This is a genomic window from Paenibacillus sp. FSL H3-0310 (assembly GCF_038002785.1).
Taxonomy (GTDB): domain Bacteria; phylum Bacillota; class Bacilli; order Paenibacillales; family Paenibacillaceae; genus Paenibacillus_AQ; species Paenibacillus_AQ odorifer.
This window is the reverse complement of sequence record NZ_JBBODC010000002.1, coordinates 576,714-634,384: the sequence shown is the minus strand read 5'-3', so window position 1 is coordinate 634,384 and position 57,671 is coordinate 576,714. Positions and strand designations below refer to the sequence as shown.

Annotated in this window: 56 protein-coding genes and 2 riboswitches (1 of these 58 only partly in view); of the genes, 30 read left to right on the top strand and 26 right to left on the bottom strand. The window is 43.8% G+C overall.

All coding sequences use genetic code 11. The features are described 5' to 3' along the window. Nucleotides 1–437: 437 nt before the first annotated feature. A riboswitch (cyclic di-GMP riboswitch) is annotated at nucleotides 438–522 on the top strand. 27 nt (nucleotides 523–549) lie between these two features. Then, the gene (locus MHH63_RS22265; RefSeq protein WP_232061118.1) at nucleotides 550–705 is read left to right on the top strand and encodes an anti-repressor SinI family protein; all 156 of its coding nucleotides are present in this window, start codon (nucleotides 550–552) and stop codon (nucleotides 703–705) included. 107 nt (nucleotides 706–812) lie between these two features. On the opposite strand, the gene MHH63_RS22260 is transcribed toward MHH63_RS22265, so the two are convergent. The 8 genes from MHH63_RS22260 to MHH63_RS22225 all read right to left on the bottom strand — a co-directional run bounded on the left by MHH63_RS22260 (nucleotide 813) and on the right by MHH63_RS22225 (nucleotide 7,586). Further along, the gene (locus MHH63_RS22260) at nucleotides 813–1,142 is read right to left on the bottom strand and encodes a helix-turn-helix domain-containing protein (protein ID WP_036682795.1); all 330 of its coding nucleotides are present in this window, start codon (nucleotides 1,140–1,142) and stop codon (nucleotides 813–815) included. Between the two features lie 169 nt (nucleotides 1,143–1,311). Then, entirely contained in the window at nucleotides 1,312–1,920 is a 609-nt protein-coding gene (locus tag MHH63_RS22255) for a TasA family protein (RefSeq protein ID WP_036682781.1), read from the bottom strand. Nucleotides 1,921–2,010: 90 nt separating this feature from the next. Next, nucleotides 2,011–2,601, bottom strand: coding sequence for a signal peptidase I SipW (gene sipW, locus MHH63_RS22250; protein WP_076124645.1), 591 nt, complete (start codon nucleotides 2,599–2,601; stop codon nucleotides 2,011–2,013). A gap of 1 nt (nucleotide 2,602) precedes the next feature. Next, nucleotides 2,603–3,778 carry a hypothetical protein gene (locus MHH63_RS22245; RefSeq protein ID WP_341172119.1) on the bottom strand — a complete coding sequence of 392 codons (1,176 nt, stop codon included), beginning with the start codon at nucleotides 3,776–3,778 and terminating at the stop codon, nucleotides 2,603–2,605. 379 nt (nucleotides 3,779–4,157) lie between these two features. After that, complete coding sequence (locus tag MHH63_RS22240; RefSeq protein ID WP_076124641.1) at nucleotides 4,158–5,135, bottom strand: aldo/keto reductase; 978 nt, start codon at nucleotides 5,133–5,135, stop codon at nucleotides 4,158–4,160. A 52-nt stretch (nucleotides 5,136–5,187) separates the two neighbouring features. Next, entirely contained in the window at nucleotides 5,188–5,403 is a 216-nt protein-coding gene (locus MHH63_RS22235; RefSeq protein WP_076278921.1) for a hypothetical protein, read from the bottom strand. A gap of 90 nt (nucleotides 5,404–5,493) precedes the next feature. Next, nucleotides 5,494–6,060, bottom strand: coding sequence for a PadR family transcriptional regulator (locus MHH63_RS22230; protein ID WP_036682773.1), 567 nt, complete (start codon nucleotides 6,058–6,060; stop codon nucleotides 5,494–5,496). Nucleotides 6,061–6,065: 5 nt separating this feature from the next. After that, nucleotides 6,066–7,586 carry an MDR family MFS transporter gene (locus tag MHH63_RS22225; RefSeq protein WP_036682771.1) on the bottom strand — a complete coding sequence of 507 codons (1,521 nt, stop codon included), beginning with the start codon at nucleotides 7,584–7,586 and terminating at the stop codon, nucleotides 6,066–6,068. Nucleotides 7,587–7,846: 260 nt separating this feature from the next. Between MHH63_RS22225 and MHH63_RS22220 the strand changes: the two genes are divergently transcribed. The 9 genes from MHH63_RS22220 to MHH63_RS22180 all read left to right on the top strand — a co-directional run bounded on the left by MHH63_RS22220 (nucleotide 7,847) and on the right by MHH63_RS22180 (nucleotide 16,127). Beyond that, nucleotides 7,847–8,194: a metal-sensitive transcriptional regulator gene (locus tag MHH63_RS22220; RefSeq protein ID WP_076124636.1), complete on the top strand. Its 348-nt coding sequence runs from the start codon at nucleotides 7,847–7,849 to the stop codon at nucleotides 8,192–8,194. Between the two features lie 53 nt (nucleotides 8,195–8,247). After that, nucleotides 8,248–8,448 carry a copper ion binding protein gene (locus tag MHH63_RS22215; RefSeq protein WP_076124634.1) on the top strand — a complete coding sequence of 67 codons (201 nt, stop codon included), beginning with the start codon at nucleotides 8,248–8,250 and terminating at the stop codon, nucleotides 8,446–8,448. A gap of 113 nt (nucleotides 8,449–8,561) precedes the next feature. After that, nucleotides 8,562–11,024 (top strand): heavy metal translocating P-type ATPase, encoded by a 2,463-nt coding sequence (locus MHH63_RS22210; RefSeq protein ID WP_076282344.1) that lies wholly within the window; start codon nucleotides 8,562–8,564, stop codon nucleotides 11,022–11,024. Nucleotides 11,025–11,055: 31 nt separating this feature from the next. Further along, on the top strand, nucleotides 11,056–11,808 hold the full coding sequence (nfsA, locus tag MHH63_RS22205; protein ID WP_076310042.1) for an oxygen-insensitive NADPH nitroreductase: 753 nt from the start codon (nucleotides 11,056–11,058) through the stop codon (nucleotides 11,806–11,808). Between the two features lie 195 nt (nucleotides 11,809–12,003). Continuing rightward, nucleotides 12,004–12,912 carry an ABC transporter ATP-binding protein gene (locus MHH63_RS22200; RefSeq protein WP_341172118.1) on the top strand — a complete coding sequence of 303 codons (909 nt, stop codon included), beginning with the start codon at nucleotides 12,004–12,006 and terminating at the stop codon, nucleotides 12,910–12,912. A gap of 2 nt (nucleotides 12,913–12,914) precedes the next feature. Further along, nucleotides 12,915–13,649 carry an ABC transporter permease gene (locus tag MHH63_RS22195; RefSeq protein WP_036682760.1) on the top strand — a complete coding sequence of 245 codons (735 nt, stop codon included), beginning with the start codon at nucleotides 12,915–12,917 and terminating at the stop codon, nucleotides 13,647–13,649. Between the two features lie 4 nt (nucleotides 13,650–13,653). Continuing rightward, complete coding sequence (locus tag MHH63_RS22190; protein WP_341172117.1) at nucleotides 13,654–14,808, top strand: sensor histidine kinase; 1,155 nt, start codon at nucleotides 13,654–13,656, stop codon at nucleotides 14,806–14,808. Continuing rightward, nucleotides 14,805–15,407 carry a response regulator transcription factor gene (locus tag MHH63_RS22185; RefSeq protein WP_036682756.1) on the top strand — a complete coding sequence of 201 codons (603 nt, stop codon included), beginning with the start codon at nucleotides 14,805–14,807 and terminating at the stop codon, nucleotides 15,405–15,407. Before MHH63_RS22190 ends, MHH63_RS22185 begins: the two co-directional genes overlap by 4 nt. A gap of 18 nt (nucleotides 15,408–15,425) precedes the next feature. Beyond that, the gene (locus MHH63_RS22180) at nucleotides 15,426–16,127 is read left to right on the top strand and encodes a histidine phosphatase family protein (protein ID WP_341172116.1); all 702 of its coding nucleotides are present in this window, start codon (nucleotides 15,426–15,428) and stop codon (nucleotides 16,125–16,127) included. Nucleotides 16,128–16,648: 521 nt separating this feature from the next. On the opposite strand, the gene infC is transcribed toward MHH63_RS22180, so the two are convergent. After that, nucleotides 16,649–17,167, bottom strand: coding sequence for a translation initiation factor IF-3 (infC, locus tag MHH63_RS22175; RefSeq protein WP_076124627.1), 519 nt, complete (start codon nucleotides 17,165–17,167; stop codon nucleotides 16,649–16,651). 61 nt (nucleotides 17,168–17,228) lie between these two features. Beyond that, nucleotides 17,229–18,134, bottom strand: a complete 906-nt coding sequence (locus MHH63_RS22170; RefSeq protein WP_341172115.1) for a LysR family transcriptional regulator — start codon at nucleotides 18,132–18,134, stop codon at nucleotides 17,229–17,231. Nucleotides 18,135–18,244: 110 nt separating this feature from the next. On the opposite strand from MHH63_RS22170, the gene MHH63_RS22165 reads away from it, so the two are divergent. From MHH63_RS22165 to MHH63_RS22145, 5 genes are all read left to right on the top strand, one after another. After that, complete coding sequence (locus MHH63_RS22165; RefSeq protein ID WP_076124624.1) at nucleotides 18,245–18,649, top strand: tautomerase family protein; 405 nt, start codon at nucleotides 18,245–18,247, stop codon at nucleotides 18,647–18,649. Nucleotide 18,650: 1 nt separating this feature from the next. After that, complete coding sequence (locus MHH63_RS22160; protein WP_076124622.1) at nucleotides 18,651–18,980, top strand: carboxymuconolactone decarboxylase family protein; 330 nt, start codon at nucleotides 18,651–18,653, stop codon at nucleotides 18,978–18,980. Between the two features lie 84 nt (nucleotides 18,981–19,064). Then, nucleotides 19,065–20,639: a sigma-70 family RNA polymerase sigma factor gene (locus tag MHH63_RS22155; RefSeq protein ID WP_076278971.1), complete on the top strand. Its 1,575-nt coding sequence runs from the start codon at nucleotides 19,065–19,067 to the stop codon at nucleotides 20,637–20,639. A 265-nt stretch (nucleotides 20,640–20,904) separates the two neighbouring features. Next, a complete protein-coding gene (locus MHH63_RS22150) occupies nucleotides 20,905–23,295 on the top strand; it encodes an ABC transporter permease (RefSeq protein WP_340394861.1) in 2,391 nt (796 codons plus the stop codon). A gap of 102 nt (nucleotides 23,296–23,397) precedes the next feature. Next, nucleotides 23,398–24,375, top strand: a complete 978-nt coding sequence (locus tag MHH63_RS22145) for a phosphotransferase (protein WP_076304317.1) — start codon at nucleotides 23,398–23,400, stop codon at nucleotides 24,373–24,375. Nucleotides 24,376–24,422: 47 nt separating this feature from the next. Here the strand turns inward: MHH63_RS22145 and MHH63_RS22140 are convergent, their stop codons facing one another. Beyond that, complete coding sequence (locus tag MHH63_RS22140; protein WP_076124617.1) at nucleotides 24,423–25,316, bottom strand: AraC family transcriptional regulator; 894 nt, start codon at nucleotides 25,314–25,316, stop codon at nucleotides 24,423–24,425. Nucleotides 25,317–25,461: 145 nt separating this feature from the next. Between MHH63_RS22140 and MHH63_RS22135 the strand changes: the two genes are divergently transcribed. The 3 genes from MHH63_RS22135 (at nucleotide 25,462) to MHH63_RS22125 (ending at nucleotide 30,254) form a co-directional block, all read left to right on the top strand. Then, nucleotides 25,462–27,714, top strand: a complete 2,253-nt coding sequence (locus MHH63_RS22135) for a beta-L-arabinofuranosidase domain-containing protein (protein ID WP_340394862.1) — start codon at nucleotides 25,462–25,464, stop codon at nucleotides 27,712–27,714. A gap of 306 nt (nucleotides 27,715–28,020) precedes the next feature. Beyond that, on the top strand, nucleotides 28,021–29,736 hold the full coding sequence (locus MHH63_RS22130) for an ABC transporter ATP-binding protein (RefSeq protein WP_340394863.1): 1,716 nt from the start codon (nucleotides 28,021–28,023) through the stop codon (nucleotides 29,734–29,736). A 35-nt stretch (nucleotides 29,737–29,771) separates the two neighbouring features. Beyond that, nucleotides 29,772–30,254: an NUDIX hydrolase gene (locus MHH63_RS22125; protein WP_076101239.1), complete on the top strand. Its 483-nt coding sequence runs from the start codon at nucleotides 29,772–29,774 to the stop codon at nucleotides 30,252–30,254. A gap of 65 nt (nucleotides 30,255–30,319) precedes the next feature. Here MHH63_RS22125 and MHH63_RS22120 read toward each other — a convergent pair whose 3' ends face one another. Next, a complete protein-coding gene (locus tag MHH63_RS22120; protein ID WP_076185668.1) occupies nucleotides 30,320–31,216 on the bottom strand; it encodes a LysR family transcriptional regulator in 897 nt (298 codons plus the stop codon). A gap of 339 nt (nucleotides 31,217–31,555) precedes the next feature. Here MHH63_RS22120 and MHH63_RS22115 point away from each other — a divergent pair, with 339 nt between their 5' ends. After that, nucleotides 31,556–32,227: an O-methyltransferase gene (locus MHH63_RS22115; protein WP_340394864.1), complete on the top strand. Its 672-nt coding sequence runs from the start codon at nucleotides 31,556–31,558 to the stop codon at nucleotides 32,225–32,227. Nucleotides 32,228–32,441: 214 nt separating this feature from the next. Here the strand turns inward: MHH63_RS22115 and MHH63_RS22110 are convergent, their stop codons facing one another. The 5 genes from MHH63_RS22110 to MHH63_RS22090 all read right to left on the bottom strand — a co-directional run bounded on the left by MHH63_RS22110 (nucleotide 32,442) and on the right by MHH63_RS22090 (nucleotide 37,904). Continuing rightward, a complete protein-coding gene (locus MHH63_RS22110) occupies nucleotides 32,442–34,388 on the bottom strand; it encodes an ABC transporter permease (RefSeq protein WP_341172114.1) in 1,947 nt (648 codons plus the stop codon). Beyond that, complete coding sequence (locus tag MHH63_RS22105; RefSeq protein WP_038568421.1) at nucleotides 34,378–35,139, bottom strand: ABC transporter ATP-binding protein; 762 nt, start codon at nucleotides 35,137–35,139, stop codon at nucleotides 34,378–34,380. Before MHH63_RS22105 ends, MHH63_RS22110 begins: the two co-directional genes overlap by 11 nt. Nucleotides 35,140–35,245: 106 nt before the next feature. Continuing rightward, a complete protein-coding gene (locus MHH63_RS22100) occupies nucleotides 35,246–36,250 on the bottom strand; it encodes a sensor histidine kinase (protein ID WP_076218981.1) in 1,005 nt (334 codons plus the stop codon). Then, nucleotides 36,247–36,936 (bottom strand): response regulator transcription factor, encoded by a 690-nt coding sequence (locus MHH63_RS22095; RefSeq protein WP_076124606.1) that lies wholly within the window; start codon nucleotides 36,934–36,936, stop codon nucleotides 36,247–36,249. Before MHH63_RS22095 ends, MHH63_RS22100 begins: the two co-directional genes overlap by 4 nt. Before the next feature lie 77 nt (nucleotides 36,937–37,013). After that, on the bottom strand, nucleotides 37,014–37,904 hold the full coding sequence (locus tag MHH63_RS22090) for a TetR/AcrR family transcriptional regulator (protein WP_248549116.1): 891 nt from the start codon (nucleotides 37,902–37,904) through the stop codon (nucleotides 37,014–37,016). Between the two features lie 204 nt (nucleotides 37,905–38,108). Between MHH63_RS22090 and MHH63_RS22085 the strand changes: the two genes are divergently transcribed. After that, entirely contained in the window at nucleotides 38,109–39,632 is a 1,524-nt protein-coding gene (locus MHH63_RS22085; RefSeq protein ID WP_076124605.1) for a DHA2 family efflux MFS transporter permease subunit, read from the top strand. Nucleotides 39,633–39,678: 46 nt separating this feature from the next. Here MHH63_RS22085 and MHH63_RS22080 read toward each other — a convergent pair whose 3' ends face one another. Further along, complete coding sequence (locus MHH63_RS22080) at nucleotides 39,679–40,725, bottom strand: YncE family protein (protein ID WP_076278911.1); 1,047 nt, start codon at nucleotides 40,723–40,725, stop codon at nucleotides 39,679–39,681. Nucleotides 40,726–40,910: 185 nt separating this feature from the next. Here MHH63_RS22080 and MHH63_RS22075 point away from each other — a divergent pair, with 185 nt between their 5' ends. Both MHH63_RS22075 and MHH63_RS22070 read left to right on the top strand, forming a co-directional pair. Next, entirely contained in the window at nucleotides 40,911–41,792 is an 882-nt protein-coding gene (locus MHH63_RS22075) for a nucleotidyltransferase domain-containing protein (RefSeq protein ID WP_341172113.1), read from the top strand. Between the two features lie 213 nt (nucleotides 41,793–42,005). Further along, on the top strand, nucleotides 42,006–42,755 hold the full coding sequence (locus tag MHH63_RS22070; protein WP_076192743.1) for a WecB/TagA/CpsF family glycosyltransferase: 750 nt from the start codon (nucleotides 42,006–42,008) through the stop codon (nucleotides 42,753–42,755). Nucleotides 42,756–43,279: 524 nt separating this feature from the next. Here MHH63_RS22070 and MHH63_RS22065 read toward each other — a convergent pair. From MHH63_RS22065 to MHH63_RS22035, 7 genes are all read right to left on the bottom strand, one after another. Beyond that, nucleotides 43,280–43,702 (bottom strand): hypothetical protein, encoded by a 423-nt coding sequence (locus tag MHH63_RS22065; RefSeq protein WP_340394867.1) that lies wholly within the window; start codon nucleotides 43,700–43,702, stop codon nucleotides 43,280–43,282. A 198-nt stretch (nucleotides 43,703–43,900) separates the two neighbouring features. After that, entirely contained in the window at nucleotides 43,901–44,734 is an 834-nt protein-coding gene (locus MHH63_RS22060; protein ID WP_340395648.1) for an ABC transporter ATP-binding protein, read from the bottom strand. A gap of 34 nt (nucleotides 44,735–44,768) precedes the next feature. Beyond that, on the bottom strand, nucleotides 44,769–45,530 hold the full coding sequence (locus MHH63_RS22055) for an ABC transporter permease (RefSeq protein ID WP_036682669.1): 762 nt from the start codon (nucleotides 45,528–45,530) through the stop codon (nucleotides 44,769–44,771). Next, a complete protein-coding gene (locus MHH63_RS22050; RefSeq protein WP_036682688.1) occupies nucleotides 45,527–45,820 on the bottom strand; it encodes a thiamine-binding protein in 294 nt (97 codons plus the stop codon). The genes MHH63_RS22055 and MHH63_RS22050 overlap by 4 nt, the downstream gene beginning before the upstream one ends. 78 nt (nucleotides 45,821–45,898) lie before the next feature. Next, a complete protein-coding gene (locus tag MHH63_RS22045) occupies nucleotides 45,899–46,948 on the bottom strand; it encodes an ABC transporter substrate-binding protein (RefSeq protein ID WP_076278907.1) in 1,050 nt (349 codons plus the stop codon). 161 nt (nucleotides 46,949–47,109) lie between these two features. Continuing rightward, nucleotides 47,110–47,220, bottom strand: a riboswitch (TPP riboswitch). Between the two features lie 158 nt (nucleotides 47,221–47,378). Next, a complete protein-coding gene (locus tag MHH63_RS22040) occupies nucleotides 47,379–48,830 on the bottom strand; it encodes a hypothetical protein (protein ID WP_076185225.1) in 1,452 nt (483 codons plus the stop codon). A gap of 72 nt (nucleotides 48,831–48,902) precedes the next feature. Next, entirely contained in the window at nucleotides 48,903–50,123 is a 1,221-nt protein-coding gene (locus tag MHH63_RS22035) for an MFS transporter (protein WP_340394868.1), read from the bottom strand. A 160-nt stretch (nucleotides 50,124–50,283) separates the two neighbouring features. Here MHH63_RS22035 and MHH63_RS22030 point away from each other — a divergent pair, with 160 nt between their 5' ends. The 7 genes from MHH63_RS22030 to MHH63_RS22000 all read left to right on the top strand — a co-directional run bounded on the left by MHH63_RS22030 (nucleotide 50,284) and on the right by MHH63_RS22000 (nucleotide 55,818). Beyond that, entirely contained in the window at nucleotides 50,284–50,703 is a 420-nt protein-coding gene (locus MHH63_RS22030; protein WP_036682665.1) for a pyridoxamine 5'-phosphate oxidase family protein, read from the top strand. Nucleotides 50,704–50,822: 119 nt separating this feature from the next. Beyond that, nucleotides 50,823–51,497, top strand: coding sequence for a response regulator transcription factor (locus MHH63_RS22025; RefSeq protein WP_038568445.1), 675 nt, complete (start codon nucleotides 50,823–50,825; stop codon nucleotides 51,495–51,497). Further along, a complete protein-coding gene (locus MHH63_RS22020) occupies nucleotides 51,494–52,921 on the top strand; it encodes a HAMP domain-containing sensor histidine kinase (protein WP_340394869.1) in 1,428 nt (475 codons plus the stop codon). The genes MHH63_RS22025 and MHH63_RS22020 overlap by 4 nt, the downstream gene beginning before the upstream one ends. 70 nt (nucleotides 52,922–52,991) lie before the next feature. Continuing rightward, on the top strand, nucleotides 52,992–53,903 hold the full coding sequence (locus MHH63_RS22015) for an ABC transporter ATP-binding protein (RefSeq protein WP_038568451.1): 912 nt from the start codon (nucleotides 52,992–52,994) through the stop codon (nucleotides 53,901–53,903). After that, on the top strand, nucleotides 53,900–54,616 hold the full coding sequence (locus tag MHH63_RS22010) for an ABC transporter permease (RefSeq protein ID WP_341172112.1): 717 nt from the start codon (nucleotides 53,900–53,902) through the stop codon (nucleotides 54,614–54,616). Before MHH63_RS22015 ends, MHH63_RS22010 begins: the two co-directional genes overlap by 4 nt. Nucleotide 54,617: 1 nt before the next feature. Beyond that, the gene (locus MHH63_RS22005; RefSeq protein ID WP_076307937.1) at nucleotides 54,618–55,352 is read left to right on the top strand and encodes an ABC transporter permease; all 735 of its coding nucleotides are present in this window, start codon (nucleotides 54,618–54,620) and stop codon (nucleotides 55,350–55,352) included. Between the two features lie 100 nt (nucleotides 55,353–55,452). Then, entirely contained in the window at nucleotides 55,453–55,818 is a 366-nt protein-coding gene (locus MHH63_RS22000) for an ArsR/SmtB family transcription factor (protein WP_036682656.1), read from the top strand. 432 nt (nucleotides 55,819–56,250) lie between these two features. Here MHH63_RS22000 and MHH63_RS21995 read toward each other — a convergent pair whose 3' ends face one another. Then, a complete protein-coding gene (locus MHH63_RS21995) occupies nucleotides 56,251–57,012 on the bottom strand; it encodes a CPBP family intramembrane glutamic endopeptidase (protein WP_076124584.1) in 762 nt (253 codons plus the stop codon). 265 nt (nucleotides 57,013–57,277) lie between these two features. On the opposite strand from MHH63_RS21995, the gene MHH63_RS21990 reads away from it, so the two are divergent. Further along, on the top strand, nucleotides 57,278–57,671 hold the 5' portion of the coding sequence (locus MHH63_RS21990; RefSeq protein ID WP_076302330.1) for a heavy metal translocating P-type ATPase. It continues 1,850 nt past the right edge of the window; the window shows 394 of its 2,244 coding nt (coding positions 1–394); the start codon lies at nucleotides 57,278–57,280; its stop codon lies beyond the right edge, outside the window.

Genomic DNA, 57,671 nt, shown 5'->3' with positions numbered 1-57,671 from the left:
GTGACATTTTGTGTCAACGCTTACTGGAGCTGTGATGATTGCGGTTTCATTTCTCATCTTATTGTGCTACTTTCGGCCACTGTAATCAATTCATTCTTTCGTCCAATACGTTCGCAAAATGGTATGGGTTAGCTTGTTCTAATGAAAAGAAGGGTGTTTCTTCTCATTACCCATTCTAAAGGCCTATTAAAATGATTCTATTATCCTTATTTTTAACTATTAGGTCAGTAAATATTTATTTTGCTAGTACAATTTATTTTATGTAACGGACGAGTATCGTGATAATCGGACAAGATCTTTGAAAAAAAATCTTTTATTTTTCGTTTTTAAAATAGAAAGTAACCAGGAATCGACACACTTTTCCGCTTTCTTTTTGTATAATGTTATTGCAGATAGTAATTTTATAGTTTTTTAAGTAGATCCTTTCGTGAAAAGGGTCCAGTAAAAGGTAAACTTGCCGAAAGGCAGGGGCACAAAGTCGCGGGTCTAAGGTAGAGATACTATGACAGCCGGATTGCCTGGGGACGTAAAATCTTAGGGGGAGATTTTTTGGAAAAGTCCAACCAGGGTAGCAACAGAGAACAGCAGTTTATTGATCTGGATCAAGAGTGGGTACATTTATTATTAGCAGCTAAGAAGGCTGGCATTAAGGCAGATGAAATCCGCCAGTTCTTTCATGAGAAAACTGTGCAGATCGTGCAGTAATACATTAGAGGGGTTACATATCGAAAAAGGGCACAGCGGTTCTTCGCTGTGTCCTTTTTCGATATGATTTAGTAGAAGAGAGGATCGTACCAGATTAGTAGGAAGTATTAATCCTTTTGATCGAGCTTCCATTTCTGATAGTCCAGAAATTCTTTGAATTCGCGTTTGCTAATGCCTGAGTCCATAGCTTCCTGCACCAATCGGAACCATTCCGAATCTAAATGTGATTCCTCTGCATCATTGGGTTCTCCATAGAGTAGGGCATGAATGGATACCTGAAGCGCGTCAGCGATTTTTTCGATAAACTGGATGGATGGATTGGATTGGATGTTTCTCTCCACGTTGCTAAGATACGACTTAGCCACATCTGCTCTGTCCGCAAGCTCAGATAGGGAGAAACCCTTGTCTAGGCGGAGCTGCTGGATACGTTGGCCCATATTCTGTGGCACTATGCTGACGCCCCTCCGTAATTTTTGTTATTAGTATAGCAAATATCAATAAATCGGACAAAGTTTATTGTAAAGAGAAGAGCAGCAATCTGCTTATCCGTGGCCGGATTCAGGATCTGCTGCTCTTCGAGTATTTTATTAAATTACTTTATTGATCTTAGTAGTCTTTTTTCGCACCTTGTTTAGCTACGAAATCCCAAGTCAGTGTTAAGCTATCGCCTTGGAAAATATTTTGATCTTGGTTATTTTCCACAAATTCGAATTGGACGGAGAAGCTGTCGTTGGTACCGGCTTTAATACCGGATGCTTCGGTAAAGAGTTGATCCCAACCTGTATTTTTTACGAGATCCGGATGCTGACTTTTTAAAGCAGCAAGTGTAGTCTCATAAACTACATTTTCAGGAGAGACGATAGGTACTCCTTTATCATTATTTCTAAGGAATTTAACTTTAATGAACTCGGCTAAATCCAGGTAGTTATCTCCTTTAGCATCCGTGATTTGAGTCGATGTATTCAGAATAATAGATCCGATATCGAGCGAACCATCGTTTTTCAATTTGAAGGATTTAGTTACCGTATCACCTGGTTTCAGGTTAGGAATATTAACGATGACAGAAGGGTCGGAGTTCAGATCGAGCGTGCCCGCTGCGAATGTAGCTGTGCTTTGCGCAGTGTCGCTAAAGTATGCGAAGGTTCCTCCGCCGATTAATGATAAACCCAGTGCTGCAGATGCTACGCCAAGACCCAATGTTTTCTTGATACCCATAATAAAATTCCTCCTCAAATTTGTGTTTGAATTTTTTATAAAATTTATATATTGTATCTTCCGGTTCGTAAGCGGAAGTGGACAATCAACTTAGGGCTGTGTTTCTGTTGGGGGCGGTGAGGCTGGCAGTAGGGCAGCATTTTTCTTTTCTAATGCAGCTACAGCCTTCCAAGAGGTATACAGAGCATAGAGCAGAAGCATCAAGCCAGGCACGATCATGAGGACTACACTTCCAGCTTTGGAAACCGCGAAATTCATAGCGTAACCGACATAGGGTACAGTGACCCCGGTATACTGAGCTACAACATTCACAGAACTGGTAGGGTTCATGTCGGGCGCGTCGTTGTTATCGCCTTTAGTGCGATAAACAGCTTCACCAGTAGCGTTATTGACGGTCGCTTCTACAATCCGGTGAGTAATGAGCAGATTATCTTCATTCCTAAAGGTGATGACATCGCCTGGTTTGAAACGATTCATATCCCCTCCGGGTTTTAATGCGACAATTGAGCCTGTCTGAATTCCTGGTTCCATCGATCCTGAGAGTACGGTTTTGATCTCATATCCGAAGAAAGCAGGTTCACCGCCGGAGGCCTTGGATAACACTACGGCTGCCACCAGCAGAATAAAGATCACAAGCATTAAGCTCGATAGGGTATTATTGATAATTTTTTTAATTCGCATCTTATTCTCCACCTTTCTCAGGTTGAGGGTCCGAAGGAGCTTGGGTTGCTACCGGCGGGGTAGTCGTACTGTCTTCCGCCTTTGGCGTCTCTTGTGGAGCCTCTTGCTGAGGGACATCTTTTGGAATTGTGAGCTCTTCGTCAATTTCCGGCTTAACCGGGTCAGTGGCTGGGGCTTCAGGTTGTTCTTTATTTGGGGCTTCCAGAGCAGTTTCGCCTGATGTTGGAGGGGTTGCCTCAGCTTTCGCTTTATCCTCGGCTTCTTGTTGCCTTTTCTCCTCAGCCAAACGTTCTTCTTCTTTTTTCGCTTCTTCTTCTTTCTTTGCTTGCTCTTCTTCTAGCCGAGCTTTTTCAAGCTCTTCTAGTTTTTGCTCGCGAGTCTGACTGATCAATTGGAGTTTATCTTGAAGGGTAGTGATACCTGAGGTTGCCGATTCTTTATGGTTAGTCAATTCGGTATTTAGAGCTTCATAAGATGAGGTGAGGTCGCTAGAGATCACGCCGTCTGGTTGAGTGAAGGTAATCAGGAATGGCAGTGGCTGTGGGAACTCTCCTTCGCGTAATTCAAGTTGTCCATAAACATCACTGGTAACTACCGAAGCGAATGGAAGACCAACATCGTGTATGGAGGTTAGGTAACTAATAACTCCATTTAAGGAAGCATTCAAGGATTCTGAGATCACACCGCTTTGATTCAGGCTGCTTTGTAAATCTCTGAAAAATTGCTCGTCCTTGATTTCTAGACAGTTGGAATCTAGAGAAGTCATATATCCTCCTATCTGGAAGAGTAAGGCTGCTGCTGCACTTAGCTCATTGTGGATTTGATTCCAAATTTGGCTGTTAGCCGCCAGTTGCTCGTTAACGCTATCTATTTGGGATTGAAGCGCCGCTATTTGCGAAGAAATCTCTTCTGCAGCGACATCAAGCTCTTCCAGCGACATCCCTTCTATTCCCGAAACGTCCGAGTAGTTAGCTGATGAGGAAAAGGGCTGTAGTGATTCTTTTAAAGTGAGCGCTCGATTAACATGCTCTTTGAACTCTGTAAGCAGTGCCTTGATCGAATTCGGAAATACTTCGCAAAAGCTAATCGTGCTAGTGGTTTGCGTAGCGGCTCCAAAGCCTCCATAGGTACCACCAACTTGCTGCGAGGTATATAGAAATAAGACGGAGACAGCCATTCCTGATTGCAGTATACGTAATCCGATTTTCCTGTTTCTTCTAGGTCTTCTCCTTGCTGATCTGGGTCTCAGAGGAATACCTCCCCTCAATGTCTGTTTCTTTGGTTCGTTATTATCGTTCTTTATTAAGAACAACTTCTGTAATGAATCATACATGGAATAAATCAAAAAGAAAACTGCCAATAACGCGCATTTGTACTCTATAAAGAACGAAAATGATAATTTATCTCTAAATAACTCCATATATCGCTCGATTACTAAATATATTCTCAATAAAGAACGATAAGTTAGAGTGATTCGCAAAAAAATACCCGGCTCGCAGTAGTAACGCGAGCCGGGCATAAGCGGAGTAATGAAGTTGAGAATATAAATGTATATGTTACGGAAGTTTTGAACCGCGTGAACTAACATACAGGTCATACCATTCTTTACGGCTAAGCTCCAGCTTGTCCGCATCGGCACAGGCAGTAATACGCTTCGGATTCACAGTTCCAATAACAGGCTGAATGGCAGCTGGATGTGTCATTAGCCAAGCCAGTACAATGGCTTCGGGTGTTGTTCCTTTTTCATCTGCAAGCTGTTGGACCATAGCTGCTGTTTGGACGATATTCTCCGGTTGATCCTCTAATGAACGCCCGCTAAATAGACCTTGGGCGAGTGGCCCCCAGGCTTGAAGCTGAATGTTCTCCATTCGACAATGTTCAAGGGTTCCCTCAGGAAAGATAATATCCTTCCAGGGTTCACGATTTACACTGATTCCAGCATCCACCCAGCTGATCTTAGCCAAGCTCATATGCAGCTGGTTTACGATAAAAGGTTCATCGCAATAAGTCTGCAGCAGCTTGATCTGAGCGGCGCTCATATTGGAAACCCCGAAATGACGAACCTTACCAGCGGCCTTCAGTTGATGTAATGCGGAGGCTACTTCCTCGGGATCCATTAAGGGATCAGGTCTATGCAGTAGAAGAATATCAATGTATTCGGTCCCAAGTCGTGACAATATTCCATCTACACTGTTCAGAATATGTTGGCCAGAGAAATCAAACGTATTAGTGCTGTCTCCAGGCTCCATTAGCTTAATTCCACATTTAGATTGAATTATGATTTCTTCACGTAGTCTTGGACGATCCTTAAAAATCTGACCGAATACCTTCTCCGCCTTCCCACGAGTATAGATATCTGCATGATCAAACATGTTGATGCCGATGGAAAGGGCGGCATCAACCGCTTCATGTCCCTGTTTAACATTCTCCGCAGTAATCGGCTCATGGTCCCAGTCACCGCCTAGCCCCATGCAGCCTAAAGCAATGCGGCTTGCGGGAATCCCGCGCTTGTTTAAAGGTAACGCTTTCAACAATGTGATTCCTCCTTGGAAATTATGATTGCGTACTTGTAGATATTGTACACTCTCAGAAGCCCGTATGGTATTTTTTGTCGCTGGAAGAGCGGTGTTTGGTCTCTTCTTTATTCTTTTCTTCGTGCTTTTCCAGCGTCAAATCTTCCATCGGAATCGGGTCTACATTCTGCTCACTTTCATGAAGATCGAATAGACTTTCTTTCTCTGTTGGATATTGTTCCGGGTGATCCCGTTTGTCACTATTCCGCTGATGTTTTTCTTGAGTCATTTTTACCGCCTCGCCTTTCTTTGAGATTTAATGGCTATTGTGCTCGTTAATAAACGTATTTTGACTCCCTTAAACAGAAAAAAGAGGCCATTAGGCCTCTAAATTCAACGGTGTCCCTATGTCTTTTAGCTTGCGTGCTACAACATCATCGTATAGGCGCTGCAGCCATTTCAGCTCAGTCAGGGTGTGCTCATATGTACCGTACATTAGATGCAGGGCAGAACGAGGCACGATGGAGATATGCTCCTCGTATACCTGATAAGCCAGATTAACCTGATGTTCTGTTTCCCGGAGGCGTTCCTCGAGCAGCTTCTCAACCTTGCTCTGATCGATATGACGGGACATAGCCAGGGCCATATACATCGGATGATAGAAGGGTTCGTTTTTCTTAATCTGTTGCAGGATAAGCTGTTCGAATAAAGCTTTACCTTGCTCCGTTATGGCATAGATTGTTTTGTCCGGCCGATCACTGCTGCGGATGACCTCTAAAGCTTCTATATAACCATCTTGTGCAAGCTTATCCACAGCATAATAGAGTGATCCCATCTGCAGCTTCGTGATCCGGTCCATGGAACGTTCCTTCATCACTAATGTGATTTCATAGGGATGCATGTTCCGCTCCAGCAGTAAACCTAAAATGGCTAATTTCATGGACATAATGGTTACCTTTTGCCCTCTGACGCCTGAACAGCTTTAGCAGGAATGGTAAGACGGTCTTTTGGCATGAGCAGTACAAAGACTAGACCGAGCACTGCAGGAATCAAAGCCCACATAAAGGTTTGTGCAATAGAGGTGGATAACGCACTTGATATTTTTTCTAATATTTCAGCAGGGATCTTTGCTCTTGCTTCAGGTGTTAACGCAGCGCGTGGATCTCCGAAAGCTGCTGACTGTTCACTACCGCCAAAAGCATCGCTTAGACTGTTAGTAAAGCTATTCCGCTGAATAATCCCGAAGATCGTAATTCCCAGCGTCATTCCAAGGGAGCGCATGAAGGTACTGGTCGATGTTGCCGATCCCCGTTGGCGCATATCGAAATTATGGATAGCTGCCATACTCAGCACGGAGAAGGAAAAGCCTACGCCGAACCCAGTCAGAGCCATAAATACATTAAGCATGAGGCGGGAGGTATCTGGTGATAAAGTGCTTAGGCTGTAGACCCCTGCGACAAAGCAGACTGCGGATAGGATCATAATGTTGCGGAAGCTGGTTTTTGTTGTAAGCAGCCCCCCGGTCTGACTGCCAACGACCGTACCGATCATCATCGGCATAAGGATCAGCCCTGAGTTCGTAGCTGAGCCGCCAAATACACCCTGCACAAAGATAGGAATGTAAATAGTAGCTACGATAAAAGCAGAGCCATAAAATAGGCTGGTCACGCTGCTTGTTGCAAACAACCGTTTGCGGAACATAGCGAACGAGATCACAGGTTCAGCAGCTACTCTCTCAATAAGGATAAACGCCAGCAAGAGAACAGCAAAACCTACGAATAAGCCAAGGATGGCACTGGAATCCCAAGCATATTGATTACCACCAAGTTCCAGAGCGAACATTAGGCAGATAATCGCGCCAACCAGAGTGAAGGCTCCACCCCAGTCAATGCGCTGTTTAGCGTGGGAGATCGACTCCTTATAAGAAGTTGCAATCAGGAACAGTGCAATAATTCCTAGCGGCAGGTTAATGTAGAATACCCACTGCCAACCAACATAGTCGGTAATATAGGCACCGAGTAAAGGTCCAAGTACACTGGAGATTCCGAAGACGGCTCCAAAGAGACCGGTCAATTTTCCTCTTTTTTCAGGCGGGTAAATGTCGAAAACGATGGTGAAGGCGATTGGCATTAGTGCACCGCCGCCGATCCCTTGAATGGCACGGTAAATACTGAGCTGTGTGATACTGGTGGCAGTACCGCACAAAGCCGAGCCAATCAGGAATACAATCAATCCGAAAATGAAGAAACGTTTACGTCCATACATATCAGAGAGCTTGCCGAAGATAGGGGTTCCGGCCATTACCATTACCATGTAAGCGGAGGTTACCCATACGATTTTATCCAGACCGCCAAGATCTGAGACTATCGTTCCCATAGCTGAAGCTACAATGGTATTGTCCATTGCGGACATAAGAATACCAAGCAGCAGGCCAACCACTACGAGTTTAAGATTACTTTCTTTAGTATGCATGCTTCGCAGCTCCTTTTTCTTAATAGTGATAGTTCTGTTCGAAAAATGTTCATAATTAGAAGCAAAATTTATTATATTCAAATTTGAATAGGGAGGCAATAGTTTTTTTAAAAAAATAGAGATGTATAGCCAACCGTAGAAGAATACGGCGGTAATATAGGGACAAACTACCCGTGGAGATCATCTGTGGATGAATTAGGAATGCCTCTTGACATACCCTACGGGGGTATATTATATTATAACCAAGGAGGCTGATTCTTATGTCTACTGCCAAGAAAGAGCAAGCTGCAGAATCCTGCGACATAAATTGTCATTCTTCATCATCAGGAGAACGAAAAAGTCATCATTCGGCAGAATTCAAGAATAACTTGAATACGCGCCTCAACCGGATTGAAGGCCAGATCCGCGGGGTAAAGGGTATGATTGAGCGGGATACCTATTGTGATGATGTACTCAACCAGCTCGCAGCGGTACAGGCGGCGTTAAATGGTGTCGGTAAGATGCTGTTAGAAGGACATATGAAAAGTTGCATTGTTGAGCGAATCGAAGCTGGCGAACATGAGGTTATCGACGAGCTCCTAATTACGGTTAACAAATTAATGAAATAATAAGCTAATGCTTCTAGAGCATAGCTTCACAACATTTATTGGAGGTTATATTAATGTCAAACGCTACATTAAACGTTGAAGGAATGTCTTGTGGTCACTGTGTTAACTCCGTAGAGAAAGCCGTAGGCAATCTTGGAGCCACAGCTAAAGTTGATCTTGCTGCTAAGAAAGTTTCTGTCGAGTATGATGAGAACAAAGTAAGCCTTGGTGCGATTAAAGAAGCAATTGTAGATCAAGGGTATGACGTAGTTTAATTTGAAGCACAGTAATAAGGCTTGGAGTGATATGGGGAAGCTACCCAAAGCTCCAATGCCTTTTCTTTTAGAAATTATCATACCCTATAGGGGTATGTGGAGGCGTGGAAATCATGGATAAAACCAAAACAACAGCTTCACCAACCGAACAGCAGGCAACTGTACAGATTACAGGCATGACCTGTTCCGCTTGTGCAACCCGAATTGAGAAGGGTTTGTCCCGGATGGACGGCGTATCTCGTGCGAATGTGAATCTAGCCTTGGAACAGGCTACTGTTGGATTTGATCCGACAGTATCAGGGTTGCCACAAATTGAAGATAAAATCCGTTCTCTTGGTTATGACACTATTAAAGAATCTGCGGATTTTGATATATCGGGGATGACCTGTGCTGCTTGTTCCTCACGGATTGAAAAAGTGTTGAGCCGTACACCGGGTATAGCAGCAGTTAATGTGAATTTAGCGCTGGAAACAGCACATGTAGAATATACACCCGGTAATATCAGTCCAAGGGAGATCATGGAGAAGGTAAGCAGTATCGGCTATAAAGCTTCTCTTAAAGAAGACCGCAAGGATCATGTGGATCGTCGTGGAAAAGAAATTCAGCATAAAAAGTGGAAATGGATCATTTCTGCAATTCTTTCGTTCCCATTGTTATGGGCGATGGCGGGTCATTTCTCCTTCACCGGCTGGATTCCAACACCGGATATATTTATGAATCCTTGGTTCCAGCTTGTGCTGGCTACCCCTGTGCAATTTATCATCGGTTGGCAGTTCTACGTCGGTGCTTATAAAGCCCTTCGTAACCGGAGTGCCAATATGGATGTGTTGGTCGTATTAGGGACGTCGGCAGCTTATTTCTACAGTCTTTATCTGACTATTGATTCCTTAAGTATGAAGGGAATGAATCATACTGTAGAAATGTATTATGAGACGAGTGCTGTACTCATTACACTTATCCTTGTCGGTAAATGGTTTGAGGCGCTGGCGAAAGGCCGTTCCTCTGACGCAATCAAAAGCTTAATGGGTCTTCAGGCAAAAACCGCCCTCGTAATTCGGGATGGGCAAGAAATGAATATCCCGACAGATGAAGTTATTCCTGGTGATATTGTATTGGTGAAGCCCGGAACAAAGGTACCTGTGGATGGCGAAGTTGTCGAGGGGTCTTCTTCTGTGGATGAGTCGATGTTGACCGGAGAAAGTATTCCTGTGGAGAAAAAACCAGGGGATACCGTGATCGGTGCCACTATGAATAAGAACGGTATCTTGAGAATCAAAGCCAATAAAGTGGGTCGCGACACTGCGCTGGCTCAAATTATCCGAGTAGTGGAGGAAGCTCAAGGCTCCAAAGCTCCGATTCAGCGGATTGCCGATGTAATCTCAGGGATTTTTGTGCCGATTGTTGTGGGTATTGCCGTAATAACTTTTCTGATCTGGTATTTCTGGGCAGCCCCTGGCCAGTTCGCTGATGCCCTCGAAAAAGCCATTGCAGTGCTCGTAATCGCTTGTCCATGTGCGCTAGGTCTGGCAACGCCAACCTCCATTATGGCAGGATCGGGCCGGGCAGCAGAGCTTGGAATTCTCTTCAAGGGCGGGGAGCATTTAGAGGGAGCGCAAGGGATTCAGACCGTTGTGCTAGATAAAACAGGTACAGTGACGAATGGTAAACCCGTGCTTACCGATGTTGTGACTACTACTGGAATTGCAGCTTATGGAAAAGAAAACGCAGAAAACCGATTGTTAGCTTTAACTGCAGCTGCTGAAAAGCTATCTGAGCATCCACTTGCGGAAGCTATTGTTGCTGGCGCTGCTGATAGAGGTTTGGCTTTGCCTACTGCTGAGCAGTTTGATAATGTGCCCGGACGTGGAATTATGGCCGTTGTCTCCGATCAGCAGGTTATGGTAGGCACGCGGCGGATGATGGAAGATCATCAGCTTGATATCACAGAATGGACTCCAATTATGAAGAAGCTGGAGGAGTCGGGAAAGACAGCTATGCTAGTAGCGGTAGAGAGTGAAATCGCTGGGATTGTGGCCGTTGCTGATACGATTAAACCGACCTCAAAAGCGGCTGTAGCCGCGCTCCATGATATGGGTATTGAAGTCGTAATGATCACTGGTGACAATAAAATTACAGCTGAGGCTATTGCGAAGCAGGCAGGGATCGAGAAAGTGTTAGCAGAGGTTCTGCCAGAGGGCAAAGCTGAAGAGGTTCGCAAGCTCCAACAGAATGGGACTAAGGTTGCCATGGTTGGGGATGGGATCAACGATGCTCCGGCACTGGCTACTGCCGATACGGGTATGGCGATTGGGACAGGAACGGATATAGCTATGGAAGCAGCTGATATTACGCTGATGCGCGGGGATCTGAAGAGTATTCCTGATGCGATCATGATGAGCCGCAAAACGATGAGAAATATTAAACAAAATTTGTTCTGGGCGCTTGCTTACAATACAATAGGAATACCGATTGCTGCACTTGGGTTTCTAGCCCCATGGCTGGCAGGAGCTGCGATGGCATTTAGCTCCGTGTCTGTTGTTTTGAATGCACTTCGGCTACAGCGGGTAAAGCTGTAATATCACCATCACTATTTAGGGAGTGGCCACAGTGCAAGTAAATAACGATACAATTTCTCTGTTAATGAAACATGCATCTGTCCGCAAGTTTCAGGATAAGCCAGTAAGTGAAGATCAGCTTAGCGCTATTATTGGAGCAGCTCAGATGGCTTCAACCTCAAGTAATGTTCAGGCTTATAGTGTTATTGCAATTACTGACCCGGCACTAAAGACGGAGCTTGCGGGACTAGCGGGCAATCAGGCTTATATAGAACAATGCCCAGTGTTTTTGGTCTGGTGCGCTGATCTGTATCGGCTGCGCGAGGTGACGAAACCTCATTTGCAGGGAGAGACTTCTTATGAAGATTCTGCTGAGAACCTGATTGTAGCTACCGTTGATGTTGCGCTTGCTGCACAGAATGCTGCAGTGGCTGCGGAATCACTAGGACTTGGAATTGTATATATCGGTGGAATCCGTAACCGGATCGCGGAGGTATCGGAATTGCTGGGACTGCCTGAATTGGTCTATCCGATATTCGGGATGTGTGTAGGTTATCCTGACGGAGCTTCGGGCCTGCGTCCGCGGCTTCCACTAGAGGCTGTTCTGCATCGTAATCGCTATAATGCGGAAACCACTGTGGAGCAGGTCAAAACTTACGATAAAGTCTCCTCAGACTATATGCGTGAGCGGACCCACGGCGCCAAAGACACCCCTTGGTCGGCCATTATGGCGGAGCGATTGGCACAGCCAGCACGGCTGCATATGAAGGAGTTCCTGCTGGAAAAAGGATTCCTCCGGAGATAACTAAACTCTCTTCACCTAAAGAGGCTGCCTTATTAGTAGTTTATTCTACTGATAGGGCAGCCTCTTTTTTTTATTCGAAGCCAGGAAGGTGACAGTTGTCATCTTAAAGAAATGACAGTCCATACTAATGTCATGTCTTCTTTTTCCATATGATTGAAATAGATCAAACGCATTCGGAAGCGGAGGGATTACGTTATGGATAATATTATAGAAATGCACGGGGTCAGCAAAATATATAAGGATAAAAAGGCCGTAGATAATATCAGCTTTAACATTGCTAAAGGTTCGATTACAGCTATTCTGGGACCGAACGGAGCGGGTAAAACAACGGCATTAGGCATGCTGCTGGGGCTAATAGAGCCTACCGAGGGTACAGTGGAGTTGTTCGGTCATCATCCGAAGGATAAAGCAGTACGTGAAAAGACTGGAGCGATGCTGCAGGAGGTAAGTGTAATGGATCGGCTAAAGGTGCGGGAGATCATTGATCTGATCCGCAGTTATTATCCAAAGCCTATGGATGTGGAGTTTCTAATTAAGGCTACTGGACTTGCGCCAGCCGATTTGAATAGATACGCCGAGAAGCTCTCGGGCGGTCAAAAGCGTAGTTTGGGCTTTGCGCTAGCCCTCGCGGGTAATCCGGAGCTGATCTTTTTCGATGAACCTACAGTCGGACTTGATATTACTTCCCGGCGGCGGTTCTGGGAAACGGTTCGTGGACTTGCAGAGCAAGGAAAAACGATTGTGTTCACGACCCATTATTTGCAGGAAGCAGAAGATATCGCGGATCGTATTCTGTTATTCAGTAAAGGCCACTTAGTTGCGGACGGAAGTCCAGATGAGATTAAATCGCGGATTGTGAAGCGTTCCGTGTCCTTCCTGCCTGTGGGTGATCGCTCGCAATTGCGCAGAAACCTGCTAGACCTAGCTGCTATAGAGGATTGTTATGAAAAAGATGGCCGCATTCACGTGACCACAGAGGATACAGATGAGGCGCTTAAAGCGATTTTTGTGGCTGGACTTCCTGTGAAAGATGTTCGAATTGATCAGGGACGTTTGGATGAGGCTTTTGAACAATTGACCATGAACCAAGAGGAGGCTGTCTAACCATGAGACTAATTACTGTACAGTGTAAAGCGGAAATGCTGCGGATCATCCGTAATCCCTATTATGTGTTCTGGTCTTTGCTCATGCCCATCATGTTCTATTTCATCTTCACCCGGGTGGTCAATACAGGTAGCGATGACCTAACGTGGCGTGCTCATTATTTAATGTCTATGGCGACCTTCAGTGTAATGGGCTCAGCCATTATGACGCTTGGCATCCGGTTGGTGCAAGAACGAACACAAGGCTGGACCACCTTTATTCGGATTACACCGCTGCCGGGATCGATCTATTTTTTCGGAAAAATGTTCGGACAGACGATGATGCATCTGTTTTCGGTCATTTGTATTTTTATCGCAGGCTATTTAATCAATGGCGTCTCTTTATCCGCAGGTCAATGGGTGCTTAGCGGGCTGTGGATCCTGATCGGTTCTCTACCATTTTTAGCGATTGGTACGCTTGTAGGTGCTATGAAACGGGTGGATACAGCCAGTGGAGTCAGCAACGTGATTTATATGGCTCTTGCTGTAGCAGGAGGCATGTGGATGCCGATTGAGATACTGCCACGATTAATGCAGCGGATTGGTCATTGGTTGCCTTCCTATAACTATGGGAATGGAGCCTGGGAAATCGTTCGTGGCTCAGCTCCGACATGGAGTAATGTCTTGATTTTACTCGGATATTTGGTAGTTTTTATGTTACTATCGGTCTATATTCGAAAAAAACAGGAAGCGGTGTGAATGAATGTCTGAGCGTGCGAAGTTCCGGTTATTTCCACAAAAACAGGGTTTTTTCCCTTTTGTATGGGCTGTTTATCTGGTTTTGCCCATCCTGAATTTGCGCGGGGAGACTGGAATGAAGCTCATCCTGGGCGGGATTATGATAGCGGTGTTTGCCCTCAGCTATCGCCAGCTGTATTGGGTGCGGGGTGGAGTGTTTAATGTTTGGTTATTTATTCAAATGTTAATCATCGTGGTGCTTAGTTTGTTCTATACCCCCTATAATCTGTACATGGGCTTTTTCACCGCAAATTTTATCGCATATTATACGGAGAATAAAGGGTTCAAAATTGCATTTGCTTCTTTTGTGATCATGATCCTTTCGGTGCTGGTCTTAGTGGGTCGTGAGATGGAGTGGGGAAGCGTGATGTTTTTAGCTCCGTTTATTATTATTATGTTGATTAGTCCGTTCGGAGTGAGGTCCATGAATCGGAATCAGAAGCTGGAGAAAGAGCTGGATCAAGCGAATGAGGTGATTAAAGAGCTGGTGAAGCGTGAGGAACGAATGCGAATCGCCCGTGACCTGCATGATACCCTTGGCCATACCTTGTCCCTGATTACGTTAAAGAGCCAACTCGTAGAGAAGCTGGTGACGAAAAATACGGAGCGAGCTCAAGAGGAAGCACGAGAAATTCAGCGCACTTCACGGGCTGCGCTCCGTCAAGTGCGTGAGCTAGTGTCGGAAATGCGAGCGATCTCAGTAGCAGAGGAACTGGCTGAGGCTGGAGAGATGCTGCGAACGGCAGAGATCGCCTTAGAAGTGGAAGGGGATATCTCTCTGGAGGGGGTATCCGACCTGACGCAAAATATCCTTAGCCTCTGTATCAAAGAAGCAGTGACTAATATCGTAAAGCATAGTAGAGCGGACAAATGCTTCATAGGAGTGGCAAAGCTGGCTGGAGAAGTGCGAATTACCGTTAAGGATAACGGCATTGGTCTACAGCATGGGGAGAGAGGGAATGGTGGGCTTAGCGATGGAAATGGCATGAAGGGAATGGCAGAGCGTCTATCCCTGATTAATGGCTCCCTGTCACTAAGCTCAGCTGAGGGTCAGGGAGCTACGCTGATCGTTACCATCCCGCTAATCGTAAAAGATGCACAAGGGGGTGAGACTGCATGATAAGCATTGTTATAGCGGAGGACCAACGTCTGCTTCGGGGAGCGATGGCTTCTTTGCTGGATCTTGAAGACGATATCGAAGTAGTCGGAGAAGCTTGTGATGGGGCGGAGGCGTTAGCTTTAATCGACAAGCTTCAGCCAGATGTCTGTCTCATGGACATTGAAATGCCGTTCAAGAGCGGGCTGGAGGTTGCAGAAATATTGCGGAGTAAGGGTTGTCCGACCCGAATTATTATTTTGACCACCTTTGCCCGTCCAGGGTATTTTGAGCGTGGAGTAAAGGCTGGTATTCAAGGGTATTTGTTGAAGGACGAGCCTGTAGATAAGCTAGCTGAATCTATTCGTCGTGTCATGGCTGGACATCGGGAGGTATCTCCTGAGTTAGTCTTCGGCAGTCTGCGGGAGGAGAATCCATTAACAGCACGGGAGCGCGAGATTTTAAAACTGGCTGGAGAAGGGCAAACCGCGAGCGAGATAGCCTTTTCGCTGCATCTCTCTTATGGCACTGTCCGCAATTACATCTCTGAAATACTCAATAAGCTGGAAGTGAAAAGCCGGATTGAGGCGGTACGGCTGGCGGAAGAAAAAGGCTGGATTTGAGGGGAGGAGGGCATTGTTATGCAAATATTTCTGATTCGTCATGGTGATCCGGACTATTCCATAGATGATCTAACGGAATTCGGGCATCAGGAAGCAGCGGCATTGGGAAAACGCATGGGATTTATCGGACTGGATGAATTATATGCTTCACCATTGGGTAGAGCACAGACAACAGCAAGTTATGTGGCCAAAGAGACGGGACTTGTAATTCAGACAGAACCTTGGACTTGTGAATTGGATTGGACAGGGGTTATGTTGGATGGACAAATGGCGCCTATATGGGATAGTCCCGGAGAACATATTAGTGAACTATCGAGTGGAAAAAGAGAATGGTCTGATCAAACAGATCATTGGTTAAAACAAGAGGAATACAAATTGCGGTTTAGCGAACTACAAGCGGCTTCAGATCAATTCTTGCTTCGCCACCACTATAAAAGAGAAGATGGCCTATATCGTATCCTCGAGCCTTCTACCAAGAAGATTGGAGTTGTGTGTCATGGTGGCTTTGGCCTTGCATGGCTAGCCCATTTATTGCAGATTCCTTTAGCCTTGGCTTGGTCCGTATTTTGGCTTGCTCCAAGCTCGGTAACGACGATCTTGTTTGAAGAGCGCAGCGAGCACTATGCAGTTCCCAGATGTATTGGATTGGGAGATGTCTCCCACCTCTATGCTGGGGGTATGAACTATCGCCCAAGGGGATTAATGGGTAATCATGTTTAAGGTGACTGATTAAGAGCGAGCAAGAACATTGTCTATGAAGTGAAAAGCCATCCTGTAGAGGATGGCCTTTTTTAATAATACAAGAAAGTATAAGTTTGGCACGATACATTATCCTTCTATTTCTCGCATAAACGCTTACCGTCCTTTAGGGGCACCGAAGGCGCTTTTGCTTGCATATAAGAATCATGCCCCTTGCCCAGTTCCTGATTTCCACTTGCTATTGTGCTAACGGACTTAGATGCAGCTATTTGTACATTTTAAGCCTTTTGGAGGAAGTTGCGGACTCGAGAGATCTTATTTTCCATAAATGGAGGGAATATCGTGCTATTTTAGTGATATAAAGTCTCTGAAGTCCGTTAGCATCCCAGAACAGCGAAATAGTTACGAATAAGGGCTGTGGTGTCCAAACGCAATTCTGAATTCTGCTCGCAATTAAGCTACATTTGCTGATAGCAGCAGCTTTTTCATGAAATGGTCTACTAATTTTGGTTTTGAGCCTAAATTATCTGAAATTCCACTCTTCACCGTGGATTTAATTTCACCTGTGAACCTTTGCCGCCTGTCTGTATGCCAGTTTCCTTCGTTCCAACTTCCTTCAAGTCAGTCACTAGTCGTTCCAATACGGCCTTGGAGGCAGCAGCTTCCTTCGCACCGGATGCTTTGACAACTAATTGCACCGGCTTGCCGGAGCGTAGATGCTTCTCGGCCTGACGGAGCTTCGTATCGTAGTCATGCTCTTCAATATGAGCAGTGAAGCGGAGCTCTTTGACCTTCTCCTTGCTGCCGCCCTTTGCAGCTGAGCCACCACTGGCCTTGCGTGCTGAGGCTGCTTCTTTCTGCGCGGCCGCTTTTGCTTTGCCCTTTGCAGTTAGGCTGCAGGGCGGTGGGCTGCTCATTAGCGAGGTGCATACCAGATCAGCTCCCGCTGATCTGGCCATGGCCAGCGCCTCTTCCCGTGAGACGATACCCAGCTTCTCACCCCTAAGTCCTGTAAGAACTACTTCGGATGCTCTGATTTGTTCATTGATTAATACTGCCACTTCTATGAATCCTCCCCTGATAACGATGATAAAGCTATCATATATGGAACTAGCTTGAGGTTCAAATGTGGAGCGTAGGATTAGCATTACTAATCCTCTCAATTTCTTCTTTTATGATTTGTAGGATTAGTTCTTTAGATGATGTTGCTAGATATTCTCGGTTGCGCCGCTGCAATATACCCACTTGAATGAACGGCTCGCTTAGTTCAACATCTATTTTTACGATATCTGTCATTAAAGCTGTCGAATCAAGCACTACCCCCACCCCAGGGTTCTTTCTTACAAAATGAGGAATAGCAGAAATTTGGCTTATGGTGGATAAAGTGGGCTTTGATTCGAATCTCGAAAATTGCTTAGCTAACCGAAGGTAATATAAGCAAGTGCGTCCTCCAGCTATAATTGGATATTCAAGAATTTCTCGAAATGAAATCTCGTCTCGTCCGTTTAAAGGATGATTTTCATCTACTATAAAAGCGATTTTCTCGTGATAAAGCGGTTCGAAATAAAAGAAAGACAGGTCGGACGGCTCACCGCAGATGGCGAAATCCAGTTCTCTTTGTAGAACAAGTTGTGAGAGGGAATCAGTGTTACCCTGAATGAAGTTACATGCCATCTTTGGTTTTTGCTCCTGAAACTTTCGCAAGGCGTTCGGTAGGACGGATTCCATCATGGATTCAATGCTTCCGATATGAAGTGTACCAATTTCGTCATGCTGTAAAGCTTTGGTGAGTTCTGTTACATAGTTCCAATGTTGAATAAGGTTATCGATTTCCCCTGCAAAAACTTGCCCGGCACTTGTCAGTTCTACTTCCCAGCCTCTGTGAAAGAGTTGTATGCCCAGTTCTTTTTCAAGTCGTTGAATTTGGTTGGTAATAGTAGACTGTGCATAATTCAACTTCTCTGCAGCGCGTGAGAAAGTGCCTTCTTGAAGAATGGTCTTAAAAGCCATCAGTTCTTTTAGATCCATCGATTGTCACCTCTATCGGTATAATTGATTAAGATTATTATCTTATTCAATTATATAAATCAAAATACTGAGAGTACAATAAAAGAATTCCAAAGAAGGAGTGAATTATAATGCCATTCATTAGAGTCAGTTATCTGGAGCAACAATACGACACTCATCAGCTAGAAGGAATATGCAGAGCGATTATGAGCGCGTTAATTCAGCATTTCCATGTACCGGAGGATGATATGTTTCAGGTTTTTCATGCGCATAAAGCGGGGGAATTTTTTTATAGTAAAGATTATTTAAATATTGAACGAAGCGACGGACTGATATATATCCAAGTTACGCTAAAATCCGGAAGATCAACGGAACAGAAGAAAAGCTTTTACGCGAGGCTAGCCGAGGAATTATCGATGACGCTAAACATCAGAAAAGAAGATATATTCATTGTGCTCGTCGATACGGAATTCGAAGATTGGTCGTTTGGTAACGGTGTTGCTCAAATGCTACAACCTCCGGTTAGGGAGGTGTAATATGGCGCATCAGAAAATCGTCACAAATGTACGGGAATCGTTAGGGGAGTTCGCTCCGGCATTCGTCGACTACTCGGAAAATGTGTTATTTGGGGACTTATGGAGACGTGAGCAATTATCACTTCGGGATCGTAGCATGATTACGATTTCTGCCTTGGTGATGGGGGGCATGACGGAACAACTCCCCTATCATCTGCACTTGGCTTTAGAGAACGGCTTACAACTTGAAGAAATCGTGGAGGCCATCACCCACCTTTCTTTTTATGTAGGTTGGCCGCGAGCCTCTTCAGCTCTAGAAGTTGCAAAGGATGTAATAGGAAAAAATAAATAACGTCTGACTTTTCAATCCCATCCGTAACCTTTAGGAACTTCATTGGCACTTGTATATAATACGGAAGAAGGGAGCGGAGGACAGATGCTTCAGTATATAGAAGAGGCTAAACAAGGAGACCGACAAGCTTTTGAACAGATTGTTAAGCACTTTACACCGATGGCCAATGCAGTTGCGTTCGAAAAGCTGCGTGACTATCAATTAGCGGAAGATGCTGTGCAGGAAGCTTTCACAGAAGCCTTTTTGCATTTGAATAAATTACGAGCAGTAGAGGCATTCCCGGGCTGGTTTAAAGCTATTGTGGTGCGGCAATGTTATCGCATCTTGCGAAGAAAGCAGCATCCTGCATTACCCTACGAGGAAGCTGCGCAAGCGACAGAATCTTCATTTTCTATAGCAGATATTATTGAAAAAAAGGAAACCCAGCGGCTGGTTCACGAGTCTATAGCTGCATTAACTTCCAATATGCGGATTGCCGTTCAATTATATTATTTTCAAGGCTACTCACTACAAGAGATTGCTGACTTTCTGGGGACTTCGGTTTCGGTGTTGAAGAAGCGACTTTTTGATGCCCGCCGCAAGCTGAAAGGTGCATTGCCTGTGGCAGATGTTCTTTCCGTATTCAACCATTTGTACGAAGGGGGAAAAGCTGTGCTTCACATTGTAAATGGAGATGTAGTGGGAGAGAAGCTGCGGCAAGGAATCGTGAAAGGTGATGTACTAGTGTGGAGAGAGGTATATTCGCATGGGCCGGTATTCTTGGATTCTGCCGATGGAGATAACCGCGCTGTTCGAGCGCAATATTTGGAACAAACGATGGGGATTCCGCAGAGGGAATTTATCGCCAATAGTGAGAGGCAAGAGAAGATTTTAGCTGATTTCCATAAATATGAAGAAGTGGTGTTATGGTTCGAGCATGACCTTTTCGATCAGACGATGCTCAGTTATTTACTCCATTGGTTCTCGAAGCAGAAAATGTTAACCACCAAGCTAAGCTTACTATGCATTGGAGAGTATCCGGGAATAAAGTTATTTCGAGGACTTGGACAACTTTCTATAGAGCAGATGGAAACATTATCAGGCACATGGAAGCTAATCGGAGCCAAAGAATTAGAAGCAGGTCAAGCACTCTGGGAAGCCTATGTATCACCGAATCCAGAATTGCTGTCACCACGATTAACTATAGATACGTCGGCTTTACCCTTTGCACATGACGCCTTCCGGGCGCATTTATCGCGCTTTCCTTCTACTACAAACGGACTTGGCATCGTAGAACAAATCACGCTGGAGATGATCCATGAGGGAATAAAATCACCCTATGAGCTGTTCAAAAATGTGGGTGATAAGCTTCATATCTTGGGAATGGGCGACTTGCAATATTGGCATATCCTAAGAAAGATGGTACAAGGCACGTACCCTTTGCTACAAACTCATGGATGCAATGAGTTCCCTGTTTATAACGATTCAGTAATGCAATTTAAAGACTGTGAGCTTGTATTAACAGAGCTAGGTAAGAGTGTAATAGCTGGAAACGAAGACTGGGTGCAGAAGAATGGCAGCGATGAGTGGTTTGGAGGTGTACATCTGCAAGGATTGACTCCGCGCTGGCGGTGGAATCCGTTGGTCGGTGCGCTTCAGGAGAGAAGTACCGAGGCGTAATTTATTAATCTAAATGTTTGCTACACAAGGCATATTGAGCATAAAAAGACTTCCACTAACTTGGAGATACTCAAACGCTCCAGAGGGGGAAGTCTTTTTTGTTGTATCCATATATTATATGAATAGTAAATATAGTATATATCATCTATTTAAAGGGTGATTGATCTTTGTTGGAGAATATTATCTATAGAATAAATAGTGAAAGTATTCACTTGATGATGCAAAGGGAGGAATATTCGTTATACGATAGGAGGATGATGTATCAATGTCCATACAGAATAAAACAGCAATGATAAGAATTGCAAAAGCAAATTTAAAAGCGGAAAAAACCAAAAATTACTTTGTAGGCAGTGTGATAGCTTTAGCTGCGTTTTTATTAACTGTTGTAATGACCTTTGGTTATAATTCTTTTACTAACCTACAACATGAGTCGAATTTCCAGGCTTTATTCTATAATCTCAATAACAATGAAATCTCACGATTGAAAGAAATAGAGGGAATTAATAAAATCGGACTCTATAAGGAAATAGGCAGAGAGAAAAAAGAGGAACGCCTATTGTCCATTCTCTACACGGATCAAGCCATGATGGATTTATCAAATGCCAATATCGTTCTGGGGAAGTTCCCTACAAAAGAAAATGAAATTGCAATAGAAAAAGACTTTCAGTTATCCGATGATCGAAGCCTGGGGCTTGGCGATTCTATTTCTTTGCAATTTAGAAACAATGCCAGCAAAGAATTTCAAACCAGCCAATTTGTGATTTCTGGAATTCTGCAAACAACCGCATCAGGTAACGAGAATCGAATCGGCTACAATGCTCTGGTATCAAGCGCGTTCGTTGAGGCAGATCCATTTCTTTCCAAAGAGGATTTCTCCGCGGCAATTAGCATCAACAACAGCAGCAGTTATTCCAACGAGGAACTGAAGTCAAAAATCAAAGAAATAGGGCAGCGAATGGGTATCTCTGAGAGAAATATTCAGATCAATAATGTAAATGTGGACAGTAATAATCTGTCAGGAAGCACTGTGATATCCATCCTGTCTATCATGCTGATCATCGCACTGGCTTGTTGGCTAGTTATCTACAATATCTTTTATATTTCAATTACTAAGCGAATTAAACAATACGGACAACTTAGAGCAATCGGTGCAACAAAAAAGCAGATAAAACAGCTAGTTCTATATGAAGGGAAAAATCTTTCAAGAAAATATATCCCTATTGGAGTTATCTTAGGATGTTTAATGAGCTGGATTTTAAGTGGCTTTCACTGGAATGCAGTTCCAAGTTTTTCACTTGCCTTTTTAGCCGGTTTGCTCACCAAAGTAACAGTTAGAGCTTCATTAAACGCACCATCTAAATTCGCATCAAGAATCTCTCCTATAACAGCGATTAGACATGTAGATGCCGATGTTAATACAAAAAAGGAGAAAAGAAACTCGAAAAGACTCACACCATTTTCTTTAGCTGCATTGAACTTATCAAGAAGCAGGAAAAAGACGGTGTTAACTTTGCTGTCTCTTTTTTTAAGCGGAACGCTATTTGTTTCCTTGGGGACATTATTAAACTCGGTCGATCCAATCTCAAAAGCAGAGAAATATTTTCCGAATCATGGTCGGTTTGATATTCAAATTAATAATGAGTTGTATTCTGAAACAACCTCATTAAGTGATCTTCAGACGGAAGGGCAACTATCTACTTCTTTAAAAAATAAAATCCTAGCTATAAATGAAGTTGAGGACGTAATCGAACATCAGTATATTGAAGCTGCTATCGAAGGAATAAAAACGGATGACGGGGCCGCGATAGTCAGTATTGAGAATATCCCTACGTTAAACAACGAAAGATGGAGTAGTCATTTGGCTGAGGGGAAGATCCCAGATGTTGATTCGTCGGATGCATCCTACATACTCCTTAACAGCGCCAGTAGTGACTTAGATTATTACGGGGCTCATTACGCTGTCGGTGATCATATTTCATTCATAATTGCTAATGATCAGGAGAAGGCCAAACATGATTTTGAGATCATTGGAGATATTACGGATAAGAATTCAGGAACTTCATTTTATCTTCCACCCAAAGTAATGCAAACTGTAGCCCCTTTTAATAGCAATAAGAGCTACGAAGTTATTACTATGGATAAATCGAATGAAGAGTCAATAAAGAGTGAGTTAGAGGGTGTGATTCTCAATGAGGATACACTCAAATTATTGTCTTTTTCCGAAGTTGTGGAATCCAATAGAATTGCTTTTAGAACTATCACTATTTCAGTGTATAGTTTTATGGTTTTTATAGCAGTATTCAGTATGATCAATCTCTTGAACACCATAATCACCACTATTTCTGCAAGAAAAGGGGAGCTAGGCCTTATGCAAGCCATAGGAATGAGCCGAAAACAATTAATGGCTATGTTAACCTATGAAACAGGATTTTTAGTGGTTGGAAGCTTTACGATGGCTCTTTTTACGGGCAATCTAATGGGATACATGATAAGTAAGAGTGCAGGGAATATGGGGGGGCTTTCCTACATTCAATACCAATTCCCTTGGAGTGCTATTTTCCTGTATTTCTTGGTTATTTTACTTGTCCAGACTGGTATGGTTCAGTTTGTTAGACGATCAATATCGAAGCAGAGCATTATAGAGCAATTAAATTAACGATGCGGAAAGTTTAGCTATATTTAATAAATCCCTCGCCTTTATACGGGCCAAACGTGAAAATAAATAGTGAGTAGTAATTAACGTTGAAGGGTGATTTATATGCTGAAACTGCCGGTGTATCATTCCGTAATTTCTTCCCATGCCATAGTACCCGTAATTAATGATCTTTATGAAATCGGGGATGTTCTGGAGTGTAGTTTTTATGAGAACGGACTTAATGATACCTATTTACTAAAGACCTCTATTGATAAATACATTCTTAGGATCTATAAAGCTCATTGGCGAAATAAACATGAGATTGATTTTGAAGTGGAGTTATTGAATCACTTAAATAAGAAGAATATCCCGGTATCGGCTCCGGTAATCAGCAGGGATGGTGGTTACCTAATTGAGCTGGAGGCTCCTGAAGGAACACGTTACGCAGTTCTGTTTACTTTTGCAAAAGGCAATTATTCCGATGAAAAAGCTAGCTGTGAATTATACGGTGAACAAGTGGCTAAGATGCATCTGGCTATGGATGATTTCGAATGTGGGCAGCAAAGATTTACGCTTAATCTGGATCATCTGCTTCAAGAACCGCTTCAATCGATTCGCAAGCCTTTATCCCACAGGCAAGAGGATATCGATTATCTAGAATCTTTGTCGGAAGTATTGGCAAATAGCATAGCTGAAATCTCATCAGAGCTGGATTGGGGGGCATGTCATGGTGATCTTCATGGAGCGAACGTACATTTCTACGAGGATACCCTGACTCATTTCGACTTTGATTGCGGAGGTTTTGGCTGGAGGGCCTATGATGTTTCCGTGTTTCTGTGGTCAAGGGTTAGAGGGAAAGAACGAGAGCATTTTGACAATGAACAATGGACTGTTTTCCTGAACTCATACCAAAAGCATAAAGTATTATCTGAGAACGATTTAAAGGCAATCCCTATATTTGTTGCTATCCGGGAGATATGGTTGATGGGTCTGCACACAGGGAACGCACAGGTTTGGAGTTGCGGGTGGCAAAACGATCATTACTTCAATACTAATCTGCAATTCCTACGTAATTGGTGTGAAGTTCATTCTATCCAATAGACAATACCCAAACAAGAAGCCACTCCATATTTAGGGGTGGCTTTACTTCAGTCATTATTCATAAACGTCTTATGATAAGCGTTACGATATTGGGTGGGCGTCATGTTTTCGTATTTTCGGAAGAGGCGCATGAAATATTTATCGTCGGTGAACCCCGTCTCTGTCGCGATGTCCCTCACGCTTAATGCGGTTCTGGTTAGTAGCTCCTTCGCTTTAGTCACACGTACTGAATGGATATATTCTAATGGCCCCATGGAGGTATGCTGTTTAAATAGCCGAGCTAGATAGTCCTTGTTGTAATTGAATTTATCCGCGATGATGGCCACGGTAAGCGGTTCGCTTGCATGTATCCTTGTCCACTCAGCTATTTTGACGAAGGTGACATCTTGCTGTGCGCGGATCAGCTTACTGGCGAACGGCTGAAGTGCATGCTCAGACAGCTCAATTAAAAGCGAGGTCAGCAAATAATTAACGCTGGAATAGGTTAAATACCCCGAGTTGGCCACATGAAGGATTTGATTCGCCAGAATATGAATCCGGTCACTATGTTCGATTTTTATGATTTGGGGCAGATATAGATCATGTACGGACCATAAGCGCTGTGTGCGCGAAAAGATTTCTTCTGCCTCAGGCTTCATTTCCTCCTCACTCAGTAATAACCCCTCGGTTGTCAGTTCGAAATGAAACCAATAAAACTTAACCCCGGGTCGTGACTCTCTATAGCCGACATGTGTGCGATTAGGCATGAGCAGAAAAGCTTCGTCAGGACCTACTTCAAATTGTTTGTTCTCCTCACTCAAATATACCGTTTCGTTCACGCCAATGATTAGTTCGTAGTTCCCCATAACACGCTCCACATGCTTCCATGGTGTTTCTGAGATAAATTCACCTGCCGCTGTAAAATGAACAGGTACATCTGCATTTATTTTTAAGTAGGTCATGCGGTCCTCCTAGCAATCAATAAGTCGGGTTTGTCCACTATTTGTACGACTGATCTACCGACAAATCAACGTTCCGGTGTTATCTTATGGATACAAATATACACTTGTCATCTAACCCTGACAAGATTGCGAGGGAGCGATTTCATTGAAGACGCAAGCTTTTGATCTACAGAACGTACGAATTGATTCAGGTCCACTTCTCCATGCGATGGAGTTAAATACTGATTATTTACTTAAGCTTGAGGCAGATCGGCTTCTGTCGCGTTTTCGCGAATATGCTGGCTTAGAGCCTAAGGCTGCTCACTACGAGGGCTGGGAATCTCAGGGTATTAGCGGCCATACGTTAGGCCATTTTATTTCTGGATGTGCGTTAATGTATGCCTCTACGGGAAATGAAGAGCTGCTACAACGCGTGAATTATGTAGTAGATGAATTAGAGCAATGTCAGGATGCGCATGGCAATGGCTTTATTTCCGGCATTCCTCGTGGCAAGGAGTTATTTGAGGAAGTGAAGGCAGGCGACATTCGCTCACAGGGCTTTGACCTCAACGGAGGTTGGGTGCCGCTTTACACGATGCATAAGCTGTTTGCAGGTCTTCGCGATGCTTATCGATTGGCCGGCAATCAGAAGGCGCTCGTTATTGAAACGAAGCTGGGGCTGTGGCTTGAGGATATTTTTGCAGGGCTGAGTAAAGATCAGATCCAAGAGGTGCTGCGTTGTGAGTTTGGCGGCATGAATGAAGCGCTGACGGATTTGGCAGAGGATTCCGGAGAAGATCGTTTTCTCGCGTTAGCGGAAAGCTTTTATCATGGGGAAGTGCTTAATGATCTGGCCGTAGAAAAAGATACCCTAGCTGGAAGACATGCTAATACACAGATTCCAAAAATCATCGGAGCTGCTAGACAATATGAGGTAACAGGGCAGGAGCATTATGCAGGTATTTCCCGCTTCTTCTGGGATCGGGTCGTGAATCATCATTCTTATGTGATCGGCGGCAACAGCTATAATGAGCATTTTGGTGAACCGGATAAGTTAAATGATCGATTGGGTGAAGGTTCATGTGAGACATGCAACACGTACAACATGCTGAAGCTGACTAAGCATATGTTCCAATGGGATGCGTATGCAGCGTATGCGGATTACTACGAACGTGCGATGTATAACCACATCTTAGCCTCTCAGGAGCCGGTAGATGGCCGGGTATGTTACTTCGTATCTCTCGAGATGGGTGGACATAAATCGTTTAATTCGCAGTTCGAAAGCTTTACGTGTTGTGTAGGTTCGGGAATGGAAAGCCATTCTATGTATGGCTCGGCGATATACTTCCATAGTGCAGATGAGCTTTATGTCAATCAGTACGTACCTTCTACAGTGGCTTGGAAAGAGCAAGGCATTAGCTTGCAGCAAGAGACCAAGTTCCCGGCAGAGGGACAAGGTATACTGCGGATCAGTGCAGCACAGCCAACGAAATTCACATTAAAGCTAAGATATCCTTACTGGGCTGAGCAAGGGATGAGTGTTAGCGTAAATGGTGAAGACGTTCAAGTAAATGTAGGCAAATCTAACTACTTTACTTTGGATAGAGAATGGCAGGATGGAGACGTTGTCGAATACGATATTCCGATGTCGGTGAGAATCGAGACGATGCCGGATAATCCGAACCGAGTTGCATTCCTTTACGGGCCACTTGTGCTCGCAGGTGATTTTGGGCCTATAAATGCAGAGACCAATAGCGATCGCGCCCTTGCTTCCGTATTAATCGGAGATCGGGACACACTGACGGACAACCTCATCCAATCTAATGTGAGCAAAAATGTGTTCCGGATGAAAGGTTTAGGGTATACAGGGGATCATGAGCTTCGTCCGTTCTACCCTATGCATGATCATCGTTATTCCGTGTATTGGGATTTATTTACACCGGAAGAGTGGAAGCTGGCAGAGGCTGAATATCGCGAAGCTGTGGAGAATAACTTGCTGCTTGAGCAGTTAACTGTCGATTCAGTACAACCTGCTGAAATGCAGCCTGAACGCGATCATAATTTCACAGGTGAATTTGTAGGCTTAGGTAAAATCCACAATCGCAAGTATCGGGACAGCTGGATCAATGGCTGGTTTTCCTTCACGATGGAAGTTTTGCCGGATAAGCAAGTGGATTTGGTGGTCACGTATCTGAAGTCGAACGATACTTCGCTGGCATTTGATATTTTGGCGGATGGGGAGCAACTTGGTGTAGGCACTCTTGAGTCTGAGGAGATGAATAAGCTGGAGACGATTCGCTATGAACTCCCGCAGCCGATCACGAGCGGCAAATCAGCAGTTACGATCAAGTTTGCTTCTCATGAAGGACATAAGGTTGGCCAAGTGGCCGGACTACGTATCGTTAAACGTAATTCTTGAATAAAAAGGCTTACAGAATTATAATAGGGTCAATTCTTTTAATTGAGGTGAAATGGATGTCTTTCCGTACCGTTACAAGGAACTAGTTATCGGGCTGGGTGAAACGCGTACCAGCTATCAAGGGGGGAGTCTACCCTTTTGATTACAACTAACTAGAGCTTTGAACGGTGCCATAGGCAGCTATTTTTGTAGAGCCAGGCACTTAACCTATTTAACTTAGAGAACCGTTTATTTGTGGATGGTTTTTTACAGTGGGATAGAGGCGCCTGGCTTTTTTGCATTCAATTAAAAGAGGGGATAAATGATATGTTAAAAAAGAGTCTAGCTCATCTAAAGTGGTGGGTATGTGGTTATATTTTATTGGGTTTTGCCATTCAGCTGTTAAGTAGTTTAGGGGTTGTTGTCTTTCAAAAAATATTAGATAAGGCCACGGTAATCAACAGTTTTGGTGAAATATCCACATTAATTATGGTGTATGGGTTTCTGCTAGCTGGGGTGGCGATCCTGAATTATATAGACGAATACCCGAGTGTGTTTTTATCGAACAGCATCACGGAGCGGTTAAAGATTATTGCACTGTCCAAAATATCAAAAATGGATTATCAAGCGTATCAGGATATGGGAACAGGGCAGATGATTAAGGTGATCGAGAACGGGGCAGCGGCTGGAAACAGCATTATTTTTTCTTTTTTTCTCAAAACATTACATGAGTTGTTACCTACTCTTCTATTCAGTCTAGTCTTTATCAGCTTCTATGATCTAAGGATCATGTTAGTGATTGCAGCTGGCTACGTGGTTGTCTTTCTGATAACAAATCTGTTGTTGAAATTTCTGTATGCCATGAAGGCTACCATTCTCCAAGAGCAAGAAAAGATGTCCAGATTCTCTATCCGCGGGTTTATGGAATTGGTCGTCTTTAGAACCAACAAGAGATATGAGAAAGAGATCGGTAAATTAAGCCAGACTGCACGCACTATCATTCATAAAAATGCTCAGCTAAAAATGATCCATGAAGCTTTTTTTGCTATATTCGAGTTATTTGTCACGATCATTAAAGTTGTTGTCCTGATTTATGGTGTGAAAAGCATTGTCGCAGGCGAGACCTCACTAGGTATTGTGGTCGCATTGTTTATGTTCATCGATAAAATTTATACCCCAATTGCCATCTTTAATGTTTTATTTGTAGATTACAGACTGAATAAAGTGACCTACAGAAGATTCGAGGAATTTATTGCTGCCCCAGAAGATAAGAACTTGGAATCCGGAGAAGCCATCACTGAGCTCCAAGGCAATATTGAGTTTAGGGAGGTGTCCTTTACTTATGGGAATGTGCAGATTCTGAATAACCTGTCATTTTCGCTTACGCGAGGAGCTTCCGTTGCTATTGTCGGATTAAGTGGAGGCGGGAAATCTACGCTGATTAAATTGATTGTGGGGTTATTAAAAAAGGGCGAAGGTGAACTCTTACTGGACGGTAAGGATATCGATGAGGTTCGTTTGAATAGCTACTATGATCATATTTCCTATCTATCCCAAGATACGCCGATTTTTGATGCTACGATAAGGGATAATATTGTATTTGATGAGGATACTCTGTCCGATGAAGAGCTATATGAGATTCTGGGAAAAGTTCATTTGCAGGAAAAAGTAAGCCATTTACCGGATCGCTTAGATACTTTGGTAGGCGAAAAAGGTCTCAAATTATCAGGAGGCGAAAGACAGCGATTAGCGTTTGCCAGAGTCATTGCCCAAAAAAGAAATATTCTAATTCTGGATGAGCCCGTGTCAGCGCTTGATAATATCACTGAGCAAAGTCTTATGGAGACGATTTTGAATGAATTTAAGGACAAAACTATCATCATTGTGGCCCACAGGCTTAATTTTATAAAAGACGTTGATAAGATATTGGTAGTGGATCAAGGGTCAATTGTTGGGGAAGGGAAGTTTGATGATTTAATAGAACAGTGCGAAGCTTTTAAAGCGTTATGGAATAGAAAAATATCGTTTACAGATTATCGATAAATTGCTAGACTCTTCTAAAAAAAGAGGTGCTATCTATGGCTTGGCCAACACATATTGTAGCGGTGGGTGGAATTGCAATAAATGAAGAGGGAGATATTCTTTTAGTAAAAACACATCATGGTGGGTGGGTATTTCCTGGAGGACAAGTGGAAGTTGGAGAAAACCTAATGGATGCACTAATTCGCGAGATTAAAGAGGAAAGTGGAATAGATGTCGTTGTTTCTCAACTGATTGGCGTGTATTCGAATACAGGTATGCATAAATGGTATGACGGTGAGACGGATGTTCCTACCAAGGTCATGTTAGACTTTATCTGCAAGCCCGTGGGTGGAGAATTAAGTACTTCGGAGGAAACATCTGAAGTGATGTGGGTAGCCAAGGAGAAGGTGCTGGATCTGATTTCTGCAGCGGCTATTCGTACCCGCTATCAAGCTTATTTGGATTTCGACGGAAATACTAGGTACATGGATTATGTAACTGGAGGTGCGTTTGAAGTTAAATTGGATCGGACGGTGTAAAAAAGAAGCTTTGAGGCTTTCCCGAAAGGGAAGGCCTCTTTTGTTGGGAATGAGCAATCATTCCGCTATATCGTATAAGGATTGTGTCGAATCATCTCAATTAAATTCACTGCGGCTGCTGATAAGGGCTCATTTTTACGTGTACAGATCGCAATGGTATTTTTCAGATGGACGCCTTCTACATATACTCGGCACAATTCTCCACGCTCTACATATTTGCGTACGACTAATGAAGAAACGAAGTTTGCACCATATCCGGCGATAACGGCTTTGATGGCTTCATGTAGTCCATTAAATTGCAAAGAGATGATAGGAGCGGGTGTGTTGTATGTGCGGCATAAAGATAATAATCGCTCCCGCGTTGAACTCCCTTCTTCACGCATAACGAAGGGTTCCTTCATCATTTCGGATAGAGAAACTTGCTGATTGGCATAACGATGATCGGGTGCGACTACAAACCATAACTCGTCCTGAAATAACTCCTCTGTCTGGATTGTATCTGGATAAGCCTCGGCGATTCCTCCATAAATAGCTATATCCACATCTACATTTAACAGCTGCTTGAGGGCATCACTTGAGTTGGTAGTGGTGATCATCATCTCCACTTGTTCATATTGCTGCTTAAACTTTGCAATCCAGGTAGGAATGAGAAAGTGAGCAGGCAAATACGTTGCGGCTAGACGGATACTTCCGTTACTGCCGTTAACATAATCTTGAGCGAATTGCTCAATTTGTTGTTCTACGGCGAATAGTCGCTTGGCGAGTAGAGTAAGCTCTTCCCCTGCATCCGTTAAAGCAATTCCTCTGCCTTGAGGTTTAAATAGGGCAAAGGACAGTTCCTTTTCGAACTTCTTAATCTGCGCAGTGATGGCAGGCTGACTTATATTTAAAATTTCTGAAGCGCGTGTCACACTGCCTGCCGATGCGATTACATGGAATAAGCGTAAGGCATGTAGGTTCATGGTTAAACTCCCATTCTTCGATTCATATATTAAATATATAAATTAAATATAAAGATATATTATATTTATGATTATAACTGATTTACAATACAGATATAAAGATGAACTTGGAAAGATGAGATTAGGGAAAGGAATAATGGAGAGGAGGTTTGGAACTTTAGGAGCGTAGCGATCGCCTTTGTCTCCGGATTTCAACCATGAACAGTGTTTAAATTGAAGAAATCTGGAGACAACAGCGACCGGAAGTCCAAACACTCCTCGTAGTTACGAACGATCCCTAAATGTGGAATTTATAAGTTCATCTAAACCAAAATCAATACTAAAGGAGAAGTGATAAATATGAATCAAACGACTACTTGGGATAAAGCCGATCAGTATATTACAGAGCGCCTGATTCCACAGGACGCTGTGTTGGAAGAAGTGTTGGTCACCAATCAACAGGCAGGGTTGCCGCCCTTTGATGTTTCGCCTAGTCAGGGGAAATTCCTCAATCTACTGGTGCAAATGAAAGGTGCACGCCGGATTTTGGAGATTGGCACCTTGGGCGGGTACAGTACGATTTGGATGGCAAGAGCCCTGCCGTCTGACGGACAGATAGTTACCTTGGAGCTGGATCCTATTCATGCGCAGGTAGCTAAAGCTAATCTTTCGCTTGCCGAGGTGGATCATCTGGTAGAGCTTCGTGTAGGGGATGCATTAGAGCAACTGTCTCAGATGAAACAAGAGGGCGTTGAACCCTTCGACTTTATTTTTATAGATGCCGATAAACCGAATAATCCTAACTATTTAAAGTGGGCGCTGCAATTCTCCCAGCCCGGAACGGTGATCCTTGGAGATAATGTGATTCGTGAAGGGGAGGTCATTAATGAGAATAGCGAAGACGCTCGTGTAGTAGGCGTACGGGAATTCTATGATCTGTTGGCTGAAGAGCCTAGAATTTCGGCTACTGCCATTCAGACGGTGGGAAGCAAAGGTTATGATGGATTTGTATTGGGGATTGTGAATAGCTGAGGGATTCGACAGATCCTCTGAGCGTTACGGACCCCGTTGGCGTTATTTGCGAATTTTTAGCCTATAGAGCAGGGTTTCGGACTCCAGTGACGCTATTACTTAGAAAGAGGTTCATCTGTGTCCGATAGATGCCGGTGCCTCCTACCTGTAAATGATATCAAATCAAACAAAGGTGTCCCTAAGCCATGATGGCTTTTGGAACACCTTTGTTATTTTAAAGCGCCTCTTTAATTACCTTTTTGTAATAGAAGACGGACAATATTGCAAAGATCGAATACAAAGCAGTGTATAACAGCATCACCAGAATCATCGGTGTCCAAAGCTCTGTGCCGAATAAGAACCAGCCGGATTTAACGGCGAAGTAGCTGTGAAGCAGACCTATGACTAATGGAATACCGAAGTTGAACAATTGTTTCATCTGTATACCTCTGAGCAGATCACCTTGCGTGAACCCTAGCTTTCTCAGAATGGTGTAGTTAGGTTTTTCATTTTCACTTTCATCCATTTGTTTAAAGTATAGAATACATCCGGAGGTAATCAAGAAGGTTAACCCCAGAAAAGTAACGATAAACATAATGAGTCCCATATTTTGTTTTTGACCTTTTATCGACTCTAATTGAGAGTCTTGTTTGTTTTTCTCATCAAATTTCAAGGTCTTAAAAAGTTCATTTGCCTGTTCAACGCTGGCCCGGACTTTCATATCAATCCCGATATTAAGGGAGGATCCTCTTTGAAGGGCAGGATCTAAATCCTTCTTTAAGCGCTTAAAGATCGATTCGTCTACAACCGCAACCGGTAAGCCACCTCCTGTGTAATACCCTGAAATGGGACTTTCGATATCTAATCTTTTATAATCCTGTGGAAAAACCTCATGTAACCCTTTGAGTTCAATCGCACCTTTATCTTTCATAGTAACAAAATTATCCAGTGCACTGCTTGATTTCGTAAAATAAGCTTTATCTGGAGTTAGATCAACGTCTTCAAGTGCATTTTCACTTATGACCGCCAGGGTCATAATATTTGAAAACATATTGTCTCCGTCCGGTTTTTTAACAAGAATCTCTTCAACATCTACATCGACCTGAAGGACTTGGGTCCTTCTTTCTGTAAATACTAAATCATTTGCCGTTAGGATCTTTGTAAATTGTTCAGCCTCTTGGGCATTCGTGAATACAAAATCCGTTGGGACATATTGCTTGGAAGTTTTCTCAGCAGAGTAAAAGGAAATGTAGCTAAGGGATAATAAACCCAGGGCTAGTGCCGATACCGTTGTGATGATGGTCAATAATACGGCATTGGATTTCATGCGAAACATAATGGAGGAAAGAGATAGAACCTCTCTAATGTTCAGATAGCCGTTTTTCCGCTTACGAATGATATGAAAAATAAAACTTACCGAGCCTTTATAAAATAGATAGGTCCCAATAATGACGGATCCCAAAATAGTAATCATGGATATAGCCAATTGATTCATTGAGGTTACGTCGTCGGTAAGTAATTTAGAGGAGAGCACATAGCCCAGTAGGATTAGGCCAATTCCGACAATCCCTATGATCATTTCAAAGAAGGATAACTTTTTCACTGTACCTTCTGTTGTTGAGGTCACCCGGAACAAGGATAAGATACTTTGTCTTTTAATAAATCCATAATTCATCAGCATGATCAAAAGATAAATCACACAGAATACGATCAATGTCTGAATCAAAGCTTCGATAGAGAAATGAAGGGAGGCTATAGCATCGACCCCCATTATTTTAAATAAGATCATGAGGATCAATTTTGAGATAGAAAAGCCTACTAATATCCCCAGGATCAAGGAACCGAAATATAGGATAAAGTTCTCTGCCGAAAGAATGCGGAAAATTTTATTTTTGGTCATTCCAATTAACTGAAATAAGCCAATTTCTTTGCCGCGTCGTTTGATAAAGATCGTATTAGCATACAACAGGAAAATAGAGACAATTACGACTAGTAAAACCGAGGCAGCCGTGATGGCTGCGCCCCCTTTGATAGAGCTTTCCAGCTCATCCATCGAGGGATCATATTGCAAGGTGACAAAGGCGAAATATAAGGCCACACTAAAAACTAGCGCAAATACGTATAGGTAGTAATTTCGGATGTTTTTTCGCAGATTTCGAATCATTAATACATTAATGCTCATTCTGCACACCGCCTAATACACCCTGTGTTTTTATAATGTCGTTGAAGAAAACTTGTCTTGATTGTTCTCCTTTATTTAGTTGCGTATAGATTTTTCCATCTTTTATAAAAATAACTCTACTGCAATAACTGGCAGCCACTGGATCATGTGTAACCATAACGATAGTTGCTTTTCGTTTTTGATTGAGTTCACTTAGCTTATTTAATAAATCAGAAGCGGATTTAGAATCCAGCGCCCCGGTAGGCTCATCTGCAAAAATAATACTTGGATCATGAATGAAGGCACGAGCTGCTGAGGTACGTTGTTTTTGACCGCCAGAGATTTCATTGGGGTACTTATTTTTTAATTCCAAAATCCCCAATTCCTTTGCGAGACTTTCGAATTTCTGATTGGCGGCTTTCTTGGGTGTATTGGTAATGGATAGTGGCAGCAGGATGTTTTCCTTTACCGTCAGCGTGTCCAAGAGATTATATTCTTGAAATATAAAACCTAAATGATTCTTGCGAAATTCAGCAAGCTGCTTCTCTTTCATATTGGAGATTTCATTGCCCTCGATGGTAATAGATCCGTTACTGATTTTGTCGATCGACGAGAGTACGTTGAGTAGGGTGGTTTTACCTGAACCGGAAGGCCCCATGATGCCAACGAATTCGCCTTCTTCTATACGAATATCGAGTCCGCTTAACACGGATTGTTTGTTTAATTTATTGCCATAGCTTTTATGAATTTTAGTAGCTTCTAGAATTGCCATAATGATTCACTCCTTCGTTTCTTCTTGTATAGCTTTATTATAAAAAAGTTTATTGTTCTTATCCTGCGATTGCCCGAACAAAATATAAAAGCATGTGACATTGTTGTCACATGCTTGAGATTTTAACGAATTCATTTTTGAGTGGGAAGGTTAGCGTAAATGTTGATCCCGCTCCGAGCTTGGATTGAACCCCGATGATGATGAGTAAGGATTGAGCTGCTTTCTGAGCTAAATATAAGCCCATGCCTGTGGCGGCATTGTCGCGATGTACAGTAGTGGAAGTAAACCCTCTGTCGAAGATGCGCGGCAGGTCCTTCGGATCTATCCCGCGCCCGCAATCCTTCACCTCAAGAACGATATGTTCAGCTTGCTGGTAGCTATTCACTGTAATATCAGAAGCCTCACTATATTTTACGGCGTTGGTTAGAAGTTGTCTGAGGATAAAAGCCAGCCATTTAGCATCACTAAGCACTTCAGCAGCTTCTAAGTTCAACTCAAAGCCGATTCCCTTCTGAATACACCAAGATTGTAATGTCTTAATCTCACTAAAAATAAGCGTTTCTATATCGATTTGCTCCATGTACAGGTCGTTTTCAATAAATGGTATCCGTCTTTGATGGAGCTGCTGATCCAGCAGCAGGTGAATACGCAGCCACTCATAGGTCAAGTGCCCCTTCATAACATCATCTTCTATACGCTCAATCATTAGATGCATTGCGGTCAGTGGAGTCTTTACTTCATGAATCCAGGATAACAGCTCATCCTTCTCTTGCTCCAAATTCATTAAATTGTCTGAAGCAGTCTGCTTTAACAGTCTCACTTGGTTGGTGATGCTCTCTTCGATGATTTTCTCAAAAGGACTTTCGGCAAGAGCGATGCTTGTCAGATCGAGATCATCGTCGCGCTCATTTAAGCTTTTATAAAATCTGGTTTCCTTAGGATAGCGAATGACTAAAAAAATTACGAAAAAAATCATCGATAAAGAGACCAGATAGAGCACTGAAGACAGGGGGATGGTCGGGTCCATAAAGGTGATAAAGAGCATAAATAGATGTACAAAGAGAAAAAGAAAAATCCAACCGAGTCTTTCGAGCAGGTACTTTTTAATCATAGAGAATCCTCTTCAATGGCTACGTAGCCTTGTCCAACCTTCGTCTCAATAAACGCCCCTAATTCAAGCTCGTCGAGCTTTTTGCGCAGCCGATTTACGTTGACGGTAAGGGTGTTATCGCTAATAAAGCGCTTATCGTCCCATAAGCTATTAATTAATTCCTCGCGGGTGACAATTTTATTCTTTTTCTCAATGAGCAATTTCAATATGAAAATCTCATTTTTGGTAAGCTCAATCGTTCCCGTGTCGTTGGTCACTGAATTCCGCTCATAATCGACGGTAGCTCCGCACCACGTTTTGAGTTCAATGTTATCCGTATTGTAATTGTACACCCGCCGGAGAATGGCTTGCACCTTGGCAATGAGTACATCGAAATGGAAGGGCTTTTGGATATAATCATCGGCTCCCAGCTGCATGGACATCACCATATCTGTCGGATGATCCCGAGAGGATAAGAAGATAATCGGCAGATTAGAGTGAGAGCGAATCATTCTGCACCAATGAAATCCATCGAATTTGGGTAATTGGATATCAATTATCACTAAATCAGGTTTGATTTCCGTGAATTCCTGCGTAACATTGTTGAAATCTTGAATGCCATATACATCATAAGACCACTGCGTAAGCCGTTCTTTGATCTCATTAAACAGCGTTGTATCATCTTCGATTAATAAAAGCTTGAACAAATCGGTCACCACACTTTTAGTTTCGTGCCTTGCGTTTAGAATACGCTTAAATGATTGAAGCCATACTTTGATTGTGCTTAGAGCATTGCAGATAACACTGTCTGATAATGTGCAAATTCCTTCGTTTCATTAAACTGAGGGCACATTTTCAAGGAGAGCAGGGCGCTTTCGATTAAGAACTCTCTTGGTTCCTTATTGTTCATGATCTCTTCTTGGATAAAATATAACAGCTTCAGTGCATTGGACAGGCTAGGATCATCGGCGGCGAATGATTTATCTATGATTTTTTTTAAGCTTACGGTCGCAAACGATAAATCATTATTAAAAAAATCAGTGTATTCAGCAACAGGCAATAGTTTCCCTACATGATCGGGGGAGATAAGCTGCATTCCTTTTTCACTTAAGTCCTCAACAATCGTCTGGATAAGAGTAGTGCAATAATTAATGATTTGTTGAGAGGTAATGACTTCATTCATGGCACTGTTAATTTGCAGCATATGTTGCAAGATGCCTGTGAAAATGATGGCTCCATCCAGTAGATAGGGCTTTTTATCTTCAGAAAATATATGCAGGAAACGTTCATGCACCCAGGTTAATAAGGTGAATTTAGTTTTTTTGATGAACGTAATTAAGTCCGGATCATTGGAGACCAGGGCATCTTCAACCAGCTGCAACAATTTATTTTTTTTATTGATTTTCATAACCAGTTGAACTTGTTTAGCGAATATATCAATGTCAGAGGGGTCCTGGCCAATGAGCAGGCCATTTCTGCCTTCTTCCAGCTGGTCATGAATAGAGGTGAATACAGCTTTAAAGAGATCCCCCTTGGAAGGGAAATAATTATAAAAAGATCCTTTGGAGATCCGGCTGTGATTCAGAATGTCCTGTATGGATGTGGCGTGGTAGCCTTTTTCAATAAATAATTCATGTGCTTTTTGAATCACTTGCTCTTTCCGTTTATTTATCATCTTAGGTGCCCCTTTAAGCTGGACTCTTTTGTGCAAAAAAACACTTCACGTAGAATAGACTAGCTTATATTTCCACTTAATACAATTTAGTTTTTAAATGAATTCTGACTTGCCAAGCAGTAAATATAAGAGTAATATATTCTACATTGTAACATAAGTTCAAAATTGAACCGACGGTATGATTATAGAATGGAGGATTCCAAAATGAAAACGAAAGAAAGTAAAGCGTCCTATGGGATTTTGGCAATCCTTATGATTGGTGCATTTGTTGCTTTACTGAGTAATACCTTGCTCAATATAGCTTTACCATCGATTATGAAGGATTTTGATGTCAGTGCCTCAACGGTACAGTGGTTATCGACGGGTTATATGTTAGTGAACGGGATCATGATTCCTTCAACGGCCTTTTTAATTCAAAAGTATACAGCCAGACGATTATTCCTAATCGCCATTGGATTATTTGCAATAGGGACCTTCATTGGAGGCTTTGCTCCAAGTTTCCCTGTATTATTGATTGCGAGAATGGTCCAAGCCTCAGGGGCCGCGATTATGATGCCATTATTAATGAATGTATTGTTCACCACATTTCCACCTGAAAAACGTGGCTCGGCCATGGGGATGTTTGGTTTGGTTATGATTTTTGCACCAGCCATTGGTCCTACACTCTCAGGATGGATTATTCAGCATTATGAATGGCCTGTGCTGTTCTTTATGATTGCACCGATCGCCGTATTGGTGTTCATTCTTGCCTTCTTCAAACTGCATGATCCTAAAAAAGATGTGGCTATTAAAATTGATATTCTATCCGTAGTTCTATCAGCGATTGGGTTCGGGGGTCTTCTATACGGCTTCAGTTCCGCTGGGAATAAAGGATGGGATGATCCAATGGTCTACTCCACCCTTATTATCGGGGTTATTGGTTTAGTGATATTCATTATGCGCCAGATGAAGATGAAGGAGCCTATGCTTAACTTCAGAGTGTACAAATATCCGATGTTCGCTTTATCCTCAGCGATTTCGATTACACTGAATATGGCGATGTTCTCAGCCATGATGTTAATGCCGATTTATCTGCAAAATATTAGAGGCATTTCACCTTTGGATTCGGGACTCCTAATGTTGCCTGGTGCGTTGATTATGGGGGTTATGTCTCCAATCACAGGTAAATTGTTCGATAAATTCGGCGGCAAAGTCTTAGCGTTAATCGGTCTGGCTATCGTAGTGATCAGTACGTATTTCTTTAGTGATCTAACTGAGACAACGAAATATTCGACACTTATGATTTTGTATTCTGTGAGAATGTTCGGGATTTCAATGGTTATGATGCCTGTGATGACCAATGGTCTGAACTCCATCCCGGCTAAATATACACCACATGGTACAGCCATGAACAGTACGATTCAGCAAGTCTCCGGGGCGATTGGCGGGGCGCTGCTTGTAACGATTATGTCTAACAGTACCACATCACATGTCAAAGATATGGTAGCTGAAGCTGTGAGTAAATTAACGGCTAAGCCTTCTGCAGAGCAATTGCTTGGCATTCAAAACCAAGTCATCGCAAAAGCAACGATCGAAGGAATTAATGATGCGTTCTTAGTGTCAGTAGGCGTTGCCATTATTGCCTTTATCCTAGCTTTCTTCATAAAAAGAGGGATACAGCCTAAGGATACAGAAACAGTCGAGGAAAAAGTGGCTGTTAAACAAGTTTCATCCGCTAGATCGATGTAATTTGATATGTAGAAAGACGCTCACCTATGGTGGGCGTCTTTTTGTCTTAATTAAAAATAGAACTCTGAGTGAGTCTTGGTCCATCTTGAATGACCGTTATGGAGTCGTTTCCACCTACATAAATTCTATTTGTGAGCGGGTTTAGCACAGTGCTGCCTGATACGGAGGAGAATCTTGCGAGCCGTTTAAACGTGGTGGCGTTATAAACGGACATATGATTCTTATCAAAATTACCAACAAATAAATGATTTGTATTCGGGTTGATAATCGTGTTGGAGGAGGTAGGCAACACCTTTGTGGTTATAATTTTGTTGTTGCGCCCATCTATGACAAACAGCCTGCCCTTACCCTCCACTTGTGCACTTGAGACATAAATACGATTCGTCAGCGGATTTATAACGACCTCACTTTGCAAACGTCCCAGCTGTACATTACGCAACAATTTATTGGTTCGGCCATTGATCACAGAAAGAAACCGGCTCAAGTTATTAGCGACATAAATACGATTGGTAATTTTATTAAGTGCTGGCGCTATCACGGGGTTACTTCCGACTTTTATTGTCGCAATGATCGCCTGTGTAGTTCCGTTAATGACGGTGACGCTATCATTTACTGTATTGGTCACATAGACACGGTTGGTAAGCTCATTGATAACAATTCTGGAGGGGCGTCCACCGATTTCAATCTTTTTACGGACCTGATTTGTTTTCCCGTCTATGACGAATAGGGTTCCGAATGCGCTAGTTACATAAATCAGATTGGTTCGAACATTTACTCCGATATTGTCTGGGAATCGGCCTACTTTGACAGTTTTGATTACCTGGTTTGTCCGCCCGTTTATGACAGATACGTTTTCGTCACGGAAGTTAGGTACATAAATCCGGTTGGTTTGGGGGTTGATTCCGAGCTGAGACGGCAGTCTTCCTACAGGGATCCGAGCGATAATGCGATTAGTTCTGCCCTCCAATACCCCGATAGTTCCAGCCTCGGTGTCTGGGTTTACAAAGTATACTCGATTCGTGACGACATTTACTTTTATATCTCCGATCGGTCCGGCAGAGCGGACTGTAGCAATCACTTTTGGCTGCGCCATGCTTTTACCCCTTTCCAAGTAAATAGATACTTCATTATATTTAGGCTTAGGCAAAAGGGTACTTCATTTATCCTTGCAAGATATATATTAGGAGTGTAGAATGGTACTCCATTATCCAAATATTAGGTTAGGTGTAAGCGTTTTATTTTTTGAGAAATTGAGATTGATTGGAGGTTGGGGTTGAAATGGTGAAATCAGTGTTGTCGGATATTTTATTAACACCTGATAAGATGCAGGTTCATAGCGAATTATTAGAGGAAATTGGGCAGTATATCACACAAGAAATTCTAAATCATCCGTTAATGAAAGAGGAGAGTCAGCGGGTAAGTATTCTCCTTGATGGATCGACCGCACTTGGTGTGGTGAATGAGCAGTCGGATGTGGATGTAATCATTATTTGTCAGGACGAGTATTATAGCAGCATTAATCATCGGTTCGAGCAAGCGGGGCTGATCCCGGAGCAAAGTAGTTTTTTTATGGATTTACGACTTCCCAGCGGCAAGACCGGACATTACACACTGCATAAAATATCAGAAATCAAAGCGGCGTTAATGAGCGGAAATATGGAATGGCTGTGGAATGCTTCTATTTCTTATATCTACTATGACCGATTGGATGTAAAGTCACTTTTTGATGCCTATGTGCCCCTCCAACCTGGAGTCCTAATGAGATTTCGTAAGAATTCATACATACAGTTACGAAGTTATGCCAAAAGCTTAGATAATCCTGTAGTGCGTGGCGACGCCTTTCCTATTTTATTTTTAGCGGTTTCTCTTTATAAAGAAGCATTACGCTGTGCCATTACTATTGAAGGTTACCCCTACCCCTATGACAAATGGCTGGTACCTGTAGCCAAACAAACGACTGTCGGCCGAAAGATTATGGAGTGTGCGGGCGATTTTTGGAGTTTTATTAGAGATGATGAATCCTTTGCCCCTATGTACCAAGAGGATAATAACTTTGTCAAAATGGAAAAACGATTCCGGAAGATACTTGTAGAGGAATTCCGCATGCGGGGGATCGATGAACCTTGGTTAGTAGAGTGGTGGAAGTTTATGGAGGAGTGAGTGGAGCTATAGGGTGTTTGGGTGAGTAGAGTAGCTGTGGTGGCGGGGGTGCTGGGGATGGCTGTAGTGGGCTGAAATGGTTGAAGCGGTGGAATGGCTGAAGTGTTTGGGTAGCGTAGTAGCTGGGGTGATTAAGTAATTTAAATGACTCCCCTTCCTCCTCTTGATTATGGTAAGGTATATTGAAGTGGAATTTTAGTGAGAGGTGATTATATGGACGGGACAGTTTCAATATTAGGAGTTCCCTTTTCAAAACTAACACTACATGAGACAACACTTCATCTAACAAAACATATTCAATCTGGGGAATCGAAACTTTTCCATTTGATCACGGCTAACCCGGAAATTACGATAACAAGTCAATCGGACGAGCTGCTACGAACCATACTTCAAGAAGCGGATTTAATCACTCCTGACGGGATTGGCATTGTGATGGCATCAAAAAGAAAAGGCGATCCTATTGCTGAGAGGGTAACTGGATATGAGCTGCTTCTTGAGCTTTTGGAGCAAGGAAATAGCTTGGGATGGAGTTTTTATTTCTTGGGAACAGATGAGCTTACCAGCTGTAAAGCGGTCGAAAAGATCACGGAGTTATATCCGAATGTGAAGATTGCAGGAAGACATAATGGTTTTCTTACCAAGGAAGAGGAGCCTGCCATTGTAGCAGAAATACAGCGCGCACAGCCAGATTTCCTGATCGTTGCGATGGGTGCGCCATACTCTGACAAATGGGTATATAAGCACAAACAGGAGCTTACGCAGGTAAAAGTTGTTTTTGGCGTGGGGGGCAGCTTAGATGTAATAGCGGGAAAAGTTACTCCTGCACCAGCGCTATGGAAAAAACTCAATCTGGAGTGGTTGCATCGACTTTTGTTCGCTCCCGTTGCGAAGGGACAAAAGTCGCGATGGCGCAGACAGGCAGTACTGCCCAAATTCGTGTTCCGAGCTATGATTAGGAAATGAAGAAAAGGCCTCGTTTATGGGGGCCTTTTTTTGGTTCGGTTGGTGGGAGAGGAGGAGGGGGCAGATGTGAGAGTAGGAAGTAAGGAGTAGGGGGAAGAGTAAGAGAGATTAGTGGGAGTAAGGTGAGGAGTATGAGCAAGAGTGAGTAGTGAGATTGAGGTAAGGACTAGGAGTAGGAGTAGGAGTAGGAGTAGGAGTAGGAGTAGGAGTAGGAGTAGGAGTAGGAGTAGGAGTAGAGTAAGAGTAAGAGTAAGAGTAAGAGTAAGAGTAAGTAGTGGGATTGAGGTAAGGAATGGGAGCAAAAGTGAGTAGTGGGAGTATGTGTAAGAGTGGTGAGTAGGATGTAAGTGCGACTATAGCTGTGACCTTTAAACAAATTAATAATAATAAACAACACCGATTCTGGTTGATGCCATAGTCTCGTATTTAATTCAAACTAAAAGCTAAAGAGGAACAATAAGGGCAAAAATGCCCCTGAGTCACTTGAATTCCGCCCGAAGTGGGAAATAGAAGGCAAAAATGCCCTAGATCGGGTGCAATTCAGCCCGACGAATCAAATCAACGGTATAAATCCCGCAGAATGAGCCGAGTCCGGCCCGACGAAGTAAATCAACGGTATAAATCCCGCAGAATGAGCCGAATCCGGCCCGACGAAGCAAATCAACGGTATAAATCCCGCAGAATGAGCCGAGTCCGGCCCGACGAAGCAAATCAACGGTATAAATCCCGTAGACTGAGCCAAATCCGGCCCGAAGAATCAAATCAACGGTATAAATCCCGCAGAATGAGCCGAGTCCGGCCCGAAGCAGCAAATCAACGGTATAAATCCCGTAGACTGAGCCGAATCCGGCCCAAAGCAGCAAATCACCGGTATAAATCCCGTAGACTGAGCCGAATCCGGCCCAAAGCAGCAAATCACCGGTATAAATCCCGTAGAATGTCCCCAACCCGCCCGGTTACTATCCATTACCAACAGGGAGTCGGTTTTCGCCACACATTTAATGTGATCCCTACTATGATGAGTGAAATTTGTTTAATTGAGCAGATACATCCGCGTCAATTATAAATAGGGCAGGAGTTTATCGCTGCAAAATAAAAAAACTGACACCGCTATACCAGCGATATCAGTTTACAGAGCTTAGCGATTAAGCTAGCGGCTGCCTATTTTTAGCTTGTTCCTCTCGCATCCACTGTGACAACTGGCGTTTGAGCTTAAGGAACTCGGGAGAGTCCGTAATCTCATCACGGCGTGGCCGCGGAAACGGCACATCGACTGTATGCAGAATGGAGCCGGGGCGGCCGGAAAATACATAGATACGATTAGAGAGCAGCAACGCTTCTTCGATGTTGTGAGTAATGAACAGCACAGAGCGGCGATTCTCTTCCCACAGCTCAAGCAGCCAGCGCTGCATTTCACTGCGAGTTAGTGCATCCAGTGCGCTGAAAGGTTCATCCAGCAACATTAGCTCCTGAGGAGCGAGCAATGCTCTGAGAAAAGCTGCACGCTGCTGCATCCCGCCAGACAGCATATGCGGATAAGCATGTTCGAACCCGCTTAACCCAACCTTGGCAAGCCACTGGCGCGCTTCCTCGCGGGCTCCATCCCGCAGTGCGCCCTTGATCTCCCCAGCAAGCAGCACATTATCCTCAATCGTACGCCAAGGAAAAAGAGCAGGCTGCTGCGGCATATAACTAATTTCACCGCGTTGACCTGTAACGACCTTACCGTTCATGCGGATCGTGCCTGCATCGGGTTTCACAAGGCCGCCAATCATATGGAATAAGGTGCTTTTTCCGCAGCCGGAAGGACCAACGATCGAAACGAACTCTTGTTGCTCTACCTTGAGAGAGACATTATTCAGAACTTTCGTCTCACGGCGACGATGGGAAAAAGATTTGGAGATGCCGCTCACTTCAAGGGCGGGTGCCACGGTATGAGCTTCAGGAGAGCTTATGACTTCTGTTGTTCTGTGTTGCATTTGCGTCGCTTGAGACATACAGGCATCTTCCTTTCTATGAGTTACGGCGCGGCTTCCAGCGAACCAGCCATTTTTCCAGCAATGCAATAATAGCAAAGAGTACAAGACTTAAAAGTACAATAATAACAATAGCGACAAACATCCGATCCGTACGATATGCGGATTTCTGCAGGAGCATATAATAACCAATACCTTTATCCGCGCCAATCCATTCAGCGACCACGGCGCCCATAACCGCATAAGTAGCAGATATTTTTACGCCGGAAAATAGTGCCGGGATAGAAGAGGGCAGCTCCAGCTTGGTGAAGATTTGCCACTTGCTTGCGCCAGCCATTTTCATATAATTCATCATGACCTGATCACTTTGGGCCAGACCGCCCATCGCAGCGACAGCTACCGGGAAGAAACATACTAGTGTAATCAGCACGATTTTGGGCAAAAGACCAAAGCCGAACCAGATAATGAGCAGGGGTCCGAGCGCGATGGAGGGAACATTTTGACTCAGAATAATAAGTGGATAAAAAGCCCGTCTAGCCCAAGGCAAAAGATGCAAAAGCAAAGCAACGATCAGGCCTACCCCCGTACCAATGGGAAAACCAATTAAAGTGAGCCGCAGCGTAGCCATCGTATGAGCCCAAAGACCAGAAGCGTTACTGGTGGATTCACGGGCAATATCAGCTGGACTCGGCAGAATCCAGGATTCAATATGAAATACAGATACAGATAGCTGCCATACGGTTAAAAAGAAGACGACCGCCACAAGGGGCGGCCATATTAGCTTCCAGGTCGATCTCACGGCCGATATTTCTCCGTCAGTTTATCCATGCTGATTCCGTTAGGATTATGAGCGATTTTGATCTGCGAAATTACGCTTGGACTGCCTGCTTCGATCAACGCCTCCTGCATCTGACGCACAACCTCCAGCAGCTCGCTAAGCTCACCTTCCATTGTGGTTTCCAGCGGATTCACTTGATGTTTAACACCGGATTTCTGAATGACCTCAATCGCTTTATCTACGTATGGGATGGAATCCTCGTTGTTCGGAGTTTTTGGAATTACTTGAATGCTTAGTAGGGTGTTAGCCACAATAATCAATCCTCTCATTTTATAAGGTAAGTTCAAAAAGCCAACTTTGATAACGAAGTAATTCATTACAATTGTTGTTTACTCCGCCGGTAAAAAATCATTACTGAATGCACTAGCAGCATCCAGCGGTTTATCCAGCAACTTCAGATCATACATCCAGTCGCCGTAATTTTGCCAGACCTCGGTTTTTTGCTCGCCCCAGCGGGCAGCATCGTCCTTGTATTTTGGGCTAAGCCATTTTTGGCTAGCTAGGACAAGGTCGGCGTCCAGGTCAGGAACGGCCTTCGATAACATACCGGCAGCCTCTTCCGGATGATCTATGGCATATTGATAACCTTTTGATGTGGCTTTCATGAAGGCCTTCACCAGATCAGGATGATCTGCAATTTGCTTCTCACTCGTCGTCAGCACAGGCGTGTAATAATCGAGCTGCGGCGCATAATCCTTTAAGTACAGCATATCCAATGGCTCGCCACGCAACTCAGCCTCAACACCAGTCCAAGCGTAGAAAATCCAGGCGAAATCAATGTCACGTTTGACGGCGGTAAAATAATCAGCTTCACCGATACTGATCAGCTTCACCTTTTTCACATCGCCACCTTCAGGATCCATGATAGCTTTCATGGCTGCTTCTTCGGCCGGTGAGCCCCAGCCTCCGTAGGTTTTACCTTCAAAATCCTTTGGTGATTTAATATTGCGATCTACTGGAGCAGCGAATCCCGACGTATTATGCTGAATAATAGCTGCTATCGAGACAAGGGGCACGCCTTGTAGACGGGCTAGCGTTAATCCTTCTTGGGCGCTGATGCCAAATGCGGCTTCGCCAGAAGTAACCATAGTATCAGAACCCGCTGCGCCTGGCTGAACGATCTCGACGTCCAGACCTTCTTCAGCGTAGTAACCAAGATCCTTAGCTACGTATAGACCGGTATGATTTGTGTTCGGTGTCCAGTCGAGTGCGACTTTAACTTTGGTGAGCTCTTTTGGAGCATCCGTCCCAGCCGAAGCAGTTGGATCAGTAGCATTTGCTTTGTTTCCGGCTGTATTCCCATTGTTGCTGCCGCATCCGGCAATGGCAAGAATGAGTACACAGGTGAGGCACAACGTAAGTGCTTTTTTAAGGTGCATGTCTTCTTCTCTCCTTTAAGGTTACAAGAATCCCGTCTTCACAACATGAACCGTAAGTTGTAGTATGTACGTTTTTCTACATCTTTTAGTGATCTTACAAAAAAAGCGCCCCGAGTGATCGGGACGCTGGCTTGGCGCAAGGTTAGTTAAGGTCACAGGGACCAGAACCAATTGGCGATTCCTACGCTGGCATTATCCAGATCAGGTATAAGGGTCAGTATCTTGTGGGATACAATCTCAGCCGGCCAATTCCAGCACCCCTGGTTCTATGAAGTTAACGGGTATTTCTATGTGCAATATAAGTAAGCATAAGTTTTGTACCCATACTTTATATCTTATATTTCTCGCATACGGTGTATTATAGACGGCTGTACTCGGAATGTCTAGTAGTGCACTCCTGAATTTTTCCAATCCAGTAGTTTCTTTTTTGCTAGTCTAGATCTTTATATTTCTTGCGGTGACGCCGTTTAAGCTCACTAACCAGCGCCCCTAGCGTGAGGACAACGCTGATCAGAATCCCGCTCATGATCACGAACAGGGCAAGAAATTCAAAGGGAGAATAACCAATCATTTTACTCCATTGAATCTTTCCATCCAGATCGTCAATGACCTGATTCATGCCGTAAATCCCGCTTACTACCGTAAATACAGTGAGAATCATCAGCAGATTATCCCGTCGCTTGGACTGAAACTTATCCTGATACTGAAACAGGTCATTTAAGGTTTCTTTCACTTCCTCGAACAAAGCATCGTTTCCGTATACTTTACGCAGCTGAAGAAATATCTCCCTGCCCTGCGACTGGGAAATCAACTCCAAGAAGTAGAACTTTGCCGAGAACTTATTGATGGAGTAGATTAGATTGTCTATTTCCTCATAATCATGATTAATCCGAAGTCGGGAGTGCATATTGGCGAGCTTTAGCAGAACGATTTTGTGGAAAATATTGAGTAAAAATCCGTAATAATATTGCCCGTACATCTGGTTGGCTAGACTAACAGCAATCTCTTGTTCAGCGCGGGTCATGCAGCAAAAGGTCTGCTCATTCATCATATAATACGTGTCTGGACCCCAGCGATTATAGGAGTGTTCATGACAATAGTTCGCAATATACGCTGGATCGCTGGCACTGGCATAGGGCTTTCCGTTCAGATTAATTCCATCAAGCTGTGAGGCACGATAGCGCAGATTTACACTAATCTCATCAGAGCTTTCTTCATTCTGAAAGCCATAAAAAGCTTGCACCTGCATTCTTTCATCTACGAAAAAAGGAAGGGTCTCGAAATAAGCCCCATTGATATCCGATTGATCCAGATATGGCTCCAGTCCATCCACCAAATTTCGGAAGACAAAATCCTCTACCATCTCATAGGTCTGTTCCCCGCAATGAATATAAGTGTAATCATCCTGTATGAAGGTATTCTCTAGCGCACGGAAACGATCCGCGAATTCTAGGGCAATACTAAAGGGAATTGAATCCCCCTCCAGCTGGACACGTATCGTCACGAATCCAAGCTGAAAAGGACATATGAATATATCCGTCGAGAGAATTTTGAAAAATATAGATTGCTGCGGAATCTCCAGAATGCAGTCGAGATTATTTACTCTGGAAAAACGGCGAAACGAGTCGGCATCCTTCCTGCGTGGAAAAAGGACATGTGCAGCAAACGGTAAATAGGTGCGCTCCATACGTTCATGGGAAACACAGTAGCCATCTCCGTAATAGGCAGCTTCAAGCTCTTTATTATCCAGAAAAAAACGTGTGAAGCCGTCGTCCTGTAATTGCTGGATAAGCTGCTTAGAATCGCCCTTTTTTATAGAAAAGGGAAATATAAACTGCATGAGCGCAGTATGTAACAAAGGCTCAGTTGAAGACTCATTCATTCATCGTCCATCCTTGTGCTCAGAATATGCTTATAGATCACATTACCCTAAAAGGATAACGTTGATACTGTTCTAAATACGGGAACTCTTTCCTTTCAACGCTTGCATGGACTGGAACCTCCATGCGGCAATGCTTAGCAGAAACAAGAAGGCGGCAAAAGCGGCCAGTAATCCGGCTGTTTGTGCCACTTCTAAATGGTCCATAGACCAGCCCATAAACAGAGGTAGCAAAGCACCGCCAACACCTCCGGAAGCAATCATAATGCTGGGTGTTGACTCTTCGGTGCCAGGCAGCATTTTGCTGGAGTAGACTAAAGCAATGGAGAAAATACCGGACATAAACAGCCCCAGCAGCAGAATTACAATGAAAGCAGCCATTCGATTGTCAGTGAACGGAAAGAGTGCCAGCAGTAACAAGGTTAGTAAACAGCTGCTGAGAATGTACACGCGATAAGATATTTTTTCGGCAATTACACCCGCAAACAATCTTCCTGTAGACATCGCCAGCCAAAAGAAAGTGACTGTCAGTGCTGCGGCAGACTCCGTCATCCCTAGCTTGGCAATAAAGATAGCCGGCATAAAGTTGACTAAACTCATCTCTGTGCCTACATAAAGAAAAAAGAAAACGATGAAGATCCCTAACAGAATCCATTGCTTACCTTTATACGGAAATTTTTTGTTAGAACGTGAGCTTGAGGATTGCGAATTGTCTGCTCCTTGGACAGAGGCGCGTTCATCCAGCATTCGTTGTAGATTACCGAAATGCCCTCTTGTCCAGAGGATAAGAGAAATTAAGGAGAAGGCAGCGACGATTAGAAAGGCCAATCTCCACGCTCCGGCAGCAATGAGCGGACTGGCGATAAGCGGCATCACGAGTGCGCCTATCCCGAATAGCACTTCAAGCCGGCTCATTGCAATAGCAGTTCCTTCGGTTACAGCACCAATAATAATGGTGCCGATAACCGCTTCGATCATCCCGAAACCAAAACCTGCGGCAACAGCGATAACATACATCCAGCCCCAAGGCGGTAGAAAGGCGTAGGCAATTTCTGCAACTAGTAGAAGACTGGTGGCAATGAGGATGCCTCCACGTTTTCCGAAGCGGCGATTAAGCAGGGGAGAGACCAACACACCTGCTAAAAAACCAGCGAATTGACTAAAGATTAATTCACCGCCAGCACTATAATTTTGATCATAATGTTGCAGTAGAACGGGCAGAATAGATCCCAGCACAACATGTGCCAGACCGATAACGAAGTAGGAAAGACAGCCGATCCAAATCAGTTTTTTCACGAAGTAAGCTCCTTATCTTGAAGTAGTTTATGAGGTAAGGTCGGATTCAATGTGAACCTGAAGGGTACATTATAATAAGCACCATTGTTATGATAAATCCAAACGGTGAGCTTGGATATATAAACTTTTGTTTACATGCTTGAAGGGAGAGATTTACGTAATGGATAACAAACAACTGGAGCAACTCATTATTAAAGCATTGGATGACAACAAGTTCGGTTCCTTTGGTACGATCGAAGAAGGAAATAAGCCGAAAGTACGTTATATGGCCATTTTCCATGAGGGTTTGAAGATTTATTTGGCTACAAATCGCAAAACTCATAAAGTGGAGGAGTTATCCGATAATCCGAATGCTTTTGTACTGCTTGGCTATGAGGCAGGCGGAAGCAAAGATGTGCTGGAGATTGAAGCAACTGCTACCGTCTCTAAGGATGAAGGCTTGCGCTCCAAAGTATGGAATAAAGAGCTGGAGCCATGGTTTACAGGACCTGATGATCCTAATTATGTAATTCTGGAGCTTACTCCAACACGTATTGAGTATGTAGGCAGCAATAAAGAGCATGGAGTATGGCAGCCGTAAGCTATAGCGTTGAATTGATCAAACAGCCCTCCTATCCCATATGGGGTAGGAGGGCTGTTTGATGTGTTATAATGACTTCAACTTTTTAGGTATTCATATCGGGGAGGAGCTAAAGCTACATGAGCGTTACTCTGTTATATATTGAAGATGATCGTGAAATTGGCAGTGTAGTGTCTGCTGATTTAAGCGAAAGAGGATATAGTGTCCGCTGGTTACGGAGCGGCGAAGGAGCGATGGAAGAAGCCGGCGCCTGCCAACTGGCTATTCTCGATGTTATGCTACCAGGTCTGGACGGGTTTACGATCGGGCAACGTTTGAAACGTTCTTACCCTAAGCTGCCCATTTTGATGCTCTCCGCCCGGACCTCGATTGATGATAAGCTGCAAGGTTTGGAGTTCGCAGATGATTATTTGACCAAGCCTTTTCATCCGGATGAATTGGCCGCTCGAATCGAGGTGCTGCTCCGAAGGAATGGGGCATCTGTTCAGGATTCACTCACACTTAAACATCTAGTCGTATATGAAGGGGATAACCGCGTGATGAATGCTCAGACTCAGGAAGAAATCATGCTTACAGGTAAGCAATTTCAGATTTTTTCCTATTTGCTGCGTCATCTTAACCAAATTATGACGAAGGAGCAGATCTACGAGGCCGTGTGGGGTGAGGCTTATATCGAAGGGGATAAAACTCTGATGGTACATATTCGTTATTTGCGCGAAAAGCTGGAGCTTGATCCGGGTAATCCGGAAATTATCGAAACTGTCCGTGGGATCGGCTACCGGGTAAGAGCATGAGAGGATTAGAGCGCATTCGCAAGAAACGTAATTCCTCCTTGTTATCAGGGTATTTGCTAATTATCGTATCTGCACTGCTATTTATCCCTGTGGTCCTTCCGTTGTCTTTTGTTGGCTACAATATTCTTAACGAAGTGACCAAAGGTGCCCCGCCTGTAGATACATCCCTGTATTCGAATATTGCACCGCTGGAGACTATGTGGCATAAAGAGGCACTTCACTTAGAAAATGCTTCTTCGGAAGCCATAAATCAGCGGCTGATTGAATTGAGTCGAAAATACACCGAGGCTACTATGTTTTGGGTAGACGGGCAGGGAAAAACCCAGTTGATTCTCACGCCTGAAGAAGGGGATAAGGATAAGATTTACCCTGAAGTTCCTGATCAGTGGACTGCGGCTGAGGCTATTTCATTTATGAAAGAAAGTACGAATCGTGATCCTTTAGCCATCGTTGCTTTCGTGGGGGACAAAGTGGAGACAGACAAGGGATTTATGGTGATGCAAATTCCAAGCAAGCTGCTGAACAAAGGGGCTTATGGGGGATTAGGGGCTTGGGCTTGGTATAACTTTGTGTTATTTACCCTTTTTGGAGGGTTCGCTCTGGTTTCGTGGATGTTCTTTAGAAAAATTCGCAAACGGCTGCTGCAACTGCAAACCGCGATGACGATCACAGGCCCGGATAGAATGCCTAAGTCTATAGTGACAGGAAAACTGGACGAGATCGGTCGCTTGGAGGAAGCTTTTAATACGATGGTAACTAAACTGGATGAAAGCCGACGCAGGGAAATAGAAGAGGAAGAGTTGCGTAAGCGTCTAGTCTCGAATTTATCTCACGATTTACGCACACCCCTAACCGTCATTCGCAGCCATATCCATGTTATGACCAAAGAGGATCTGACCTCAAAAGGTAAGCAGTCCTTACAGCTTATGGATGAGCGTATTGCGGATCTTAGCGTCCTGATCGAGAATCTTTTATCTTACAATCTGCTCAATAGTGGACGGGTAACCTTAAAGCTGGAACGTAAAGATGTTTTACGCTTGTTACGGGAAAGTGCGGCTGCTTGGTACCCCGTATGGGAAAAAGAGGGCTTCGATATTGATATTAACCTGGAAGCCGAACCGCTATTCTGGAGGGTGGATGAGGTCTGGTTCCGCCGTATTCTCGATAATTTGTATCAAAACATTGTACGACATGCCAGCAGCGGGCATTATGTCGGGATCTCAACGGAGCAACGTAATGAACAACGTGCCATAATTATTGCGGATCATGGTCGAGGCATTCAGAGTCCATCCGATTACAAGGGGGCAGGTTTGGGATTGTCTATCGTCGATCTTTTGATGAAGCATATGGAGCTGGAATGGGTTGTGGAGAGCACAGGCAAAGGCACTTCTATTGTAATCTTTGATCCGCATCGTGAAATTTAAACAAAACTTAAACTTGGCACTTCCATGTTCTTAACCTTGGGACGTTATGCTGTATACCGAGGTGAAGAACATGGAAGAAACAGTGATTAAAACTAAGGATTTATTGAAAAAATATCGTGGCCGGGCTGCGGTAGAAAATTTGAATTTAAATATCCGTAAGGGAGAGATTTATGGTTTTCTGGGTCCAAACGGAGCTGGGAAAACTACAACAATCCGTATGCTGCTTGGCCTAATTACACCGACATCTGGAAAAATTGAAGTGTTCGGCCAGGATCTTCGGAAGAATAAGCTGCAAATTTTACGGAAGGTAGGGTCGCTTGTCGAATCCCCCTCGTATTATGGGCATCTGAGTGCTGTGGACAATCTCGAAGCGATCCGCCGCATTCTGGATGTTCCGAAGTCACGAATCGCTGAGGTGCTAGATATTGTTTCTCTAACCGGGGAAGAGAGACGTCCGGTCAAAGGGTTCTCCCTCGGGATGAAGCAGAGACTCGGTATCGCAGCTGCCTTGCTAGGGAATCCAGAGCTGCTTATTCTGGACGAGCCAACGAACGGACTCGACCCGTCAGGGATTCAGGAAATTCGTGGGCTTATCAAACGTTTGCCACAGGAGCAAGGAATTACGGTTGTAGTATCCAGTCACCTGCTTAGTGAAATTGAACAAATGGCAGATACCGTGGGTATTATTCGCCAAGGGCAAATGGTATACCAAGATACAATAGCTAATCTGCAACAACAGGCTGCTGGCGAGATACGCCTTGCGGTTTCGGAACCAGAGTCTGCGTTACGTCTCGCTGGAGGCCGGGGGTATGAAGGGACACTACAAGAGCAAAAACTGATTTTTTCAAGAATGAACGATGCAAGAGTAGCGCTGCTAGTCAAGGCTTTGGTAGAGAATGGGCACGCTGTCTATCGTGTAGAGGAGCGGAGACAATCGCTTGAGGACTTCTTCCTACAGGTAGTGGGAGGCGGGGAATCATGATGTGGCGGGCGTTGTCAGCGGATTGGCTTAAAATCCGCGGCAAAGGAATTTGGTTTCTAGTGTTTCTAGGACCGATTGGTCTAGTAGCCATGCAGGGCCTTAACTTTGGCCTTCGTTATGATTATCTGCGTCAGCAGTATAGCGCGGATTTATGGGGAGGACTTCTGGATAATGTGTCCGGGTTTGTGCCCACAGCTCTTTTTCTGGGAGGCACTTTAGTATGCTCGTTGATTGCAAATGTTGAACATCAGATGAGTTCATGGAAGCAGCTCTTGGCACTGCCTATCTCTCGTACCTCTGTGTTTATGGCTAAGTTAATGCTCTGTCTGCTGCTAGTGGCAGTTTCCTGCTTGTTGCTCTCAGTGGGGATAGTTGTTTTAGGGCTTATTTTGGGCTTCAAAGCTGATCTTATTCCTTATGTGGATGTAGTGCGGGTTGGCTTTATGTCCTATATTGCGGCTCTGCCGGTCATCGCGCTACAGCTGTGGCTTTCCCTGGCTAATCGTAATCAGACACTGCCAGTTGCCCTGGGGATCACATTATCTTTGACGTCATTTTTCTCCATGTTCCTTTCGGAGTGGGTGCCTTTAACATGGCCATATTTGGCGTGGGACTCCTCTAATCGCCTTTTGTTCAGCGGTGCGGGTCTGCTGCTGGGAATGCTGGTGTTTTTGCCGGGTGCAGTGCATTTCGCTCGAAAGGATGTGGATTAAGATGATGTCATTTTGGAGAGTATTGTCCTCAGAGCGATTAAAAATGTCTAAATCATATGTTTGGCTTTTAGTCATAGGAAGTCCGGTTTTATCACTGGTTCCCGGATTGTTATCGGATAATCAAGGTGAGAAGATGTCTTGGGAGCTGCTGTTAAGTGTGATGTCAATGATGCATGCTTTGCTGTTTCTGCCTGTGCTTTCAGGCATTTTTGCGGCCCTGATCTGTCGTTATGAGCATCATGACGGTGGTTGGAAGCTATTGTTGTCTCTGCCTGTAACCCGGTTGTCGGTGTATCTCTCAAAATATGTGATGATCATCGGATTGCTGGCGGCTGTGCAAGTAACGTTCCTCGTTATGGTGCTGGGAATGGGCTTGTTCCAAGGGGCTCCAGATCCAATCCCTTGGGCGCTACTGCTAAAATCAGTATTTGGCGGCTTTGTAGCCTGTCTACCTCTCGCCGCATTGCAGCTGGCGATCTCGCAAAGCTGGAGCAGTTTTGGCGCACCGCTGGCGCTGAATGTGAGTCTGACCATTCCCAATATACTGATCGCTAATTCTTCAACCTACGGCCCCTATTATCCTTGGGTACAGCCGTTGTTGGCCATGAGTCATTATGGTGATGACGGATTTGGTGCCTTTAATCTGCCTTTAGAGACACTGATGATGATAGTGGGAGGAAGCTTGATTGTCTTTTTTGCCGCAGGACTAATCTCCTTTTATCGTAAAGCAGTCTAATTCACAATCAGAGGCTATAAACTCCTCCTCAATGGACATCCCGTGCTGTTTTTCTTATAATTAAAGAATATAATTAGCTAAGATGGAGGAGGGCGAGAGCATGGAGCCAACAGCATTAGAGGACTGCGACAATACATGCAAGGGTTCAGAGCTTGAACCGGAATCCATTGCATTGATCCTGCCAGACCGTGGGATTACTGATAAAATGGCAGAAATGTTCAAAGCGTTGGGTGATCCAACACGAGTGCGGCTCATTTACGCTTTGTCACAGCAAGAATTATGTGTACATGATTTGTCCGTGATCCTTGATATGGGCCAATCTGCGATATCCCATCAGCTCCGTTATTTACGGAATCTACGGATCGTGAAGCGCCGTAAAGAGGGGAAAACGGTATTCTATTCGCTGAACGATGCGCATGTGGAGCAGATCTTTTTGCAGACCCACGAGCATGTCCGACACGAATAGCTAGTTGCAAAAAAAGAGGGACTCCCAGCAGCCATTGGATGGCTTTTGGGAGTTCCTCTTTTTATTATGCCGACGAGTCCCAACCATCCACTACGGCTTACGGACCCAGCTGACGTTATTTGCACAATAATCGCTTTTTGAGCAGAGTTGCGGACCTCAGTGCAGTTATTCTTTAGAAAGAGGTCTTATTTTGCTCTTTTTCATGCCAATAGCGCCTATGGGGTCCGATAATATGCTAAACCGGGGATAATACTGCTTTTAGTGTCAATTGGGTCCGTTAGCTGTGTGGTTTGCGACAAATATTGCTCTAATGAAGCTAGGTGGCATCTCAACTAAACTAAGTAGCATCCCAATTAAACCAGGCTGCGTCGGGGTTAACCAATGCGTTTAAATCCACTGAAGCCTTGTATTTCGAAGTAAGGATTTAGCTTATTAGCTGGCTTGATTTAGGTTCTTCGTTAGGTTTGGTTTTCTAAAGGACAACACTAGCCAGACACATTGCACAGCAAGCACTAGCAGGATAAATAGATCGATTCCCATGTATTCACTCGTATTATCGTTGCCCACAAACTGAATTAAATTATGTATAAAGTGAAAGGATATCAGCGGAAGAATATTATTATTTTTTAGCATCAACAAGGCTAGCGCAAAACCGATCAGAAGCGCATATACGAGTTGTAGAAGAATTTGTGTGATATCTGTGCTGGATAATGCATTAAGTAAGTGGGTAATAGAGAAAAGAATACTTGAAGTGATCACTGCTGTTTTAGCCCCTTTAGGAAGCAAGGTCTTAAAAATCAAACCGCGATAGATACTTTCCTCCACAAAAGCGACCAGCAGGGTGAAGAAGATAAAGAACAGTACCTCAGATGCACTGATCTCACGAAATCCCTTAAAGGATATGGTAATCAGGACCACTACTAGCGGGGCATAATAGATCCAGTTGCCCGAGGATATGGTGTTTAGAGGTCGGAAGCCAAGCGTGCTCCATTTGCGCTTAACTGTAAAGTAGATGATGAGTACAAGCGCGATTGGGATGAAGGAGATAAGTACAGGGGCGGTGTACGCAAGTTCCTTAATTGTTGCGTAAGCCCCGGCGGCAGTTACGGCTACAAGTAATAACACCTCGATAATAACTACGCTCCAAATAGGGTGTTTCTGTGAAAAAGAAGACGTTTTGGCTAGCTTTGACATGTTCTAAATTCATCCCTTCTGTGTAAATCATTTGCCCATCGAGCTTCATTGATAATGGGGGTCATTCGTATGTAAGAAACTTACTTTGGGTCATACATGATTTTACATATTTTCTCGTAAAGGTCAATTGATTTAATTTTTAAGATAATGTAGAAAAATGGTGTATATCGCGTATTGACCTTGAAATATAAAGGGAATATAATAGGGCTAAGATAACATATGAACAAGTGCTCATATATGGTTTTTATTTGAGGAGATGTGCCGTATGGATACAATGCAAGGAAAATTAAAACGTCAGTGGGAATTAGAAGGCTTGGATTGCGCCAATTGCGCGATGAAAATTGAAGATAAGGTGAAGAAGATTGAAGGTGTATCGTCTTGTTCCGTTAATTTTGTAACAAAAACAATGACGTTGGAAACTGCCGCAGGGTATGAGGAGTCAGCGATTGTAGAAGCGAAGAAGACGGTGAAGGCACTTGAGCCCCACGTAAATGTGAAAGAGAAGGTTGGGGGCAATCACAAGGCGCGCAATAGTGGCGCTCATGAACATACGCATGATCACGAGCATGGTCATGAGCACGTCCATCAAGCTGCTGGACATCATCATGGTCATGAGGATGCTGAAGGTCATGGTCATACTCACGAGCACGGGGAAGGTG

Excerpts from the sequence above, each read along its gene's own strand:
- sipW (WP_076124645.1), bottom strand. The coding sequence starts at position 2,601 with ATGCGAATTAAAAAAATTATCAATAATACCCTATCGAGCTTAATGCTT.
- MHH63_RS22080 (WP_076278911.1), bottom strand. The coding sequence starts at position 40,725 with ATGGCGCAGCCAAAAGTGATTGCTACAGTCCGCTCTGCCGGACCGATC.
- MHH63_RS22245 (WP_341172119.1), bottom strand. The coding sequence starts at position 3,778 with ATGGCTGTCTCCGTCTTATTTCTATATACCTCGCAGCAAGTTGGTGGT.
- MHH63_RS22235 (WP_076278921.1), bottom strand. The coding sequence starts at position 5,403 with ATGACTCAAGAAAAACATCAGCGGAATAGTGACAAACGGGATCACCCG.
- MHH63_RS22070 (WP_076192743.1), top strand. The coding sequence starts at position 42,006 with ATGGACGGGACAGTTTCAATATTAGGAGTTCCCTTTTCAAAACTAACA.
- MHH63_RS22185 (WP_036682756.1), top strand. The coding sequence starts at position 14,805 with ATGATAAGCATTGTTATAGCGGAGGACCAACGTCTGCTTCGGGGAGCG.
- MHH63_RS22045 (WP_076278907.1), bottom strand. The coding sequence starts at position 46,948 with ATGCACCTTAAAAAAGCACTTACGTTGTGCCTCACCTGTGTACTCATT.
- MHH63_RS22025 (WP_038568445.1), top strand. The coding sequence starts at position 50,823 with ATGAGCGTTACTCTGTTATATATTGAAGATGATCGTGAAATTGGCAGT.
- MHH63_RS22180 (WP_341172116.1), top strand. The coding sequence starts at position 15,426 with ATGCAAATATTTCTGATTCGTCATGGTGATCCGGACTATTCCATAGAT.
- MHH63_RS22120 (WP_076185668.1), bottom strand. The coding sequence starts at position 31,216 with ATGAACCTACATGCCTTACGCTTATTCCATGTAATCGCATCGGCAGGC.
- MHH63_RS22125 (WP_076101239.1), top strand. The coding sequence starts at position 29,772 with ATGGCTTGGCCAACACATATTGTAGCGGTGGGTGGAATTGCAATAAAT.
- MHH63_RS22130 (WP_340394863.1), top strand. The coding sequence starts at position 28,021 with ATGTTAAAAAAGAGTCTAGCTCATCTAAAGTGGTGGGTATGTGGTTAT.
- MHH63_RS22040 (WP_076185225.1), bottom strand. The coding sequence starts at position 48,830 with ATGAATGAGTCTTCAACTGAGCCTTTGTTACATACTGCGCTCATGCAG.
- MHH63_RS22105 (WP_038568421.1), bottom strand. The coding sequence starts at position 35,139 with ATGGCAATTCTAGAAGCTACTAAAATTCATAAAAGCTATGGCAATAAA.
- MHH63_RS22255 (WP_036682781.1), bottom strand. The coding sequence starts at position 1,920 with ATGGGTATCAAGAAAACATTGGGTCTTGGCGTAGCATCTGCAGCACTG.
- MHH63_RS22075 (WP_341172113.1), top strand. The coding sequence starts at position 40,911 with ATGGTGAAATCAGTGTTGTCGGATATTTTATTAACACCTGATAAGATG.
- MHH63_RS22260 (WP_036682795.1), bottom strand. The coding sequence starts at position 1,142 with ATGGGCCAACGTATCCAGCAGCTCCGCCTAGACAAGGGTTTCTCCCTA.
- MHH63_RS22220 (WP_076124636.1), top strand. The coding sequence starts at position 7,847 with ATGTCTACTGCCAAGAAAGAGCAAGCTGCAGAATCCTGCGACATAAAT.
- MHH63_RS22030 (WP_036682665.1), top strand. The coding sequence starts at position 50,284 with ATGGATAACAAACAACTGGAGCAACTCATTATTAAAGCATTGGATGAC.
- MHH63_RS22210 (WP_076282344.1), top strand. The coding sequence starts at position 8,562 with ATGGATAAAACCAAAACAACAGCTTCACCAACCGAACAGCAGGCAACT.
- MHH63_RS22200 (WP_341172118.1), top strand. The coding sequence starts at position 12,004 with ATGGATAATATTATAGAAATGCACGGGGTCAGCAAAATATATAAGGAT.
- MHH63_RS22230 (WP_036682773.1), bottom strand. The coding sequence starts at position 6,060 with ATGTCCATGAAATTAGCCATTTTAGGTTTACTGCTGGAGCGGAACATG.
- MHH63_RS22090 (WP_248549116.1), bottom strand. The coding sequence starts at position 37,904 with ATGATAAATAAACGGAAAGAGCAAGTGATTCAAAAAGCACATGAATTA.
- MHH63_RS22020 (WP_340394869.1), top strand. The coding sequence starts at position 51,494 with ATGAGAGGATTAGAGCGCATTCGCAAGAAACGTAATTCCTCCTTGTTA.
- MHH63_RS22100 (WP_076218981.1), bottom strand. The coding sequence starts at position 36,250 with ATGATTAAAAAGTACCTGCTCGAAAGACTCGGTTGGATTTTTCTTTTT.
- MHH63_RS22000 (WP_036682656.1), top strand. The coding sequence starts at position 55,453 with ATGGAGCCAACAGCATTAGAGGACTGCGACAATACATGCAAGGGTTCA.
- MHH63_RS22005 (WP_076307937.1), top strand. The coding sequence starts at position 54,618 with ATGATGTCATTTTGGAGAGTATTGTCCTCAGAGCGATTAAAAATGTCT.
- MHH63_RS21995 (WP_076124584.1), bottom strand. The coding sequence starts at position 57,012 with ATGTCAAAGCTAGCCAAAACGTCTTCTTTTTCACAGAAACACCCTATT.
- MHH63_RS22225 (WP_036682771.1), bottom strand. The coding sequence starts at position 7,586 with ATGCATACTAAAGAAAGTAATCTTAAACTCGTAGTGGTTGGCCTGCTG.
- MHH63_RS22140 (WP_076124617.1), bottom strand. The coding sequence starts at position 25,316 with ATGACCTACTTAAAAATAAATGCAGATGTACCTGTTCATTTTACAGCG.
- MHH63_RS22190 (WP_341172117.1), top strand. The coding sequence starts at position 13,654 with ATGTCTGAGCGTGCGAAGTTCCGGTTATTTCCACAAAAACAGGGTTTT.
- MHH63_RS22085 (WP_076124605.1), top strand. The coding sequence starts at position 38,109 with ATGAAAACGAAAGAAAGTAAAGCGTCCTATGGGATTTTGGCAATCCTT.
- MHH63_RS22165 (WP_076124624.1), top strand. The coding sequence starts at position 18,245 with ATGCCATTCATTAGAGTCAGTTATCTGGAGCAACAATACGACACTCAT.
- MHH63_RS22115 (WP_340394864.1), top strand. The coding sequence starts at position 31,556 with ATGAATCAAACGACTACTTGGGATAAAGCCGATCAGTATATTACAGAG.
- MHH63_RS22195 (WP_036682760.1), top strand. The coding sequence starts at position 12,915 with ATGAGACTAATTACTGTACAGTGTAAAGCGGAAATGCTGCGGATCATC.
- MHH63_RS22155 (WP_076278971.1), top strand. The coding sequence starts at position 19,065 with ATGCTTCAGTATATAGAAGAGGCTAAACAAGGAGACCGACAAGCTTTT.
- MHH63_RS22170 (WP_341172115.1), bottom strand. The coding sequence starts at position 18,134 with ATGGATCTAAAAGAACTGATGGCTTTTAAGACCATTCTTCAAGAAGGC.
- MHH63_RS22010 (WP_341172112.1), top strand. The coding sequence starts at position 53,900 with ATGATGTGGCGGGCGTTGTCAGCGGATTGGCTTAAAATCCGCGGCAAA.
- MHH63_RS22150 (WP_340394861.1), top strand. The coding sequence starts at position 20,905 with ATGTCCATACAGAATAAAACAGCAATGATAAGAATTGCAAAAGCAAAT.
- MHH63_RS22145 (WP_076304317.1), top strand. The coding sequence starts at position 23,398 with ATGCTGAAACTGCCGGTGTATCATTCCGTAATTTCTTCCCATGCCATA.
- MHH63_RS22060 (WP_340395648.1), bottom strand. The coding sequence starts at position 44,734 with ATGCAACACAGAACAACAGAAGTCATAAGCTCTCCTGAAGCTCATACC.
- MHH63_RS22160 (WP_076124622.1), top strand. The coding sequence starts at position 18,651 with ATGGCGCATCAGAAAATCGTCACAAATGTACGGGAATCGTTAGGGGAG.
- MHH63_RS22215 (WP_076124634.1), top strand. The coding sequence starts at position 8,248 with ATGTCAAACGCTACATTAAACGTTGAAGGAATGTCTTGTGGTCACTGT.
- MHH63_RS22110 (WP_341172114.1), bottom strand. The coding sequence starts at position 34,388 with ATGAGCATTAATGTATTAATGATTCGAAATCTGCGAAAAAACATCCGA.
- MHH63_RS22015 (WP_038568451.1), top strand. The coding sequence starts at position 52,992 with ATGGAAGAAACAGTGATTAAAACTAAGGATTTATTGAAAAAATATCGT.